At 38.4% G+C, this 56,682-nt stretch carries 59 protein-coding genes, 1 tRNA gene and 2 pseudogenes (1 of these 62 only partly in view); 32 read left to right on the top strand and 30 right to left on the bottom strand.

What is annotated here, in order from left to right:
• A protein-coding gene (locus CVT13_RS02555; RefSeq protein ID WP_107709444.1) for a manganese efflux pump MntP family protein crosses the window boundary here: on the bottom strand, positions 1–37 show its 5' end (the start). The gene continues 524 nt to the left of window position 1, outside the view; only the first 37 of its 561 coding nucleotides appear in the window; it begins with the start codon at positions 35–37; the stop codon falls past the left edge of the window.
• A gap of 109 nt (positions 38–146) precedes the next feature.
• Here CVT13_RS02555 and CVT13_RS02550 point away from each other — a divergent pair, with 109 nt between their 5' ends.
• Positions 147–896 (top strand): DUF4197 domain-containing protein, encoded by a 750-nt coding sequence (locus tag CVT13_RS02550; RefSeq protein WP_107811504.1) that lies wholly within the window; start codon positions 147–149, stop codon positions 894–896.
• Entirely contained in the window at positions 893–1,774 is an 882-nt protein-coding gene (locus CVT13_RS02545) for a DMT family transporter (RefSeq protein ID WP_107811503.1), read from the top strand. The genes CVT13_RS02550 and CVT13_RS02545 overlap by 4 nt, the downstream gene beginning before the upstream one ends.
• Here the strand turns inward: CVT13_RS02545 and CVT13_RS02540 are convergent.
• Positions 1,771–2,496: a class I SAM-dependent methyltransferase gene (locus tag CVT13_RS02540; protein WP_107811502.1), complete on the bottom strand. Its 726-nt coding sequence runs from the start codon at positions 2,494–2,496 to the stop codon at positions 1,771–1,773. The two genes, CVT13_RS02545 and CVT13_RS02540, sit on opposite strands and share 4 nt — an antisense overlap.
• 46 nt (positions 2,497–2,542) lie before the next feature.
• Between CVT13_RS02540 and CVT13_RS02535 the strand changes: the two genes are divergently transcribed.
• Positions 2,543–2,932 carry an acyl-CoA thioesterase gene (locus CVT13_RS02535; RefSeq protein WP_107811501.1) on the top strand — a complete coding sequence of 130 codons (390 nt, stop codon included), beginning with the start codon at positions 2,543–2,545 and terminating at the stop codon, positions 2,930–2,932.
• Here the strand turns inward: CVT13_RS02535 and CVT13_RS02530 are convergent.
• The gene (locus CVT13_RS02530; protein WP_107811676.1) at positions 2,929–3,285 is read right to left on the bottom strand and encodes a Fur family transcriptional regulator; all 357 of its coding nucleotides are present in this window, start codon (positions 3,283–3,285) and stop codon (positions 2,929–2,931) included. The genes CVT13_RS02535 and CVT13_RS02530 overlap by 4 nt on opposite strands.
• Before the next feature lie 147 nt (positions 3,286–3,432).
• Between CVT13_RS02530 and CVT13_RS02525 the strand changes: the two genes are divergently transcribed.
• Genes CVT13_RS02525 through CVT13_RS02510 form a run of 4 tightly spaced genes read left to right on the top strand, consistent with a single transcriptional unit; the run spans position 3,433 to position 7,467 of the window.
• Positions 3,433–4,368, top strand: coding sequence for a metal ABC transporter solute-binding protein, Zn/Mn family (locus CVT13_RS02525; protein ID WP_021090401.1), 936 nt, complete (start codon positions 3,433–3,435; stop codon positions 4,366–4,368).
• Positions 4,369–4,371: 3 nt separating this feature from the next.
• Positions 4,372–5,877, top strand: coding sequence for a nickel/cobalt transporter (locus tag CVT13_RS02520; protein WP_107811500.1), 1,506 nt, complete (start codon positions 4,372–4,374; stop codon positions 5,875–5,877).
• Positions 5,874–6,659 (top strand): metal ABC transporter ATP-binding protein, encoded by a 786-nt coding sequence (locus CVT13_RS02515; protein WP_084041801.1) that lies wholly within the window; start codon positions 5,874–5,876, stop codon positions 6,657–6,659. Before CVT13_RS02520 ends, CVT13_RS02515 begins: the two co-directional genes overlap by 4 nt.
• Before the next feature lies 1 nt (position 6,660).
• The gene (locus CVT13_RS02510; RefSeq protein ID WP_107811499.1) at positions 6,661–7,467 is read left to right on the top strand and encodes a metal ABC transporter permease; all 807 of its coding nucleotides are present in this window, start codon (positions 6,661–6,663) and stop codon (positions 7,465–7,467) included.
• Here CVT13_RS02510 and CVT13_RS02505 read toward each other — a convergent pair.
• Together CVT13_RS02505 and CVT13_RS02500 are read right to left on the bottom strand one after the other, a co-directional pair.
• Positions 7,448–8,779, bottom strand: a complete 1,332-nt coding sequence (locus CVT13_RS02505) for an MATE family efflux transporter (protein ID WP_107811498.1) — start codon at positions 8,777–8,779, stop codon at positions 7,448–7,450. The genes CVT13_RS02510 and CVT13_RS02505 overlap by 20 nt on opposite strands.
• 277 nt (positions 8,780–9,056) lie before the next feature.
• Positions 9,057–9,497, bottom strand: coding sequence for a type II secretion system protein (locus CVT13_RS02500; RefSeq protein ID WP_107811497.1), 441 nt, complete (start codon positions 9,495–9,497; stop codon positions 9,057–9,059).
• A 140-nt stretch (positions 9,498–9,637) separates the two neighbouring features.
• Here CVT13_RS02500 and CVT13_RS02495 point away from each other — a divergent pair, with 140 nt between their 5' ends.
• Entirely contained in the window at positions 9,638–10,510 is an 873-nt protein-coding gene (locus CVT13_RS02495) for a cytochrome-c peroxidase (RefSeq protein ID WP_107811496.1), read from the top strand.
• Positions 10,500–12,920: a GGDEF domain-containing phosphodiesterase gene (locus CVT13_RS02490; protein ID WP_107811495.1), complete on the top strand. Its 2,421-nt coding sequence runs from the start codon at positions 10,500–10,502 to the stop codon at positions 12,918–12,920. The genes CVT13_RS02495 and CVT13_RS02490 overlap by 11 nt, the downstream gene beginning before the upstream one ends.
• A 3-nt stretch (positions 12,921–12,923) precedes the next feature.
• Here the strand turns inward: CVT13_RS02490 and CVT13_RS02485 are convergent, their stop codons facing one another.
• Positions 12,924–13,682 (bottom strand): exodeoxyribonuclease III, encoded by a 759-nt coding sequence (locus CVT13_RS02485; RefSeq protein ID WP_107811494.1) that lies wholly within the window; start codon positions 13,680–13,682, stop codon positions 12,924–12,926.
• A gap of 53 nt (positions 13,683–13,735) precedes the next feature.
• On the opposite strand from CVT13_RS02485, the gene CVT13_RS02480 reads away from it, so the two are divergent.
• Both CVT13_RS02480 and CVT13_RS02475 read left to right on the top strand, forming a co-directional pair.
• A complete protein-coding gene (locus CVT13_RS02480; protein WP_107811493.1) occupies positions 13,736–14,101 on the top strand; it encodes a diacylglycerol kinase in 366 nt (121 codons plus the stop codon).
• Between the two features lies 1 nt (position 14,102).
• Positions 14,103–14,330: a replication/maintenance protein RepL gene (locus CVT13_RS02475; RefSeq protein WP_107811492.1), complete on the top strand. Its 228-nt coding sequence runs from the start codon at positions 14,103–14,105 to the stop codon at positions 14,328–14,330.
• 27 nt (positions 14,331–14,357) lie between these two features.
• On the opposite strand, the pseudogene CVT13_RS02470 reads toward CVT13_RS02475, so the two are convergent.
• From CVT13_RS02470 to rpsT, 4 genes and pseudogenes are all read right to left on the bottom strand, one after another.
• Positions 14,358–14,593 (bottom strand): annotated as a pseudogene (locus CVT13_RS02470) (FAD-binding protein); the annotation flags it as partial.
• 174 nt (positions 14,594–14,767) lie between these two features.
• Positions 14,768–15,187, bottom strand: a complete 420-nt coding sequence (locus CVT13_RS02465; protein ID WP_107811491.1) for a TOBE domain-containing protein — start codon at positions 15,185–15,187, stop codon at positions 14,768–14,770.
• 331 nt (positions 15,188–15,518) lie between these two features.
• A complete protein-coding gene (gene prfA / locus CVT13_RS02460) occupies positions 15,519–16,586 on the bottom strand; it encodes a peptide chain release factor 1 (RefSeq protein ID WP_107811490.1) in 1,068 nt (355 codons plus the stop codon).
• 13 nt (positions 16,587–16,599) lie between these two features.
• Positions 16,600–16,869 (bottom strand): 30S ribosomal protein S20, encoded by a 270-nt coding sequence (gene rpsT, locus CVT13_RS02455; protein WP_004317319.1) that lies wholly within the window; start codon positions 16,867–16,869, stop codon positions 16,600–16,602.
• 157 nt (positions 16,870–17,026) lie between these two features.
• Here rpsT and glmM point away from each other — a divergent pair, with 157 nt between their 5' ends.
• The 6 genes from glmM to CVT13_RS02425 all read left to right on the top strand — a co-directional run bounded on the left by glmM (position 17,027) and on the right by CVT13_RS02425 (position 21,720).
• Positions 17,027–18,367, top strand: a complete 1,341-nt coding sequence (glmM, locus tag CVT13_RS02450) for a phosphoglucosamine mutase (protein WP_107811489.1) — start codon at positions 17,027–17,029, stop codon at positions 18,365–18,367.
• Positions 18,360–18,812 (top strand): signal peptidase II, encoded by a 453-nt coding sequence (gene lspA, locus CVT13_RS02445; RefSeq protein WP_021086998.1) that lies wholly within the window; start codon positions 18,360–18,362, stop codon positions 18,810–18,812. The genes glmM and lspA overlap by 8 nt, the downstream gene beginning before the upstream one ends.
• Positions 18,802–19,164 carry an NINE protein gene (locus CVT13_RS02440; RefSeq protein WP_107811488.1) on the top strand — a complete coding sequence of 121 codons (363 nt, stop codon included), beginning with the start codon at positions 18,802–18,804 and terminating at the stop codon, positions 19,162–19,164. Before lspA ends, CVT13_RS02440 begins: the two co-directional genes overlap by 11 nt.
• 9 nt (positions 19,165–19,173) lie before the next feature.
• Positions 19,174–19,608, top strand: a complete 435-nt coding sequence (locus CVT13_RS02435) for a CopD family protein (RefSeq protein ID WP_107811487.1) — start codon at positions 19,174–19,176, stop codon at positions 19,606–19,608.
• A 9-nt stretch (positions 19,609–19,617) separates the two neighbouring features.
• On the top strand, positions 19,618–20,163 hold the full coding sequence (locus CVT13_RS02430; protein ID WP_021086664.1) for a hypothetical protein: 546 nt from the start codon (positions 19,618–19,620) through the stop codon (positions 20,161–20,163).
• A 117-nt stretch (positions 20,164–20,280) separates the two neighbouring features.
• Complete coding sequence (locus CVT13_RS02425) at positions 20,281–21,720, top strand: acetyl-CoA carboxylase subunit A (protein WP_107811486.1); 1,440 nt, start codon at positions 20,281–20,283, stop codon at positions 21,718–21,720.
• Positions 21,721–21,760: 40 nt separating this feature from the next.
• Here the strand turns inward: CVT13_RS02425 and CVT13_RS02420 are convergent, their stop codons facing one another.
• Entirely contained in the window at positions 21,761–22,069 is a 309-nt protein-coding gene (locus CVT13_RS02420) for a PQQ-like beta-propeller repeat protein (protein ID WP_234411951.1), read from the bottom strand.
• A gap of 173 nt (positions 22,070–22,242) precedes the next feature.
• On the opposite strand from CVT13_RS02420, the gene CVT13_RS02415 reads away from it, so the two are divergent.
• From CVT13_RS02415 to CVT13_RS02405, 4 genes are all read left to right on the top strand, one after another.
• Positions 22,243–22,827 carry an SMI1/KNR4 family protein gene (locus CVT13_RS02415; RefSeq protein ID WP_107811485.1) on the top strand — a complete coding sequence of 195 codons (585 nt, stop codon included), beginning with the start codon at positions 22,243–22,245 and terminating at the stop codon, positions 22,825–22,827.
• Positions 22,828–22,957: 130 nt separating this feature from the next.
• Positions 22,958–24,316 (top strand): NADP-specific glutamate dehydrogenase, encoded by a 1,359-nt coding sequence (gene gdhA / locus CVT13_RS02410; protein ID WP_107811484.1) that lies wholly within the window; start codon positions 22,958–22,960, stop codon positions 24,314–24,316.
• Positions 24,317–24,487: 171 nt separating this feature from the next.
• Complete coding sequence (locus tag CVT13_RS10175) at positions 24,488–24,652, top strand: hypothetical protein (RefSeq protein WP_159071097.1); 165 nt, start codon at positions 24,488–24,490, stop codon at positions 24,650–24,652.
• Between the two features lie 52 nt (positions 24,653–24,704).
• Positions 24,705–24,896, top strand: a complete 192-nt coding sequence (locus CVT13_RS02405; RefSeq protein WP_159071096.1) for a hypothetical protein — start codon at positions 24,705–24,707, stop codon at positions 24,894–24,896.
• A gap of 713 nt (positions 24,897–25,609) precedes the next feature.
• Here the strand turns inward: CVT13_RS02405 and infC are convergent.
• The 3 genes from infC to CVT13_RS02385 form a co-directional block, all read right to left on the bottom strand.
• Positions 25,610–26,128 carry a translation initiation factor IF-3 gene (infC, locus tag CVT13_RS02400; RefSeq protein WP_087586816.1) on the bottom strand — a complete coding sequence of 173 codons (519 nt, stop codon included), beginning with the start codon at positions 26,126–26,128 and terminating at the stop codon, positions 25,610–25,612.
• On the bottom strand, positions 26,125–27,945 hold the full coding sequence (gene thrS / locus CVT13_RS02395; protein WP_107811483.1) for a threonine--tRNA ligase: 1,821 nt from the start codon (positions 27,943–27,945) through the stop codon (positions 26,125–26,127). Before thrS ends, infC begins: the two co-directional genes overlap by 4 nt.
• Before the next feature lie 350 nt (positions 27,946–28,295).
• Positions 28,296–28,862 carry a YbaK/EbsC family protein gene (locus CVT13_RS02385; protein WP_107811482.1) on the bottom strand — a complete coding sequence of 189 codons (567 nt, stop codon included), beginning with the start codon at positions 28,860–28,862 and terminating at the stop codon, positions 28,296–28,298.
• A gap of 64 nt (positions 28,863–28,926) precedes the next feature.
• Between CVT13_RS02385 and ung the strand changes: the two genes are divergently transcribed.
• The gene (ung, locus tag CVT13_RS02380; RefSeq protein ID WP_107811481.1) at positions 28,927–29,619 is read left to right on the top strand and encodes a uracil-DNA glycosylase; all 693 of its coding nucleotides are present in this window, start codon (positions 28,927–28,929) and stop codon (positions 29,617–29,619) included.
• Position 29,620: 1 nt separating this feature from the next.
• Here the strand turns inward: ung and CVT13_RS02375 are convergent, their stop codons facing one another.
• A complete protein-coding gene (locus tag CVT13_RS02375) occupies positions 29,621–29,914 on the bottom strand; it encodes a hypothetical protein (protein ID WP_084109745.1) in 294 nt (97 codons plus the stop codon).
• 80 nt (positions 29,915–29,994) lie between these two features.
• Between CVT13_RS02375 and CVT13_RS02370 the strand changes: the two genes are divergently transcribed.
• Together CVT13_RS02370 and CVT13_RS02365 are read left to right on the top strand one after the other, a co-directional pair.
• Entirely contained in the window at positions 29,995–30,522 is a 528-nt protein-coding gene (locus tag CVT13_RS02370; protein ID WP_107811480.1) for a pyridoxamine 5'-phosphate oxidase family protein, read from the top strand.
• Between the two features lie 28 nt (positions 30,523–30,550).
• On the top strand, positions 30,551–31,717 hold the full coding sequence (locus tag CVT13_RS02365) for a replication-associated recombination protein A (protein WP_234411965.1): 1,167 nt from the start codon (positions 30,551–30,553) through the stop codon (positions 31,715–31,717).
• Positions 31,718–31,844: 127 nt separating this feature from the next.
• On the opposite strand, the gene CVT13_RS10170 is transcribed toward CVT13_RS02365, so the two are convergent.
• Positions 31,845–32,000, bottom strand: coding sequence for a hypothetical protein (locus CVT13_RS10170; protein ID WP_159070441.1), 156 nt, complete (start codon positions 31,998–32,000; stop codon positions 31,845–31,847).
• 392 nt (positions 32,001–32,392) lie between these two features.
• Here CVT13_RS10170 and CVT13_RS02360 point away from each other — a divergent pair, with 392 nt between their 5' ends.
• Positions 32,393–33,811 (top strand): alanine/glycine:cation symporter family protein, encoded by a 1,419-nt coding sequence (locus CVT13_RS02360; protein WP_107811478.1) that lies wholly within the window; start codon positions 32,393–32,395, stop codon positions 33,809–33,811.
• 74 nt (positions 33,812–33,885) lie between these two features.
• Here CVT13_RS02360 and CVT13_RS02355 read toward each other — a convergent pair.
• The 4 genes from CVT13_RS02355 to CVT13_RS02330 all read right to left on the bottom strand — a co-directional run bounded on the left by CVT13_RS02355 (position 33,886) and on the right by CVT13_RS02330 (position 40,106).
• Positions 33,886–33,961 (bottom strand) — tRNA-Val (locus CVT13_RS02355).
• A gap of 847 nt (positions 33,962–34,808) precedes the next feature.
• On the bottom strand, positions 34,809–35,696 hold the full coding sequence (locus tag CVT13_RS02345; RefSeq protein WP_107811477.1) for a DNA-binding protein: 888 nt from the start codon (positions 35,694–35,696) through the stop codon (positions 34,809–34,811).
• Positions 35,697–35,762: 66 nt separating this feature from the next.
• Positions 35,763–38,036: a 5-methyltetrahydropteroyltriglutamate--homocysteine S-methyltransferase gene (gene metE / locus CVT13_RS02340; protein ID WP_107811476.1), complete on the bottom strand. Its 2,274-nt coding sequence runs from the start codon at positions 38,034–38,036 to the stop codon at positions 35,763–35,765.
• Between the two features lie 573 nt (positions 38,037–38,609).
• Positions 38,610–40,106: a C69 family dipeptidase gene (locus CVT13_RS02330; protein WP_107811475.1), complete on the bottom strand. Its 1,497-nt coding sequence runs from the start codon at positions 40,104–40,106 to the stop codon at positions 38,610–38,612.
• A 201-nt stretch (positions 40,107–40,307) separates the two neighbouring features.
• On the opposite strand from CVT13_RS02330, the gene rpmI reads away from it, so the two are divergent.
• Both rpmI and rplT read left to right on the top strand, forming a co-directional pair.
• Positions 40,308–40,499 carry a 50S ribosomal protein L35 gene (gene rpmI, locus CVT13_RS02325; RefSeq protein ID WP_021090212.1) on the top strand — a complete coding sequence of 64 codons (192 nt, stop codon included), beginning with the start codon at positions 40,308–40,310 and terminating at the stop codon, positions 40,497–40,499.
• Between the two features lie 100 nt (positions 40,500–40,599).
• Entirely contained in the window at positions 40,600–40,956 is a 357-nt protein-coding gene (rplT, locus tag CVT13_RS02320; protein WP_009295119.1) for a 50S ribosomal protein L20, read from the top strand.
• Positions 40,957–41,193: 237 nt separating this feature from the next.
• Here rplT and dapF read toward each other — a convergent pair whose 3' ends face one another.
• Together dapF and coaE are read right to left on the bottom strand one after the other, a co-directional pair.
• Entirely contained in the window at positions 41,194–41,937 is a 744-nt protein-coding gene (gene dapF / locus CVT13_RS02315; protein WP_107811474.1) for a diaminopimelate epimerase, read from the bottom strand.
• A gap of 46 nt (positions 41,938–41,983) precedes the next feature.
• Entirely contained in the window at positions 41,984–42,580 is a 597-nt protein-coding gene (coaE, locus tag CVT13_RS02310; protein ID WP_107811473.1) for a dephospho-CoA kinase, read from the bottom strand.
• Between the two features lie 80 nt (positions 42,581–42,660).
• Between coaE and purM the strand changes: the two genes are divergently transcribed.
• Genes purM through CVT13_RS02295 form a run of 3 tightly spaced genes read left to right on the top strand, consistent with a single transcriptional unit; the run spans position 42,661 to position 44,325 of the window.
• On the top strand, positions 42,661–43,644 hold the full coding sequence (gene purM, locus CVT13_RS02305) for a phosphoribosylformylglycinamidine cyclo-ligase (protein ID WP_107811472.1): 984 nt from the start codon (positions 42,661–42,663) through the stop codon (positions 43,642–43,644).
• Positions 43,644–43,901: a hypothetical protein gene (locus tag CVT13_RS02300; protein ID WP_107811471.1), complete on the top strand. Its 258-nt coding sequence runs from the start codon at positions 43,644–43,646 to the stop codon at positions 43,899–43,901. Before purM ends, CVT13_RS02300 begins: the two co-directional genes overlap by 1 nt.
• 1 nt (position 43,902) lies before the next feature.
• Positions 43,903–44,325 carry an RDD family protein gene (locus tag CVT13_RS02295; protein WP_107811470.1) on the top strand — a complete coding sequence of 141 codons (423 nt, stop codon included), beginning with the start codon at positions 43,903–43,905 and terminating at the stop codon, positions 44,323–44,325.
• Between the two features lie 3 nt (positions 44,326–44,328).
• On the opposite strand, the gene CVT13_RS02290 is transcribed toward CVT13_RS02295, so the two are convergent.
• The 7 genes from CVT13_RS02290 to CVT13_RS02260 all read right to left on the bottom strand — a co-directional run bounded on the left by CVT13_RS02290 (position 44,329) and on the right by CVT13_RS02260 (position 50,340).
• Positions 44,329–45,063: a hydroxymethylpyrimidine/phosphomethylpyrimidine kinase gene (locus tag CVT13_RS02290; protein WP_103576290.1), complete on the bottom strand. Its 735-nt coding sequence runs from the start codon at positions 45,061–45,063 to the stop codon at positions 44,329–44,331.
• 92 nt (positions 45,064–45,155) lie between these two features.
• A complete protein-coding gene (locus tag CVT13_RS02285; RefSeq protein WP_103589280.1) occupies positions 45,156–45,725 on the bottom strand; it encodes a hypothetical protein in 570 nt (189 codons plus the stop codon).
• A 90-nt stretch (positions 45,726–45,815) separates the two neighbouring features.
• Complete coding sequence (locus CVT13_RS02280) at positions 45,816–46,496, bottom strand: response regulator transcription factor (RefSeq protein WP_107811469.1); 681 nt, start codon at positions 46,494–46,496, stop codon at positions 45,816–45,818.
• A gap of 1 nt (position 46,497) precedes the next feature.
• Complete coding sequence (locus CVT13_RS02275) at positions 46,498–48,147, bottom strand: sensor histidine kinase (protein ID WP_107811468.1); 1,650 nt, start codon at positions 48,145–48,147, stop codon at positions 46,498–46,500.
• 45 nt (positions 48,148–48,192) lie between these two features.
• A complete protein-coding gene (gene dsbI / locus CVT13_RS02270) occupies positions 48,193–48,813 on the bottom strand; it encodes a protein-disulfide oxidoreductase DsbI (RefSeq protein WP_107811467.1) in 621 nt (206 codons plus the stop codon).
• A gap of 8 nt (positions 48,814–48,821) precedes the next feature.
• Positions 48,822–49,478, bottom strand: coding sequence for a thiol:disulfide interchange protein DsbA/DsbL (locus CVT13_RS02265; protein ID WP_107811466.1), 657 nt, complete (start codon positions 49,476–49,478; stop codon positions 48,822–48,824).
• A 115-nt stretch (positions 49,479–49,593) separates the two neighbouring features.
• Positions 49,594–50,340, bottom strand: a complete 747-nt coding sequence (locus CVT13_RS02260) for a carboxymuconolactone decarboxylase family protein (protein WP_107811465.1) — start codon at positions 50,338–50,340, stop codon at positions 49,594–49,596.
• A 277-nt stretch (positions 50,341–50,617) separates the two neighbouring features.
• Here CVT13_RS02260 and CVT13_RS02255 point away from each other — a divergent pair, with 277 nt between their 5' ends.
• Together CVT13_RS02255 and CVT13_RS02250 are read left to right on the top strand one after the other, a co-directional pair.
• Positions 50,618–52,453, top strand: a complete 1,836-nt coding sequence (locus tag CVT13_RS02255) for an aryl-sulfate sulfotransferase (RefSeq protein ID WP_107811464.1) — start codon at positions 50,618–50,620, stop codon at positions 52,451–52,453.
• Positions 52,454–52,664: 211 nt separating this feature from the next.
• A pseudogene (locus tag CVT13_RS02250) lies at positions 52,665–53,689 on the top strand (ABC transporter substrate-binding protein).
• 225 nt (positions 53,690–53,914) lie between these two features.
• Here CVT13_RS02250 and CVT13_RS02245 read toward each other — a convergent pair.
• The coding region (locus CVT13_RS02245; RefSeq protein WP_159071095.1) for a beta strand repeat-containing protein at positions 53,915–56,682 on the bottom strand (2,768 nt) is incomplete at its 5' end.

Raw genomic sequence — 56,682 nt, 5'->3', positions numbered from 1 at the left:
CCATACTAAGAGCGAAGCTAAGAAGTAAAAGTTGCATAGTCTTCCTTTAAAAAAAGGGTAAATTCTAGTGCAAAAAGATTAAATTTATTTTAAGTGTTTAGATATTTTTTGTATGATTTTGCTTTAAATTTAAAAAAGGAGAGAAGATGAAAAGATCTCTTGTTGTTCTTTGTGGCGCGCTTGCTTTAAATTTACAAGCCGCAAGCATGGACGATATGATAAACAAAGGCGTCAAAATAGCTACTCACGCATCAAGTGGCGACTACAAAAGCTTAGTTAGCGAGGCGCTAAATGCTGCTGTTAGTGAGCTTTCAAAAGAGGGCTTTATAAACAACGCCAAAGCTAAAATCCCACTCCCAAAAAGCCTTGAAATGGCGTCAAATTTAGCCAAAAAAGTGGGCGGCGAGAAGTGGGCGCAGGACCTTAGCAAGTCGATAAACAACGCTGCGACCACAGCCGTACCAAAGGCTGCTGAAATTTTTAGCGAAAGCATAAAAAATATGAGCGAAGCAGATGTCAAAAAGCTCTTTAACGGCGGCAGTGACAGCGTTACGAAGTATTTGCAGCAAAGCTCCAGCCAAAAGCTAAAGGCGGCATTTACGCCGATAATAGAAAAAATGATGAGTGATAATAGCTTTGCGACTGCCTATAATGGGCTAAATTCTTTCATCGGTGGCTCAGCAAAAAATAATGAAACGATAAAATCAGTAAAGAGTCTAGCTAAAAATTTAGGCGCAAGCGAGTATGTGCCAGATGACGGCGAGGATCTAAATGCATATATCACAAGAAAGACGCTAGATGGGCTATTTAACGTGATGAGCGAGAAGGAAAAAGGGCTAAGAAGTGGCTTTAGCCTAGATAGCGGCAAAAAGGTGCTAGACTCGATCTTTAAATGAAAAATTTAAGCGCACAAAACAGAGCCGACATCGCACTCATTGTAGTTGCCATCGTTTGGGGCGCTACGTTTTTACCTATGGCAAACGCACTAAAAACAAATAGTGTCTTTGTTATGCTCTTTTGTAGATTTTTTATTTCCGCTATCTTTATGGGACTTATAGCATTTAAACTTTCTAAAATTTTTGATAAAAAAAGTGTGGTTTATGGCACTATCCTTGGCGTAGTTCTCTTTGGCTCATTTGTTGCTCAAACTTACGCTCTAAAACTTACTTTTAGCTCAAGTGTTGCCTTTATTACAGGGCTTGAGTGTGTGATCGTGCCTTTTATGACAGCACTCATTTTTAAAAATAAAATAACTATTTTTGCTATTTTGGGGGCGCTTATTGCCATTTTTGGGCTTTGGCTCTTAAGTGGCGCTACGCTAGCACTTGGGAGCGGCGAGGCACTTGCCCTACTTTGTGCCATATTTTATGCACTTTACACGAGCTTAAATGGCCACTTTGTAAGAAAATGCGAGCTTTATTTGCTTGTATTTGTGGTATTTCTCACCGTCTCTTTACTCTCATTTGTCTTTGCGTTTATTGAAGGTAGTGTGGTGCCAAATTACGATAGGGAATTTTTTATAGCAATTTTTATCACTGCATTTATTGGCACTATTTTTTGCTACTTTGTACAAACCATCGCTCAAAGATATACAACAGCCAGCAAAGCAGCTTTATTTTTCTGTCTTGAGCCAGTTTCTGCTGGCTTTATCGGCTATTTTTTCGCTGGTGAAAAGCTAGCTCTCATACAAATTTTTGGCGCGATCTTAATAATCTTTGGAGTTATTTTTAGCGAATTTGGTAAAAAAATTTTCTCTAGGTCAAAACTAGCTTAAAAGACAAAAAGCTTCATCTGCGACTCTATCTTTTCATCTATAAACTCGCCGTCAAATCTCTCTTTTAACATCGCTAAAACCACCTTTTCATCGTAGTTTTTAGCTCCATTTATCTCAAGGTGCCAGCAAATATTCTCAGCAGCTTCTTGCACGCTTCGTCTAGCGATCCTTGTCTCATTTAAAATTTCACTCCTATAAGCGATCCCTTGCTCATTTAGCCACGCTTCAAGCCTATTTACAACATTTTTTTGAGAGAGAGTGCGTCCAAATTTTTCAAAAAATGGCTCAATCAAATCAGAACTTCTAGGCTTATCCCAGCCAAGGTAGAGTTTTTGCTTTGCGATATTATGAAATTTAGCAAAATCTTCATCGCTAGCAATCGCTGGACTCATTGTGCAAATCGCGATATCAAAGTGCTTTGCGGGCTTAAATTCTCTCCAAGAGCAAACCTCACTAGTTAAATTTGTCACGCCAAATCTTTTAGCATCTTCATTTAAAATTTCTATCATATTTTTTGAGCTATCAATGCCAGTTATATCTTTTGCAGTTTTTGACAAAAATATCGTCCAAACACCGGTACCACAGCCTATATCAAGAATTTCTTTACCGCTAAAATCAACTCCCCAAGCTAAGGCTTTAGCAAAAATTTGTTGCTGAATAGCACTTACTTTGCCATCAAACCTTTGATAATTTGACGCCTTTTTATCCCATAAATTTTGCATTTTAGCTCCTTATTTTTGGTTATAATTCTAGCAAAAAAGGCCAGAAATGAAAGATTTTATCTACAAAGTAATAATCCCACCACAAGCCATTGATATGCACGGACACATGAATAATGTCTATTATTTCACTCTTATGCAAGAGGCTGCATTTGCGCACTCTGCCGCGGTTGGCGACACGGTCGAGGCGCAGTATAAAAGAGGCGAGATCTGGCTCATTAGAAAAAATGAAGCCAAATATATAAAAAGCGTAAAATTGATGGATGAGATAGAAATTCACACTTATACACAAGCTGAGGGCAAGGCGACTTCGTGTAGATATTTTGAGTTTAAAAAAGATGACGAGCTAATAGCAACTGGCAAGACCGAGTTTGTCTATATCGATCTAAAAACAAATCGTCCAAAAGCCATCCCAGCTGAGATCATCGCACTTTACTAGTGATCACACTCATCACAAACGCCTTTTATCACGGCGCTTTTTATATTTTTAGCGACGTTTAGATGTGGCATATCGATGTTTGTGACTTTATGACAGATATCGCAGATAAAGTACGCTTTTGCCTCATTTGCCAGTTCGTAGTAGCTTTTATGATTATTTTCAGTTTTTATGACAAGGCCCTTTTTTTCAAAAATTTCTATGCTTCTATAAAAAGTGGTTTTATTTGCATTAAGGCTTTCTAAAATTTCATCATAACTTAATGGAGTTTTGGCATTTTGCAAAATTTCAACGAGCTTTATGCGAAAAGTAGTTGCCTTGATACTATGCTCTTCTAAGAAATTTCTTGCATTCATCCTTGCCCTTTTTATTTTTTGTATATTAACGCTAAAAGTTTTAAATTTCATTTAAAAAGCACTATATTTAGGCTTTTGTTCTTTAAGTTGCAACCAAGTTGCAATCTGCTAAACTTCCGCAATATTTTTTCAAATAAAGGAGAGATGGTGAGAAAGATTTTTGTTTTTTTAGCAGTTTGCGCTTTGTCACTTTTTGCAAAGCCAGTTGTTACGACTAGTATATTGCCTACAAAATTTTTTGTTGAGCAGATCGCTGGTGATACACTAAGCGTAAATACAATGGTTGGCAAAGGTGCTGATCCGCACACTTATGAGCCAAAGCCAAAACAGATGAAGGAGCTTGAAAAGAGCGAGCTTTACTTTGCTATTGGTATTGAGTTTGAAGATACTTGGCTAGAGCGTTTTTCAAAATCTTTTAAAAATTTACACATTGTAAAAACACAAGAAGGCATCGAAAAGATCGCTATGAGTGATGAACACGAGCATCATGAACACCATGAACATCACGAGCACAAGCATGAGGGCGAGCATAAACATGAGCATCACGAGCATCATGACCATGACCACGAAGCTGGCGAACATCATCACCATCATCATGATGGCCTTGATCCGCACATTTGGCTTGATCCAGTTTTAGTAAAAACTCAAGCTGATAATATAGCCAAGGCATTAATAGAGAAATTTCCGCAAAATGCAAAACTCTATGAGGAAAATTTAGCTAAATTTAAAGCTAATCTTGACGAGCTTGATAGTTTTATAAAAAATACTCTAAAAGATGTTAAAACTCGCGAATTTATCGTATATCACCCATCTTGGGGATATTTTGCAAAACGCTATAACTTAGAGCAAATTGCCATCGAGATAGAGGGCAAAGAGCCAAAGCCAGCTGAGCTAAAAGAGCTCATAGAAGAAGCTAAAGAGCACGGCGTAAAGGTTATTTTCGTGGCTCCGCAGTTTCCAACAAAGGCTGCGAATTTAGTAGCAAAAGAGACTGGCTCAAAGGTCATAAGTATTGATCAGCTTCCAGAAAATTGGCTAGATGAGATGAAAAAAACAGCAGAAATTTTTGCTAAGAGTCTATAAAAAATGTTAGCACGCCTGATTGTCATTTGCTTCTTTGCTATAAATGCCTTCGGGTGTGCTCTTTGCTCGCTTTATAGCCCGACCGCTCACGTGAGCGTTAAATTTGACTCAAACGAAAACAATATCTCTACAATTGCTTTTTCATGGACATTTTCGCAAAATTTCTCAGAGCTTATGAGACAAAATTTTGACCTAAATCAGGATGAAAAGATAGATGAAAGCGAGATCAAAAAGATCCGCTTAAATTTACTTGATTATCTTGTGCCAAGGCACTATTTAACGAATATTGAGTACTTTTACAAAGATGAAAATGCTACAAAGCTTGAGCTAAATTTAAAAGAGTATAAACTCTATTTTGATGAGGGCAGATTAAAATTTGATGTTAGTTTTAAGACAAATTTGCTTATCAAAGATGGCTTTGTGGTGTCTGTCGAAATGGACGACAAAGAGGGATATTTTAATTTTAAATTTACACAAAATAACGCATTTTTAGTGTCAGATCAGTTTTGGACGATACCAAATCCAAATGCAAATTTAATATTTTTTACATTTTCAAGTAAGGCTGCAGCCAAAGCTCATAACGAAAAGCCTGCATTAAAAGAGCTTCTAAAAGAGCCGAACTCAGTAAATTTTGAAGATGAAAATTTAAGCCAGATCGATAAGATCGATGAAGCTAAGTTTGATCTTGTTTCAAAAACAAGTCTAAGCATGCTTGATAGATTAAAGCAAATTCTAAGAAATTTTGATCAAAAAAGTCCGCTCACTCTGCTATTTTTAGCGCTCATATCATTTGGTTATGGCTTTTTACACGCTGCATCTGCTGGACATGGCAAGGTGCTTACAAGCTCTTATTTTGCTGCAACTGGTGGAAGCTACACCAAAGCCTTTTTCTTCTCTTTAAAGATCGGATTTTTACATGTTGTGGGAGCGTTTATTTTTGTGCTTGCTAGTTTTATGATATTACGTGAGATCAGTAGCGATCTGACAAAAGATACAGCAAGCGTTACGACAGCATTTTCTGGCGTTATTATCTTTTTTGTAGCGATTTTTATGCTTTATAAAAAGGTCAAAATTTATCTTTCAAGCAAAAAAGAGTTAAATAAATTTTATATTTTTAGCTCAAGTTTAAGCCAAAATTTGAGTAAAAATACAAAATTTACTAGCGACTGTGGCTGTAATATCTGTACTACAAAAAAACCAAAAAACAAAGAAGAATGGCTGGTTGCAGCTGCAGCGGCACTTATTCCTTGTCCTGGCACGATACTTGTCTTTGTGCTAGCAAATGAGCTAGGCAGCTACTTTGCAGGCGTTATAAGTGGCCTATTTATGGCGCTTGGCATGAGCGCAGTGATATTTTTAGCGGCTGTTTTTGGAGCCAAGATAAATGAGAGCACAAACATTAAGTTAAAAAAGTTTAAAATCTATGCCGAATTTATGGCTCTTAGCGTTATGCTTTGGCTTGGACTTTTTATTTTTACTACGACATTTACGCAAAAGAGTCTGTTTTGAAAGAAATTATAAAAATTAAAAATTTAAACTTTAGCTACGATAAGCAAGTGGTTTTAGAAGGTATCAATTTAGATTATAGTAGCGATGAGTTTTTAGCTATCATCGGTCCAAATGGTGGTGGCAAAAGCACGCTTTTAAAGCTTATCTTAGGACTACTTAAGCCTCAAAGTGGCGAGATAAAGCTTTTTGGAAAAGAGCCAAGCGAAGTCAGTAAATTTATAGGCTATGTGCCTCAAAATTTTCTCTCAAATCAAAGCTTTCCGATGATGGTTTTAGAAGTAGTTTTAATGGGGCTAATCGATAAAAAAATTTTTGGTTTTTACTCGCGAGGTGAGAAACAAATGGCTCTTGCTGCCCTTGAGAAAGTTGGCATGAAAGAATTTGCAAGCGCTAGAATTGGTGAGCTAAGCGGTGGCCAAAGACAGCGTGTATATATCGCAAGAGCGCTTTGTGCAAATGCAAAGGTCCTCGTTTTAGACGAGCCAACAGCCAGTATCGATACAAAGGGTCAGGCTGAAATTTATGAAATTTTAAAAAATATAAATGCAAGTGGTGTTGGTGTAGTTTTGGTAAGTCACGATCTAAATATCGTGCTAAATTATGCTACAAAAATCGCCTATGTGAGTAAAAATTTACATATCCATAAAACTCATGAAGATACTGCAAAAAGAGAATTTATAGAGCATTTAGCAAAATCTCATAGCCATTTTTGCGATGTCGAGATCGCACTTGGCGAATGTGAGTGCAAAATCAAAAGTAATGTTTTTAAGCTAAAGAGATAAAATGAGTGAAATTTTAGAGTTAAATTTTATGCAAAATGCCTTTATTGCTGGCATTTTAGTTAGTATTATTTGTGGGCTCATAGGCTCACTCGTTGTTATAAATAAAATGACTTTTATCGCTGGCGGTATCGCGCACGGAGCATATGGCGGCATAGGACTTGCCTTTTTCTTCTCGCTTGAACCACTTCTTGGAGCTAGCATATTTTCACTCTTTTTAGCCCTTATAATCGCCACTATTACGCTAAAAGATAAAACCAACATCGACTCAGTTATCGGTGCTATTTGGGCATTTGGCATGGCTATTGGTATCATTTTTATCGATTTAACTCCGGGATACAATGCCGATCTTATGAGCTATCTTTTTGGCTCTATCTTAGCAGTAAGCGGGCAAGATATAACATGTATGAGTATTTTAGACATCTTATTTTTAGCACTCATTGCCCTTTTTTATCGTCAATTTGTAGCTATTAGCTTTGATGCAGAGTTTGCAAAGCTGCGCGGCGTAAATACAACATTTTTTCACTATTTATTAGTGTGCATGATGGCACTTTGTGTGGTGGCTACGATTCGTGTTGTTGGGCTGATTCTAGTCATCGCTCTTCTTACTATACCGCCATATTTAGCACAAATTTTTGCCAAAAGACTTGGGCTGATGATGCTAATCTCTACTATCTTTTCGGTCGTTTTTTGTTTTAGCGGTCTATTTATTAGCTTTTATTTTAATCTAACAGGAGGAGCTAGTATAATCTTAGTTGCTTCACTTTGCTTTTTTGCATTTTGTTTTAAATTTAAAAGCTTACGCCAGTAGCCCTTCTTAACTGATAAAGCGTCCAAAAGACGAAGCAAATGGCTGTGAGATAGACACTAAAAAATAGAGCTAGCCATATAAATTTTATCTCAAGACCAAAATAAAAAACTACAACGTAAAAAAGTGATCCTTGAAGTACAAATTGCCTAAATCCATTTAGCAAAAAGATGGCCACTGGGCGTTTTATGGCCTGAAGAGTACTGCCTGAGACATTTATCGTGCCATAAGCTATGTAAGCAAGAGAATTTATACCAAGATAAAGCCCTGCTATCTCCAAAACCACCGGCGTATCATCAAAAATTCTTATCATATCTTCACCAAAAAATCTAATAAAAACGCAAGCAAATACACAATAAATAAGCAAAAAAAGAAGCGAAATTTTATAGCATTGCTTAGCTCTTTTAAAATTTCTAGCACCATAGTTTCTTGAAACAATACTTAAAACCGCTGCGGCCATACCAATGGTCGGCAATACCAAAATTTGCTCTATCCTTAAAGCTATACCGTACCCCGCTACGGCATTTACGCCATAGTAGCTTATAAATTTTAAAAGCACAAGTGAGCCAAGCGACATCGATAGATAGTTTAAGCAAGCTGGTAGAGCTTGCTTTGCAATCTTTGCCCAAATGCCAAAATTTGGCACAAAATAGCTTAAATTTCTTGGCTCGATCATCTTAGCTTTTTTAACTTTTGCAAAAAGGTAGATCATGCCCAAAAGCTGAACACTAGCTGTTGCTAGAGCAAGTCCTTTTACGCCAAGGTCCAAAATAAATGCAAAAAAGTAGCAAAAAAATGCGTTAATAAAAAGGCCATAAAATAGCCAATTGCGGTAACTTTTTGTATCTCCAAGTGCCACAAGCACGCCGTTTAGAGATTTGATAATCAAGAAAAATGGTGCAGCAAGAAAGATAACACCTGCGTAATCAAGAGCCTCTTTTAAATAGTGATGATCGGCTCCTAAAAAAGTGAGCAAATTCGGTGCTAAAAAATAGCCACAAAACCCCATAAAAATAGCAAATACTAGCACAAAGATAATTCCATTTGCCGCATAAAATTTAGCCATTTTTATCTTTCCTGCTCCAAGGCTATTGCCTATTAGCGCAGTTAGTGCTGAGCCAAAACCAAGCCCAATGCCCACAATACTTAGATAAAGCAAAAAGCTCATAGCCATACCAGCTACGGCAAGGGTAGAAATTTTTGCTGCAAAAAATGTGCCGGTAACATTATAAAGAGTATTAAACATCATTGCGGTGCCGGCTGGAAGCGAAAGCGAGATGATGAGCTTATTTAACGGGTCTTTTAGTAAATCCATGGCTTGATTTTACGTTTTTTATCTTTAAAATTTGTAAAGAATAAAATCAATTAAATTTAATAAAAAGCCATTACTCATTAGCATAGTTAAGATTTGATATCTTTTGGCAACGCATTAAATCTTAGAAAGCTTATTTTTATGTATATAAATTGAAAGCTTATTTTTATGTATATAAATTATTTGTGTAAAAAATTTGTATTTCTATCAGTCTTTGTTATATTAGAAATTTAGTAGGCCAAATATCATAAAAAGCAAGGAAAATACCTTGCTAAAAATTTTATTTATATTTTATGCCCATGCCGCCAAATTTAAGCGAATTAGCTGTCTTGTTGTCGGCAGTACTTTCGATTAAGGCTTTAACATCTACTAAGCCTGGCAATTTCCAAACTTGTTCACAAAGACCGCCTACGCTAATAGTCATCTTTATCTCACCATTAGTGTTGTTTCCAGCACCCACTTCTAGGCACTTATCATTTTTTGCATTTACTGGATTCTTAACATTTGACATCTTTTTAACAGCATCTGCACCAGAAGCAAATTCGCCTTGTGAAGTATAGTAAGAACCCAAGTCCGAAATAAGTGTTTGTATATTTGAAGCAGTTTTTGATATCTCTGCATCATCCCTTGTTGCAGCTAGTTTTGGTATAGCAACCGCAGCTAATATGCCCAATATAACGATCACGAAGATCAACTCAATCATCGTAAAGCCTTTTTTCATGACTTCTCCTCCCTGAAATATAAATATTTTCTAAATCGAGCGAATTGTATCATAAATTTCAAAAAACAATAAAATAATGTACTATATAAAAAATCAAAAATTTGCCGATATAAAAAAGAAAATTAAAAATTAGGGGCGTTATGAAGGGCGTTATAATTTGTCTATTTATCATCACGATTTCATTTTGTAAATATGAATCCTACAAACCTCTTACGGTAGTAAAATATAATGAAGAAAAGGCTCTGCTTGGCAAAAAACTCTTTTTTGACAAAAGGCTAAGTCCAAATGAAAACTACTCTTGTCAAACTTGTCACAACCTGTATTGGAATTTAAGCGGAAGCAACCAAGATAGCATGGAAAAAGGCACTTTAAATCCTCCAACCATATTAAACGCTGCAGCAAACTATCTATTTTATAGCGATGCAAAGATTAGCAATTTAAAGGATCAAGTAAAAGAGTCCATAACTTCTAGAATAGAACTAAACTCAGATAATGACAAGATAGTGGATTCTGTAAATAATATCTCTGAGTACAAAATTTTATTTAAAAAAATTTATAATGACGGCATTAATTTTGATAATATTGTAGATGCAATAGCTGAGTTTGAGAAGGCTGTCTTGAGTATTGATTCGCCATTTGATCGTTTTATATCAGGTGATAACAATGCCATAGACGATAGCGCAAAGAAAGGATTTGAGATATTTAATAATATAGGCTGTGCCGCTTGTCACAATGGTAGAAATTTGGGAGGAAATTTGACACAAGATATTGGCCGAGAAAGAATTTCTGCCCTAGATGCAAACAAAAGATTAAGAAGAGTGCCATCACTAAGAAATGTTACAAAAACTGCCCCATATTTATCCCATGGAGAGATAAATGATCTAAAAGAGGCTATAAGCTTTATTGGTAACTACCAGCTAGGATATGAGTTTAGCAAAGATGAAATTGATGCTTTATACTCATTTTTTCTAACATTAAATGGTAAAAAGCCTAGGATACTAAATGAGTACTAAACGAATAAAAACCATACTTAGCGTCTTAGTAGCTATATTTTTCATTAGTGCATTTTTTATATATAAAGCAAATATAGCCATTGATACGGCTCATAAATTTGATGATGGAATTTTAAATCTAAAATTTATAGACAATGAGATAACTTTTTCTTTAAATAATATTTATGATGTCTCAAACTACGACAAACTCAATGCTGACATAAATTCTTTTGATACAAATTTGAGCAACCTTTCAATGCTTAGTGATGAGATGCTGTTGTTTCATCAAAATGAAATAACAAAAGATCTACAAAACATAAGAGATGTATTTAGTAAAAAAGTATTTTTTTTACAAAGATCAGCTTATGTAAACTCATCTATAGATTCTTATATCCAAATAAGTCAATATGAGATACAAAATCTAGCACTTCCAAATAAGCTTGAGCCTATATTTTATGCGATAAAAGGTGCTTTGATGCTTAGTCCTGAAGTAATAGATGAAATTTCAAAGCAAATAAAAATGTATAAAAACGAGTATAAAGATAACCAAAAAGCTCAAAATGTATTAGACAAGATACTTTATGCAGCTCAAGCTACAAAAACTTTACATACAATCTCAAATAGTGCAAAAGAGCTACATCTTGATAATCTGATAGAAAATTTTAGAAACAAAATCCTAGAATTTCACTCTGATGAGGTGAATAACGCAAAAATAGCTCAAATAATTTGCTTACTTGCATTTATAATATTTTGTGCATTTGGCCTATATCAAATTAAAATGGCCTCAGAGCGTTTAAGACAGATAAAACTCTTAAGATCCACGGTTGAAAACGATCATAGCTCTATTATCTATTGCGATAAATACAATAGAATTTCATACGTAAATAAAACCTTTGAAGAAAAAACTGGCTACAAGCTAAAGGATGTAATCGGTAAAAATCCTAGAATACTAAAATCATATATGCACCCACAAAGCTTTTATGAATCCATAAAAGATGCTCTGCAAAAATCTCTACCTTGGGAGAGTGATGAGCTTATAAGCAGAACAAAAAGCGGTGATTTTTTATATGAAAAGGTAAAATTTTCACCATTTTTCTTTAAGAATAAATTTGAGGGCTATATAGCGGTAAAACTTGATAGGACTAAAGAGGCGCTAATACTAAACGAGCTAACTCAAAAAAATGAACAAATAAAAATACAATCTTCAATCGATAAGCTAACAGGCTTTGGCAACTACTTTGCTTTAACTGAAATTTTAGACGCGCAAAAAGATGGAGTGCTAATTTGCTTAAGCATTAAAAATTTTAAGATTTTAAGATTCTTTTATCAAACTAAGATTATCGATGCAATGCTAAAAGCAGTAGCTGATACACTAAAGCTTTGCATAGATGCTTCTGAGATAAAAGCAAAGCTATTTAGATTTCAAGATGACGCATTTTATATGTGGTATGAAGGCGATAACATCGTAAGAGATATTGAATATATAAGAGAATATTTTGGCTCAAATAGAATAAATGTCGCTATTGATGAAAAATTTGAAAACTTACCAGGCATAAAAATGGTATTTGGTGTTTCATTGCCAAACGATACACCACAAACTAACCGCCTAATGCAATCAGTCCTTGCAAATCAGCTCGCAATAGAAAATGGTAGCAATATTTACTACTATCTAGAAAATGACGCCATTGAGATGAAATATCACAAAAACCAGCTGGCAGTTCAGCTAATCGAAGATGCATTAGAAAACGATAGAGTCATCGTAGAAGCACAAGGCATCTTTAACTTAGAAGAAAATGAAACCGAAGCAAAGTATTATGAAGTTTTGGTTCGTATAATCGATCAAAATGGCAAGATACACTATCCGGGCGAATTTTTAGATATTGCCATGAAAACGCAACTATATCCGCAAATAACCAAAAAGGTGATAAGTCTTGCGTTTGATCTTGCCAAGAGATATCCAGATTATATGTTCTCAATAAATTTATCAATTACCGATATTGCTGATGCTAGTATGAGAGAGCTTATAGAGAGCAAGCTAAACGAGTGCAAAGATCCTAATAAAATTTGCTTTGAAATGCTAGAGAGTGAAGAGCTTAGCGACTATGTTGCGGTAAATTCTTTCATAAAACGCGTCAAAGGCTATGGATGTAAAATTTCGATTGATGACTTTGGCTCAGGATACTCAAACTACTACCGAATTTTAGAGCTTGATATAGACACCATAAAGATAGATGGCTCGATAATCAAAAAGCTTCCATTTGATGAAAATGCTAGAGTTCTAGTAGAAACCATCGTAAGCTTTGCAAAAAAACAAGGCCACAAAATAGTAGCCGAGTTTGTAAGTTCAGAAGAAATTTTAAATCAAATCAAAAATTTTGAAATACCTTACGCACAAGGTTTCTTACTAGGCAAGCCTCGTAGAATGGAATAGTGGCTAAATTTCTATATCTATGCCAACCGGGCAGTGATCGCTGCCTGTGATCTCTGGCAAGATAAATGCGTCTTTTAGCCTATCTTTTAATCCTTGTGAAATAAAAAAATAATCAATCCTCCAGCCAACATTTTTCGCCCTTGCATTAAAGCGGTAGCTCCACCACGAGTAAGCGTCCGCTACGTCGCCATTTATAGCTCTAAAAGTATCTATAAAACCACTTTTTAGTACCTCATCTATCCATGCTCGCTCGATAGGCAAAAAGCCTGAAGTCTTGGCATTTACCTTTGGATTTTTAAGGTCGATCTCGCGGTGAGCGGTATTTACATCACCACAAAATATCACCTCTTTGCCGCTTTTTACAAGTTCTTTGCAGTAAGCTAGAAATTTCTCGTAAAAGTACATTTTATAGGCTAGTCGCTCGTCATCCTTTTGGCCATTTGGAAAATAGATATTAAAAAGCACGATATCGCCAAATCTATGCTCCAAAACACGCCCCTCCGTGTCATCAAAGAAGGCCGCCTTTTGTGTAGAAATGTCAAAATTTGCTAGGCTCATCACACCAGAGTATCCGGCCCTCTCACCCGAGTTTACACTTATATCTTTAAAGCCAAGGTTATAAATTTCCTTTGGCACGTCACTTTCTTTGACCTTGATCTCTTGAAGTGCCAAGAAATCAGGCTTTATCTCATCAAGCCAACCAAAGCCATCTTTTGTTACAAGTGCTCTAAGGCCATTTACATTCCAGCTAATAAGTTTCAAATTTCATCCTTTTTTTAATTATAATTATGCCAAAAATCACAAAAAGGAAAATTATGAGAAACCAGCCAGAGTATAAATTTTTTAAAAATTTTGGCTACGCAAGAGAGGGTTTGGCTGAAATTTTCAAAAATGAAAAGAGCTTTAGGATAGAAATTTGCATATTTTTATTAGCAACACTATCGCTATTTTTTTGGAATTTTGACCTTGTTTTTAATCTATTTTTGATCTTTAGCATGGCATTTGTGCTAGTTTGCGAGTGCCTAAACTCTGGCTTAGAGCGAGTAACTGATCTTGCAAGCCCAGACTATCACGCCCTAGCAAAGGCGGCAAAAGATGCAGGAAGTGCAGCTGTGATGATCGCAAATTTCTTATGTGGCGCGCTTTGGTGCATGGCAATAGGGTATAAAATTTGGGGCTAGTATGAATGAAAAAATTTACAAGGCAATCATTGGTGAGAAAAAGGTAGAAATTATAAATTTGCTAGTTAAAAGCTGTGATGAAAATGGCTTTATTGTAGTAAAAATTTCAGAAATTTGTGAAAAGCTAGATGTGAGCAAACCAACCGTGATAAGCACGTTTAAGTTGCTTGAAGAGAAGAAAATTTTTGAGCGAGTGAAAAACGGAGTTTATAGATTTAAAAATTTATAGTGGTGAGCAAACGCTTACCGCATCTTTTTATCCTATAGTCTTAGTAGTGATCATGCCAAATGTTAAGTGGTCAGTTATCATGACTGGACCTAGACGAATGGCTCATGAACGCCACCTGTGATCTCGCCGGCTGCATATAAATTTGGTATAGGCATAGCTGTTTGAGAGCTTATGACATGGACTTTTGTATTGATACTTAGACCACCTATTGTGTGGTGAACTTTTGGCATGCTACACTCTGCATAAAATGATGGATAGGCTACAAAAGTAAAAAGTAATATAAATTTTAGCTATAAAATTTTTAAGTAAATAGCTTTAAAAATATTTACTACAACTTCTTTAAATTTATAACTTGGCTGATAATTTTTAGAGTATTTTAGATTTTAGCTTAAGAATAGAATTTAGTTTAGAAGAACGGAGCAAAATTGCTCCGTAAATTATTTAACACCAACTATAATTTGAGTTGCTTTGATGATTGCAGTTACTTTATCTCCTACTTTTAAAGCTAGGCTGCTAACTGACTCTCTTGTGATGATAGCTGAAATTTTACTGCCATTTACATCGATAATAACTTCAGTATTTACAGCTCCGTCTTTTATCTCGCTAACAACACCTTTGATTTGGTTTGTTGCACTAAGCTTGATGCTGTCATCTTTTGAAACGATAACGCTTGAAGCTTTGAATAAAAATATAGCTTTTTTACCAACTTTAAGATCAAGACCTTTTTCACTATCAACCGTAACAGTCGCTTTTAGCACCTCACCGCCTGCAAGCTTAGCAGATATTAGCGAATTTACCGCACCTGTTCTTACTTCTGTGATCTCAACATTTAGTTGATTTCTTGCACTTATTGACATTTTATCTCCTTGTTTTGAATTAAATTATGGTGAAATTGTAAGGTAGAATTATTAAGCAAAACTTAAAAGCTATTTATACAAAATTATAATATCAAAAATAAAAATTTTATACTTTTAAATGCCCTATAAATTGCTATTTGAGAAATAAAATCTAAAAATTTAATTTATATTGTTTTAAAAAAAACGAGAAAAAATATTACTAACTACTACTTCTAAATATCTATTTTTGTAAAATTCTTGTAAATTTGACTTTAAAGATTGGTAAATTTAAAAGTATTTTAAGCTAAAGTAATATTTTTAGGTAAAGAAATAAATTATAAAATTTGAAAGTTTAAATACCAGCTTCTAGCATGGCTTCTGCTTGATAGTGAGTGATAAGCGGCTCAATGATCTCGTCAAATAGCCCTGCAGCCATGATCGCATCAAGGCGATAAAGTGTTAAATTTATGCGGTGATCGCTTATGCGGTTTTGCGGATAGTTATAAGTTCTTATCCTACCTGAGCGGTCTCCAGTGCCAACTTGGCTCTTTCGCTCACTAGTTTCTTTTGCAAGTCTCTCTTGCTCTTGAAGCTCATAAAGTCTAGCTTTTAGCACCTTCATCGCAGCTTCTTTGTTTTTGTGCTGACTCTTACCATCTTGGTTTGTTACAACAAGTCCTGTTGGTATATGCGTGATTCTAACGGCACTATCAGTTGTATTTACTGACTGACCGCCATGGCCTGAGCTTCTCATCACATCGACTCTTATATCATTTGGATTGATCTCGATCTCACTATCCTCAACCTCTGGCATGATAGCCACAGTCACAGCTGAAGTATGCACCCTGCCCTGGCTCTCAGTCTCTGGTACACGCTGAACTCTGTGTGTACCACCTTCAAATTTTAGTCTTGAGTAAGCGCCTTTGCCTTTTATAAGCACGATGATCTCTTTAAAACCGCCAGTATTGCCTTCGCTTTGGCTAACTATCTCAAATTTATATCCTCGAAGCTCTGCATATCTAATGTAAGCATTAAAAAGATCTCCAACAAATAGCGCAGCCTCATCGCCACCAGTACCTGCGCGAATTTCTAAAAATATATTTTTATCATCATTTGGATCTTTTGGAAGAAGTAAAATTTTTATCTCTTCTTCAAGCTTCTCTCTTGAAATTTCTAAATTTTTAAGCTCCTCTTTTGCAAGCTCACCAAGCTCAGAATCTTCAAGTAGGGCTTTATTTTCATCGATGTCTTTTAAAATTTCTAGATATTTTGTTGAGGCAGATGCGACTGGTTCGATAGATGATTGCTCTTTTGAGAGCTTTGTCATCTTTTCGATATCGTTTGCTATATTTGGATCGCTAAGAAGCGTAGAAATTTCATTATAGCGATCCAAAAATGGATGAAGTTTATCAGCAAACATTAAATTTTATAAATTAAGCAGCTTTTAGAGTATTTACTAATTGTGCAAGACGACTAACGCGACGAGCAGCAGTTTGTTTCTTCAAAAAGCCTCTACTTACGAAGCTGTGGATACTTTTATTAGCAACTTTTAAAGCTTCATTTGCAGCATTTAGATCTTTAGCTTCTACAGCTACACGCACTGCTTTTGTTATATTTTTAAGTCTTGTGCGGTAAAATCTATTTCTTTCTGTTCTTTTTATAGTTTGTCTAGCTCTTTTTTCAGCAGATTTATGGTTTGCCATAATATACCTTTTTGAATAATTTTAGTCGGTGATTATATTAAAGATATAATAAATTTAACCTTAATTTAAGTCATCCTTAATGAAAGTAAAATTTTAGATTTTAAATTAGGTAAATTCTGATAAAATAGCACAATTTTATAATAAAAAGGATAAATTGATGAAACTTTTTGGAACAGACGGAGTTCGTGGTAAGGCTGGCGAAAAGCTTTCAGCTCAAACATCTATGCGCCTTGCAATGGCTGCTGGAATTTACTTTAGAAAGACCTCAGCGACAAATGTGATTTTAGTTGGAAAAGATACTAGAAAAAGTGGCTATATGATCGAAACTGCCATCGTTGCAGGACTAACTGCAGTTGGCTACAACGTCCTTCAAATAGGCCCTATGCCAACGCCTGCAATCGCATTTTTAACAGAAAATATGCGCTGTGACGCTGGCATAATGATAAGCGCCTCACACAACCCATACTACGATAACGGCATCAAATTTTTTGATAGCTTTGGCAACAAACTTGATGAGACGATAGAGGCCGAGATAGAAAAAATCTTCTACGACGATGAGCTCATCGCAAACGCCCAAAAAACGATGACAGAGATCGGTGCAAACAAGAGGATCGACGATGTTATCGGCAGATATATCGTGCAGATCAAAAATTCATTCCCAAAAGAGCTAAATTTAAAGAATTTACGAGTAGTTTTAGACGTGGCAAACGGAGCTGCTTACAAGGTCGCACCAACTGTATTTAGCGAGCTTGGAGCTGATGTCATCGTCATAAACGACGAGCCAAATGGTAGCAACATCAACCAAAACTGCGGCGCACTTCACCCAGAAGATCTAGCAAGCGAGGTAAAAAGGCTTCGTGCCGACATCGGCTTTGCATTTGACGGCGATGCTGATAGGCTTGTCGTTGTCGATGAAAACGGCGAAGTTGTGCATGGCGACGCGATACTTGGCTCACTAGCTGCATTTTTACACGAGCAAAAGGCGCTAAAAGGTGGAGCCATCGTGGCTACTGTGATGAGTAACGCCGCACTTGATGACTATCTAAAAGCTCACAAGATCAAGCTACTTCGCTCAAACGTAGGCGATAAATACGTGCTTGAGATGATGAAAGAAAATGGCATAAATTTTGGCGGCGAGCAAAGCGGTCACGTCATATTTAACGACTACGCTAAGACTGGGGACGGCCTTGTTACTTCGATGCAAGTCGTTGCGATGATGCTTAAAAAAGGTAAAAAAGCTAGTGAAATTTTTGGCGAGCTAAAGCCATATCCGCAAATTTTGCTAAATTTAAAGATCACAGAGAAAAAGCCGCTTGATAAGATAGAGGGACTAAAAGAGCTTGAGGCTAGCCTCGCAAAAGAGGGCATAAGATCGCTCTTTAGATACTCTGGCACTGAAAATTTGATCAGACTTTTGCTTGAAGGCAAAAATCAAACTTTAGTTGAAAAACGCATGGATGAAGTTGAGAATTTTTTTGTAAAAGCCCTAAATGCGTAAAAGCTTAGTTAAATTTTTTATCGCGTTTTTTCTCATCTTTATTGTTGATCAAGCGATAAAGATGATATTTATAGATGGTTTTTCGTGGGAGGGCGAGTTTTTCTCGCTAGTTCTTACATATAATAAGGGCGTTGCATTTTCGATGTTTGCCTTTTTGGATGAGTGGCTTAAATTTATCCAGATAGCCCTTATTTTAGGCGTTTTTGTCTATCTAGTCGTTGAGAAAAAGCTGCTTTGCTCGCATGCTATTTGGCTTGGAGCTTTGCTAGGAGCTGGCAGCTCAAATATCACAGATAGATTTATCCATGGCGGCGTCGTGGATTACGTCTTTTGGCACAAGTGGTTTAACTTTGCAGTCTTTAACTTCGCTGATGTGATGATCGATCTTTGCGTCGTGATGATACTTTGGCAAAGTTTTAGAAAAAGGAGAGAGAGTGGCAAATAATATCTACGTCGCATACGCGCTTTGGCTACTTACTGGCTGGCTTGGAGCGCATAGAATTTACCTTGGTAAATTTATCACTGGCTTTTTGATGATGGGACTATTTTTCGTTGGATATGCTACGTTTTATTTCATTATAGGCATACCATTTTTAATCATCTGGGGCATTTGGTGGCTTATAGATGCATTTTTAGTTGGTGCTTATGTAGAGAAAAATTTACAAAAAGTCGAGCTAAAAGAGAGACTAAAACTAAAAGATAAAAAAGAAGACCTAAAAAGGCTTTACGAGCTTTTTGAGAGTGGTGCGATCAGCAAGGCCGAATTTGAAGCTAGAAAAGAGATACTTTTTAGATAAGGAGACATTATGATAGACTATTATAATTACTTAAAATACCTCCACTATTTGTTTTTCATCTCGTGGATGGCAGTGCTGTTTTATCAGCCAAGGCTCTACGTTTATCACGTAGAAAACATGGACAAACCTGACTTTGTAAAAGTGGTCGAAGTGATGGAGTACAAGATGTATCACTACATCGGCTGGGTCGCACTCATCGGCTCATTTGTCACTGGCATTTTGATACTTATCGCGATGCCTGATCTTATACAAACTGGTCACATACACGTCAAAATTTTAGTTGTCATCTTGATGGCTATCTATCACCTAGACCTTGGACGCTACATGAAGCAGCTCAAAGAAAAACGCTGTACCAAAAGTGGCATCTTCTTTAGAGCCTACAACGAAGTGCCAACTATCGCGATGCTCATCATCATCTGGGTAATGATAGTAAATCCATTTTAAAGGAATTTGATGAAGAAATTTTTAGCATTTATCGCTTTGCCAGCGCTCTTGCTCGCAGCTACTCAGTATTTTGAGCCGATGCAGATAAAATTTGACAACAGACTCTACTCGCTAGCAGGCTCAGCCAAGCCTGTGCCAAATTTATTCACGCAGGAGTATTTGCTCCCTGGCGAGAAGATAGATAGTTTTAGCTACATGCTCTCGCTAAATACCCTTAAATTTGACGCTACGCCAGAGCAAGCGGTCGAGCAAAAGATAAATGATCTAAAAGAGCTAAAAGCAAAAGGGCTAAAAGTGGCTTATAAAAAGGGCTCACTCGCAAATGAAATTTATCTTGATATAACGATATTTTCAAACCTAAATGGCGTGCCAACAGCCGAGCACTCGATATATCGCTACACCAAACAAGGCGGAAATTTAGTCCTTTTCACCATCCAAAGGCGTGCTTATAAAAAAGAGGGCATTCAAAGATTTGCTACAAATTTCACGATCGAGTCGCAAGACTTTAGCAAAAAAGCCCTAGCCACACCTTTCCCACAAATCATCAGCAAATAAAGAAATTTGAGTGTAAATTTAGCCTTTTGCACTCAAATTTTAAAACCAGACTTAACAAATTTATCTAAAAATAAAACGAATAGTTATATGATAAGAAAAACTCAAAAAGGATAGCCTATGATACATAAAATTCTTATCGCAAATCGTGGCGAGATCGCAGTTAGGATAGTCAGAGCTTGTAGGGATTTACACATCCAAAGCGTAGGAATTTACACAGCACCAGACAGCGAGTGCTTACACGTCAGGATCGCTGATGAGGCCTATCAAGTGGGCGAAGATCCGATCAAGGGCTATCTTGACGCCAAAGCTATCGTAAAGCTTGCTAAAGAGTGCGGGGCTGACGCGATACACCCAGGATACGGCTTTTTAAGCGAAAACTACGAATTTGCAAAGGCGGTCGAGGACGCTGGGCTTATCTTTATCGGTCCAAAGGCTGAAGTGATAAGAAAAATGGGTGATAAAAATATCGCAAGATACCTGATGAAGAGAAACGGCATACCAATCGTTCCAGGCACAGAAAAGCTAAATGACGAGAGCATGGATGCCATAAAAGAGCACGCTAGACGCATCGGCTACCCAGTCATCTTAAAAGCAAGCGGTGGTGGTGGTGGCCGTGGCATCAGAGAAGTTTGGCAAGAAGAAGATATGCAAGATGCCTTTGAGTCATGCACCAGAGAGGCAAAAGCATACTTTAACAACGACGAAGTTTTTATGGAGAAGCTTGTCGTCAATCCTCGCCACATCGAGTTTCAAATTTTAGGCGATAACTACGGCAACATCATCCACCTTTGCGAGCGTGACTGCTCTATCCAAAGGCGCCACCAAAAGATCATCGAGATCGCACCTTGCCCATCAATTAGCGAAAATTTAAGAAAGATCATGGGCGTGACCGCAGTGGCTGCTGCAAAGGCTGTGGGCTACTCAAACGTAGGAACGATCGAGTTTTTGCTAGATGACTACAATAACTTTTACTTCATGGAGATGAACACTCGTATCCAAGTGGAGCACGGCATCACTGAAGAGATCACAGGCCATGATCTAGTCGTTAGGCAGATAAGGATCGCTGCGGGCGAGATATTAGAGATCGAGCAAAGCGACATCAAGCCACGCGGCTACGCGATAGAAGCAAGGATCACGGCTGAGAATGTCTGGGAGAATTTCATCCCAGCACCAGGCACGATCGAGGGCTACTACCCAGCTCTTGGCCCATCTGTGCGCGTAGATAGCCACGTCTATAAAGACTACACCATACCGCCATTTTACGACTCACTTATCGCAAAACTGATCGTCAAAGCAACCGACTACGATCTTGCTGTAAATAAGCTTGAAAGAGCACTTGAAGAATTTACCATCGAGGGCGTGCGAACGATCATCCCATTTTTGCTAACGATCAGCAAAAGTAAGGAGTTTAGACGAGGATTTTTCGATACTAGCTACGTTGAGAAAAACTTAAAAACTATCCTTGAAAACACCTATGATGATATGAACAAAGAGCCAAATGACGATCTAGAAGAGGTAATTGTAGAGGCGATAAAAAGATATAAAAAGAAGAGATAAATTTATCTCATTATGGCTTTGGCGATAAATTTCGCCAAGGCTAAATTCTTGCGCAAACTGCGTAAATTTTAGCTCCGTCATTTGCCACAGCATAGAGCCTGCCACCGCTTACTAGCATGATCTGATCTGCGCTAAGTCTAAATTTCTCAAACTCTATCTCTTTTAAAAGCAAGCCATCTTTGGCGCTTATCAAAACTGGTTTATTTTTGCGGTTTGCGAGCAAAATTTGACCCTCGACCCAAACAAAATGCTCCGCGCCACTTGTTTTAAATTTAAATATCACTTCGCCACTTTTCGCCTCAACGGTATAGAGATGTCCGCCTTTGCCAGCAGTGCCAAAGTAAAGCATTCGCCCTCCTTAACATCTCACATTTAGTGATTGCTAGTTTTTTAGTTATCTATGCCAGCTTCTTAAATTTATGAAGATCGTGGTCTAAGTTTGGCGACAAATGGGTCAAATTAAAAACGCGCTGAAATAAATTTGATAAAATTTGCCAAAATCCAGCAGATTAAAGGACTGATATGTTTTTAAAGTTAAACCAGATAGCTCAAAAATTAGATCAAATTTTCTTGCTACTAGAGCAAGAGGGTATGACTGGCATGAGACTCTTGCTTCAAAATGATGTTAAAGCCACCGCACAAGCACTTAAAAACGCACAAGAAGCTCTTGGCGTAATTTTCCCAGCTAAATTTACAAAGCTCTTAAGCAAATTTAACCTTGGAAATTTTGAAATTTACAATGTCAAATTTGGCTCCAGAGGCGACTATGCAAGCGAGCTAGTGCGCCTAAACAGCACAGATGAGTTTGGTGGCAAATGGTGGCAGGGTGAAGCTCGCCCAGCAAATTTGATAGTTTTTGCCGTGGGTGATCCTTGGATATTTTTGCTTGATTGCACGAGTGGTGCGGTCTATGCGTGGCTACTTGAAGATGAGGAGCTTTGCAGCAGGTGCGTTGCGAGTGACTTTGAAAAATTTTTCATAGCGCTTGCCAGCACCTATATAGCAAGGCTAAGCGATGAAGCCATGCCATCAGTCCAGAATATCCTAAATTTTGTCCAAGCAGACGACGTAGCACTTTCTTTTTGGCAAGAGATGGCGCAAATTTAGTAAATTTTATAAATTTAGTTTCGATATGTAACACTCATTGCCCAAAATAAAAATATTAAAATATCTTTAAATAAAAATTTTTTATAGCCGAGCTAATATTTAACTACAAAAAAAGGAAAAAGGAGCAAAAATGAGCGAGTACATCGAACAAACGATGGAGTGGATAAAGAAGACCAACCCGGGTCAAGGCGTCTTTGTCCAAGCTGCGACTGAGGTTTTAAACAGCCTAGAGCCGCTTATCAAAAGAGAGAGCAAGTACCAAAAACACGCGATCCTAGAGCGCATCGTCATCCCTGAGCGCACGGTGATCTTTCGCGTGACATACACAGGCGATGATGGCAGACCAAAGGTAAATAACGGCTACCGCGTGCAGTTTAACTCAGCCGTTGGCCCATACAAAGGCGGTCTAAGGCTCCACCCAAGCGTCGATCTTGGTGTGCTAAAATTTCTTGGATTTGAGCAAATTTTCAAAAACTCGCTCACTGGCGTAAATATCGGCGGTGCAAAAGGCGGCAGCACCTTTGATCCAAAGGGCAAGAGCGAAGGCGAGATAATGCGCTTTTGCCAAGCGTTTATGAGCGAGCTTTACCGCCACATCGGCAACACCGTAGACGTGCCCGCAGGCGACATCGGCGTGGGCGCGCGCGAGATCGGCTATATGTTTGGGCAGTATAAAAAACTCACGGGCAGATTTGACGGTATACTCACGGGCAAAGGCCTAAACTGGGGCGGCAGCCTAGCGCGCACGGAGGCGACCGGATACGGGCTGGTATATTTCACGCAAAACATGCTGCAAAAAGCGGGCCTTGCCCTCGAGGGCAAAAAATGCAGCATAAGCGGTAGCGGAAACGTCGCCATCTACACGGTAGAAAAGCTCTATCAAGTAGGCGCTCTGCCTATCACGGTTTCTGATTCAAACGGATACGTTTACGACGCAGAGGGCATCGATCTAGCGGTGCTTAAAGAGCTAAAAGAAGTAAAACGCGCGCGCCTTAGCGAATACGTCAAATTTAGACCGAACGCAAAATACGTAAGCGTAAGCGAGTACAAAGAGGGCAGAAACGGCGTGTGGGACGTGCCGTGCGACGGAGCGTTTCCGTGCGCGACGCAAAACGAGCTGCATCTAGCCGACATCAAGACGCTCTACACTAACGGCTGTCGCTTCGTGGCTGAGGGAGCAAATATGCCAAGCACGCTTGATGCGATAAATTTCATGCTAGCGCAAAATGATTTTTACTTTGCTCCGGCAAAGGCGGCAAACGCGGGCGGCGTGGGCACAAGCGGCCTTGAGATGATGCAAAATGCTGGCATGACTTCGTGGAGCTTTGAGGAGGTCGATCACAGACTGCACGGCATCATGAATCATATCTTCGAGCTTAGCTACGAGACTAGCAAGGAGTTTGGCGACGAGGGAAATCTGGTGCTTGGCTCAAATATCGCGGGCTTTAGAAAAGTGGCCGATGCTATGATAGATCAGGGATATGTGTAGGGCTGATTTTGCTCTTAGCTCTATAAATTTACGTCCAAGTTAAATTTGGACGTAAATCAATATGGAATAGTTTTAGGCTTTTAGTTAAAAAAGAATTTGCCTTTCGTATGGCAAATTTTACTGACAAACTATTAAAATTTACGCTAATTGAAGCATTATGCGGTGTTCATTTTGACAAATTTTTGTTGGTGTGGCGGATGTGGATCTGAAGCTTGGCTAAATTTCACTAGGGTGGCGAGCATACCACTTTTTTTAGAGCATTTAATAGAAATTTTGCTAAAAGAAGCTGATACGGCGGCAAATGGTGGAGTGGCGAGGTTTGTGCAACAAATTTGAAAGTTTTTGCCATGGATGCTTTTGCTTGATTGCACGAGTGGTATGTTTGTTTATGTGTGGCTGTTTAAAGATGAAGAAATTTGTAGCAAGCGCGTTGCGAGCGAGAAATTTTATAGTGTTAGCTGGCATCGATATAGCAAGGCAAAATGAAGAAGTTCTGGTAGAGAATGAGCAAACACTAAATTTTATCCAAGTAGATTATAGGACATTTGATTTTTACCAAGAAATGGCTTATAAAATTTAGTAAATTGATGCTCACCCAGCCTAAATTCTCTTTTATAAATTTAAACTACAAACAAGCGAATTTTTTAGCAAATTTATACAGCTACTAGGCGAAATTTAGCTTAAAATGCTAAGCATAAGTACCATAAACTTACAAATTCACAAGAAGTTATCAAATTTACTCTAACAGATTACCCTTACCTAGCCAAATTTCAGCAAAGCGGTCCATGTAATGGTTTGCAGAAAAAGGATGAAGCAAATTCTAGTAAGCAAAAATTAAAATTTGCTCCATTTAATCCATGAACAAGCAAATTTATCGTCAAATTTGGTCGCCACATAAAACCAAGAGTAGTCAAAGCTTTTTGTAAAAAAGTATTATTAAAGCGATATCCCATTGCCAAATTTAGCTAGATATTAGGCAAAATTTAGCTTAAAAATACTCACGCAAGCACTAAAATTTTGTAAGCTCACAAGAAATATTTTCAACACAACATCCATACGAGCGATAACAAAGCGGGTAAATTCCAGCAAGTAAAGACCAAAATTTACTAAATTTAAGCCACATCCAAATTTTGCCTATCAAATTTAACCATAAGGTATATCAACCCTGCAAACGCCCTTGCGTAAATTTAGCAGATATAAAAATGATAGAATTTTTGAAAATAGTTATTTGTGAGTTTTTGTATTAAAAATTTAATGAAAAAGAGCAAGCCCTAGCCTGCTCTTTGTAAAAATTTAACCCTTTTTTGGAGTTACAAGCATATTTACATAACGACCTTCTATTATAGGCTCTTTGTCGCGGTCAGCTTCATCTTTGATCATCTCCCAGACCTTCTCAAGCATAGCTACGCCAGCTTCTGGAGTGCTCATCTCGCGACCCTTTAAAAATACACGAAATTTAACGTGTTTGCCATCTTGCAAAAACTCGCTTGCGTGTTTAACCTTGTAGTTTATATCGTTTTGGGCGATCTTGACAGAGAGTTTTATCTCTTTTATCTCGATGGTTTTTTGCTTTTTCTTAGCCTCTTTTTGCTTTTTCTCTTGCTGATAGCGGAATTTACCATAGTCCATTATCTTGCAAACTGGTGGTTTCGCATCTGGCGCTATAAGCACTAGATCAAGCCCAAGCTTATTTGAGATCTCTAAAGCCTCTTCTCTTGAGATGACACCGTATGCTGTGCCATCATCCCCTACACATCTTACCTCTCTCGCCCTTATGTCCTCATTGAGCAATACTTCATTTTCCTTACTCAAAAATGTACCTCACTAAGTTTCTCCTTCGTTAAATTTATAAATTCCGCCAAGCTCATATCGCTCTGCATCCTAGCCTGTCTATCGCGCAACGCAACGCTCTTGTTCGCTACTTCGTTGTCTCCTAGCACGACTATCATAGGCACCCTTTGTTTTTCAGCCGTTCTTATTCTCTTATTTAAACTCTCATTTTTACTTGCGATCTCGCTATCGACGTTGATCTTTCTTAGCTCACGTGAAATTTCTTTTGCGTAATCTAAATGTGCGTCGCTAATAGGTACAATGACGACTTGCGTAGGAGCGATAAAAAATGGTAGCTCACCAGCAGTGTGCTCAAGTAAAATTCCTATGAATCTCTCAAAACTGCCAAGCAGTGCTCTGTGAAGCATTACAGGGCGTTGTCTTTCGTTATTTGCGTCGATGTAGCCCAGATCAAAGCGCTCAGGCAGGTTAAAATCGACCTGGATCGTGCCGCATTGCCACTTTCTCTTAAGCGCGTCAGTTATCTTAATGTCGATCTTTGGACCATAAAATGCGCCACCGCCCTCGTCGATGCCATATTTAAAGCCATTTTCATCAAGCGCTTCTTTTAGCGCTTTTGTAGCAGTTTCCCAAATTTCGTCCCCACCGATCGCTTTTGCAGGCTTGGTCGAAATCTCCATCTCGTAGTGAAAGCCAAAATTTTCCATTATCGTGCCAGCAAATTTTAAAATTTCTAGGATATTTTCTTTGATTTGACTTGGCATACAAAAGATATGTGAGTCATCCTGGGCAAATTCGCGAACTCTAAAAAGTCCATGTAAAACGCCACTTTTTTCATGGCGATGTACGACGCCGTATTCGAAAAATTTAAGCGGCAAGTCGCGGTAAGACCTGATATCACTTTGATAAACTTTGATATGACCAACGCAGTTCATCGGCTTAATGCCGTACTCTGTCTCGTCGATCGTCGTAAAGTACATATTTTCTTTGTAGTTTGCGTAGTGACCGCTTCTTCTCCACACGTCGGCCTTTAAAAGCTCAGGCCCACGCACTGGCTCGTAGCCGCGGTCGCGGTGAGCTTTGTATAAAATTTGCTCTAGTTTTGATCTCAAGCGTCCGCCGTTTGGCAGCCATATCGGCAAACCACCGCCCACTTCTTCATCAAAAGTAAATAGTTTCATCTCGGTGCCAAGCTTTCTGTGGTCACGCTTTTTGGCCTCTTCGATGATTCGGATGTGCTCTTTTAAGCTCTCTTTATCTGCATAAGCTGTGCCATAAATTCTAGTTAGCATCTCACGGCTCTCATCGCCTCCAAGATAAGCCCCAGCCACGCGTGTAAGCTTGAAAAATTTTAAAAATTTAGTATTTGGCACATGTGGTCCGCGGCAAAGGTCTTCAAAATCACCTTGCGCGTAGCTGCTCACTTCGCCATCTGGAATTCTTTTTAAGACCTCTTGTTTTAGGTCGTCGTCTTTAAATTTATCGCTCATATTAGCTTTGGTTGAGCAAGTTTTGATGATATCAATTTTCTTCTCAGCAAGCTCTTTCATTTTTTCTTCGATCGCAGCTAGATCGCTCTCGCCTAGCTTCGTACCCTCATCATCAACTCTAAAATCATAATAAAATCCATCTTCTACGTTTGGTCCGACAAAGAATTTCGCCTTTGGATAGAGTGATTTGATAGCTTGTGCCATTAGGTGCGCACAGGAGTGTCTGATAACGTGTAGTGCCTCTTTTGAGTTGTCAAAATAGATAGGCTCAGCACTATTCTCACGCCCTGCGATACTTTGGGTATCGACTATTTCGCCATTTAGTTTGTATGCGATGATATCGCTCATTGTTTTTCCTTATATCAAATTGTCTTTTTTACGATAAAAGAACGATTAAGGATTTTATCAAAATGGGCTTTAAGCTAAACTTAATATTTGCTAAGCAAATTTTTATAAATTCTTTTTAAATCCACAAGCTTTGATCTATAAATTTATTTATAAAATATATATATTTATATTTAAATATGTAAATCCCTAAATTTAAAGCTTTTTATTTATATAATTTATTATATTTTAAGATTATGCCTGATAATATTTGTTCTTGAAATGAATTTAGCAATTTCTCGTCTTTGCATTATTTAAATTCATTTTTCTCCCGACAATATTTAGTGCTAGGAAGTGGTTAGCCTAGCACTTTTTCATTCTGCAAAATTTATTAGCGTTGGTCGCACTATCTTTGTATAATCTTTTGTATTTAAAATGATCGATCTATCAAGTAGTCCAGCATTAAATGCGATCTCATCGTTTCTTTGTAGCAACCTTTCATCAACTACGATGTGTAAATTTTTATGAAAGCTAAATGGTGGCACTGAACCAAAAACACAATCTGCCAATGCCAAAACTTCATCTGGACTAGCTAGGCTTGCTCTTTTGCCGTCAAATTTTTGTGTCAAGCTATCAAGATTTGCTTGCATATCGGCTGGCAAAATAGCCAAAATATAAGCTTTACCAGCCTTCATCGCTGGCTTTTCATCGCTTAGCAAATAATCATTTAGCACATTTTCATCTTTAAAAATTTGCCTAAATTTCTCCTCATCCACCCCTTTAATAGAGCAAACCAGAGCCTTTGCGCCTTGACTCATCTTTGTTCCCCTAAGTTTTGCTACCTCTTCTGAAGTGGTCGCACTCTCATGATTTAGGACTTTAAATTTGGCTTCATTCTTACTAAGAAGCTCATAGATCTTATTAAAAATTTGCTCAGACACAGCTCTTTCCTTTGTATAAATTTTAGTTAAAATTATACCGCTAAAACCAAAAAAGGGCAGGAAAATGCAAATAAATTTAGACGATGTAAAGATCGAGCCAAGCTGGAAAGAGGTGCTAAAAGATGAGCTTTTGAGTGAAAATTTCGCTCGCATTAAAGAAAATTTCTTAAAAGCAAAGAGTGCTGGCGTCGTCTATCCACCAAGTGTGCTTATATTTAATGCATTTAATCTAACGCCTTTTCACTCTGTCAAAGTCGTCATCCTAGGCCAAGATCCATACCACGGTGCAAATCAAGCCATGGGGCTAAGCTTTTCGGTACCAAATGGCGTAAAAGTCCCGCCAAGTCTTGTGAATATATATAAAGAAATTTACGCTGATCTTGGCATAAAAGAGCCAAATAGCGGCGATCTCACAAAGTGGGCAAAGCAAGGCGTGCTACTACTAAACTCAACTTTAAGCGTTAGCGCTGGAGTGGCAAATTCTCATGCAAGCTTTGGCTGGCAGGGCTTTACTGACGCTGTAATAAAAAAAGTTAGCCAAAATTTACAAAAAGTAGTTTTTATGCTTTGGGGCAATCCAGCTAGAGCCAAAGCACCGCTCATTGACGCCAGCAAGCACCTCATCTTAGAGGCAGCACATCCAAGCCCACTGGCTCGTGGCGCATTTTTTGGCTGCCGACACTTTTCAAAGGCAAATATCTATCTAGCAAACCATGGCAAAACGCCAATAGACTGGGATCTAAACGTAAAAATTTGATCTATTTTTTTAGATCATTTAAAAGTTTGTTTGTCTCTTCAAGCTTTCTTTTGCAAAATTTCTCATCTTTGTTTTGCAAAATTATGGCTTCTTGGCCGCTTTGTCTTTGTTTAAACTCATCAAATTTAAGCTCAAAAAGCCTTAACGCCTTTTCATCATTTGCGAGTCGCTTGCTCTCTTTGGCATAAAGCTCGTCAAGATAGAGCCTACTTTGCTTGATATATTCATTGCAAACATCGTTTGCATGGACTAAATTTACGCCAAGTAAAATGGCAAAAATAGCTATTTTTTTCATGTTTTTCCTTGAAATTTTTGCGTTATACTAGCCTTTAAGCACTTAAATTTTAAAATGCTCTTTCAAAAAAAGGATAAAAAATGAGACGAAAAGATAGAGAGCTAAGCCGCGAAGATGGCCTAAAAATCATAGATGAATGCGAATATGCAGTAATTTCATGCGTGGATGATGAGGGAGAAATTTTTAGCGTACCGATCTCGCCTGTTAGAGTTGGTGAAAGCATTTTTATACACGGAGCTACCGCTGGCTGTAAGGCAAAACTACTTCAAGATGGACGAAAAGTGGAGTTTGTTTGTGTAAGCTTTAATAAAGTCCCGCATCTAAATGATAGCGAGCTAGAGGCGATAAAAGACGACGGCAAGGCACTTGGTGGCAAGGTTTTTACGACTGAATATAAAAGTGCCATCACAAAAACAAGAGCTTACGAAGTGAAAGATGAAGCCAAAAGATATGAAATTTTAAAAATTCTCAGCCAGAAATACACCGCCTATGCGATGAGCACCTTTGACGTAGCGGCCGAGTATGGGCTAAAAAACATGAAAATTTACGAGCTAAAGATAGAGAGCCTTAGCGCAAAGGCCAAAATTTTGCCAAAACCAGCAAAGTAAAGGAGTAAATTTGAACTCACTTGCACTGATGTTTAGGCCAAAAAATTTGGATGAAATTTGCGGTCAAAAGGCGGTTAAAGCGGCATTTTTAAAATTTATAGCCACAAGCAAGTTACCGCACTCTATATTTTACGGTCCAGCAGGCTGTGGCAAGACGAGCTTTGCAAGAGCAGTAGCAAGTGGGGCAAACTACGACTTTTACGAGTTTGATGGCGGAAATTTAAAAATAGATGACTTTCGCAAAATTTTAAAAAACTACGAAAACGCCCTAAACAAGCCACTCTTTTTCATAGACGAGATCCACCGCCTAAGCAAAACCCAACAAGAAGCACTGCTAATTCCCATGGAAAACTACAAGGCCCTAGTTATCGGCGCTAGCACCGAAAATCCCTTTTTCACGCTAAGCTCAGGTATCAGAAGCCGCTCGATGCTCTTTGAGTTTAGACCGCTTAGCAGTAGCGATTTTGAGGAGCTTCTTGACAATATAAGAGAGCAAATTTCATTTAGCATAGACGAGGAGGCAAAGGAATATCTTTTTAAAAGTAGTGGCGGCGACGCAAGAGCCATGCTAAATTTACTAGAATTTGCCGTCACACTTGATGAAAATGTGAGCTTAGAAAATTTAAAAATACTTCGCCAAAACGCCCTAAAAGAGGGGGCAAAAGAGGATGACACGCACTACGAGCTAGCAAGCGCTTTTATAAAAAGTATGCGTGGAAGCGACGAAAACGCCGTTATCTACTATCTCGCAAGGCTCATAGACTCTGGCGAGAGTGCGGACTTCATCGCTAGAAGGATGGCGATATTTGCCAGCGAAGACATCGGCAACGCAAACCCAAATGCGCTAAATTTAGCCGCAAGTACGCTAAGCGCGGTAAAAGAGATAGGCTTTCCAGAGGCTAGGATCATACTGGCTCAGTGTGCTATCTATCTAGCTAGCTCGCCAAAGTCAAACTCCAGCTACAACGCGATAAATGCCGCTCTAAGATACGTGCAAAGCGAAGAAATTTTAAAGATCCCGCCATATCTAAAAAATCACACAAAAGAGAGCAAAGACTACCTTTATCCGCATGATTTTGGCGGCTGGGTCGAGCAAAAATATTTAGAAAAACCGCTCGTTTTTTACAAAAGCAAGGGCATAGGCTTTGAAAAAACGCTAAATGAGTGGCTAGAGAAAATAAAATCCAAGGGCTAAATTTTGGGCTTTACTCTGTCGGATTTATGGAGCAAATTTTAAAAGAAATGTAAATAAACTAGCAAAATTTAGCGTACATCGCAAATTTAAAGATAGAATACGTGCCTTGGGATAGATTAACGACGGCTTATGGCAGAGCAAGCAGCTTTCCAGAAATTTTTAAACAGCTTTGAGCGGCGATTTGCGAGAAAAATTTGACGCAAAGATTGACTACCGGCAAGTCAAATAGCGGACAAAATATGGCAAATCCAGCAAATAACAATGAAGCAAAATTTAACGCCAAAGCCTTTTAAACGCCTTTGATAAAATTTTCAACAAAACCAATAGCCAAATACGTTTTGCCAAGTTATATCCGTACAAGAAAGATTGCAAATTTATCGTAAAAGCCTTCTAAAAAACGCAAAAACCTAATTTTAAAATCCAAAAATCAAGAAATAATTTTAGCCATTCTAAACCTTCATTGTGAAATAAATTTAGAAATTATCAATCAAAAAACGCCTTAGAGCGTAAAAATATTGGTCGTAAAATCTTGCTAGTAAAAGCAAGTTCACCGCGAGTAAGCCGAAAACTAGCATGAAATTTTAAGCCAAGCTAAAAAATTTTTCTTATTTATTCTAATTTTATATTTTTTTAAATATACTCGCTCTCTAAACTACACCAATGAAAGTCAAGAAAATGCCTACAAATTTTGCTGAAATTTTAAATAATTGTGTTGAAAGTATAAATTCATTTCTTTGGGGTCCATACTTCCTTATTACCCTACTTTGCGGCACTGGACTATTTTTTACTATTAGGCTTGGGTTTGTTCAAATTTTTAAGTTTAAAATGGGCCTAAGAGAGCTTTTTGGAAATTTTTCACTTCACGGCGAAGCTGCTGGCAAGGCTGGCATGAGCCAGTTTCAAGCAGTTGCAACCGCAATCGCCGCACAAGTTGGCACTGGCAATCTAGTAGGTGCGACAACGGCTCTTATCATGGGCGGTCCTGGAGCAATATTTTGGATGTGGTGCGCTGCATTTTTAGGTATGGCTACAAATTTTGCTGAAATTTGCCTAGCTCAAATTTACCGTACAAAAGACGATAGCGGGCACACGATAGGCGGCCCGGCATTTTATATAAGTCGTGGATTAAAGGGGAAATGGGCAAAAATTTTAGCTGGATTTTTTGCTATCGCTATCATTATCGCACTTGGCTTTATCGGCAACATGGTGCAAGCAAACTCGATCTCAGACGGCTTTAAAGGTGCCTTTGGTATACCTCAGTGGATAACTGGAGCTTTTTTAGCAATCATCTGCGCAGTCATCTTTATAGGTGGCGTAAAGGCGATCGCAAGAGTGGCTGAAAAGATCGTGCCTTTGATGGCTTTACTTTATGTAGGTGTTGGACTAATCATTATCGCTTTAAATTTTCACGAAATCCCAGATGCAGTTTTGCTTATCTACAAAGCAGCGTTTGATCCTTCAGCTGCGTGGGGTGGAGCTACTGGAGCTAGCATAGCAGCTGCGATGAGATACGGCATAGCAAGAGGGCTTTTTAGCAATGAAGCTGGCATGGGCTCAACTCCACACGCACACGCTGCAGCTAATGTCAAACACCCGGTAGATCAAGCAGTACTTGGTATAATGAGCGTATTTGTAGATACTTTTATCGTTTTAAATATCACCGTTTTTGTAGTGCTTACTGCAAATGTTATCAGCTTTGAAAACGGCAAGGCGGTCTTTACAGGCATAACCTTAGTGCAAGAGGCCTTCTCATCGCATATCTTTGGTAAGGTTGGCGGATATAGTTTTGTAGCTGTTTGCCTATTTTTCTTTGCATTTACAACGATTCTTGGATGGTACTATTTTGCCGAGATCAACGTAAGATACCTTCTTGGGGCAAAAGCGGTCAGAGCTTTTCAGATTTTAGTAGTCGTTTTTGTATTTTTGGGAAGCTTGCAAAAGGTTGATTTTGTATGGAGTCTAGCAGATATGTTTAATGGCTTGATGGTTGTGCCAAATTTAATTGCCATAATCATTTTAAGCCCTATCGTGGCGAAGCTTTTAAAAGATCACGATGCTGGCAAAGAGTATGATGTGAAAGATTATTTGAAATAAATCTTTACCACATCTTTAGAAAATTTACTAATAATTAATTTTTAAATCTCTTGTTTGGGATGTTTTGTTAGAAGTGGTGGCCCCGAATGGACTCGAACCATCGACCACTACCATGTCAAGGTAGTGCTCTACCAACTGAGCTACGGGACCAAAGATTTGGGATTATATTTTATTTTCTATTTTATTTAGCTTAATTTTTTAGTAATTAAATTTATTTATAAGTAGCAAATTTGATGGATAAATTTAGAATTAGCTAACGCTTGCTTCGCAGTTATCGGTAAAGATGAAAACTACCCAGTCAATATCGGCAACTCATACGTCGTCATAAAAACTCCTTGATAGCGATAAAAAGCTAAAATGCGTAAGCTGCCACTATGATGCAGGACATAACACTGGGCTTTAGAAATTACCTTGAATGCTAAAAGCTGATATATAAAAATTTATTAGAAGAAGATACTAGAGCAAAAGATCGATACTAAGAAAAAATTCTTCAAGTATGAGTTTAAACTTACAAAAGAGGAAGAGGAATTTTTAAAACAAAAGGCCAATAAGAACAACATAAAAACTAGTTGGTGGACTTGTAGATTGATAAAAAAGGTCTCGCTACTCTCAAGTAACCTTGAGCAAAATGTTATCCTAAAATAGATCGCTTTACTACTAGGGTTTAGAATGATCCAGCTAAAAAGAGTTAACGAGGTTATTGACATCTTTGAGAGTAGTAATAGATATGAAAAAATTAAAACTCGAACTAGTTAAATTTATAAGAAATAGTCAAAATATCTCCCTCATTATGTTTTTGCGCAGCAAAAACGCCCTGGTATTTTTAAGAGAATTAATACACTAGAGAATTTTAGATCAACACAAAAACAAGAACGCATAAGATCACTCGTGAGAGATAAGAGCAAAAATTTCTACTATCTATCTAAAACATGCAAGACACTGGATATAAGATATAGCGGGACTTTAAGCCAGTTAAACTTTAACAGCTCTTAATAGATCAAAACACCTCTCTCATCTTATGCGTTAGCTCTAGGCTCGCTTCTATCTCAGCTCTTTTTGCCATTACGCTCTCTATATTGACACCAATATTTATGCCAAGCTTTTTAGCAAATTCATAAAGCTCTGAGAAATTTTCAAGGCAAATTTGTGATGCCGTGGCTAAAAAATCATCACTTTCAAGCATCCTTTTCTCGCTCTTTTCATCAACGCTTATGCCAAGCCACTTGATGAACTCTAGTGTTTTTGGCGTGCCACAAGTCGTAAAGGTTAAGATAATAGGCAAATTTAGCCCGCTTTTTGCCACGCTTGTTAGTAAATTTTTAGCCAAATTTATATCAAAAACCGCCTGCGAGATGAAAAATTTTGCCCCCATTTTTGCCTTTTGGCTCATCCTTTGCTCTTCATCGCCCTTTTTTGCGTGCCTCTCAGCTATGCAAACACCGCCAACTACAAGATCTTTAAACTCATCTCTAGCGATCTCATAAGCACGCTCTAGGCTCATTTTAGACTCTACCTTGCCAGAAGCAACGCCGACAAAGACATTTATATCGCTACTACTTTTGGCTAAATTTGCTCTAAATTCGCTCTCATTATATTTGTTTGCGACTCTATAAAAGATGCTTGGTGTCTTTAAATTTAGGTATTTTGAGTAGTAAATTTCAGGGCCTAATGTATCGCTAAATTCAAAAGTTCGCTCGCTTTTTATACGGCTACTTTCGTCTTGGATCTCGTAAAGCACCAAGCCATCAGCCTGCACGTCTGTGATCCTCTTATCCCATTTTGCAGCGATCTCTTTAAGCTTTGCCTCGTCAAATTCAGCCTTTGGAGGCGTTAGGCCATAAAGCACTATGCCACTTTCATTGTTTATGATCTTATCTTTTAACATTTTCTAACTTTTTTTGAAATTTAAACGGAGTTTAGCGCCTAGGCTAGCTAGACGCTAAAATTTGTATTATAGACCTCTTACGATTTTGACGGCCTCTACCATGTTTTTAAGGCTTGGCTCGACCTCTTCCCATTTTCTGGTTTTTAGGCCACAATCTGGGTTGATCCAGAGCTGCTCTTTTGGCAAGACTTCAAGCAGAGCTTTGATCTGAGCGACGATCTCCTCGACACTTGGCACGCGTGGGCTGTGGATGTCGTAAACGCCAGGTCCGACCTCTTGTTTGTAGCCAACGGCTTTGAAAATTTTAAGTAGCTCGTTACCACTTCTTGCGGTCTCGATACTGATAACATCAGCATCCATAGCTTCGATAGTCTTAATAATATCGTTAAATTCAGAGTAGCACATATGCGTGTGGATCTGAGTTTTTGCCTCAGCTGAGCTTACTGAAAGCTTAAAGCAATCAACCGCAAATTTCTCATAAGCTGGGATATTTTCAGCTCTTAGCGGATAGCCCTCTTTAAACGCCGCCTCATCTACTTGGATCACTCTGATGCCAGCATCTTGAAGGTCTGCGATCTCGTCGTAGATGCAAAGTGCAAGCTGTTTTGCCACCTCGCTTCTTGGAAGATCGTCACGCACAAAGCTCCAGTTTAGCATAGTCACAGGACCTGTTAGCATGCCCTTCATCACGTGCTTTGTGATACTTTGAGCGTATTTCATCCACTTAACAGTCATCGGCTCTGGGCGGCTTACGTCACCAAAGAGAAGTGGTGGCTTGACGCAGCGGCTGCCGTAGCTTTGTACCCAGCCATTTTGGCTAAATGCATATCCGCTAATCTGCTCGCCAAAGTACTCGACCATGTCGTTTCTCTCTGGCTCGCCGTGTACTAGCACGTCTAGGCCGATATCTTCTTGGAATTTCACGCAGTGATCGATATATTTTTTGATGCCTGCTTCATAAGCAGCCGCGTCGATCTCGCCTTTTTTGAAATTTTGGCGAAGTACGCGAAGATCAACTGTTTGAGGGAAGCTGCCTATCGTTGTTGTTGGCAAGATGCCGTATTTTAGCGTCTCACGTTGAATTTTGATACGATCTTCAAATTTCTCATCACGCTCAAATTTGCTTAAATTTTTAACGCGGTTTTGAACACTTTCAGAGTGGATGAGCTTTGAAGTAGCACGAGTTTTAACAGCATTTTTGTTCTCTTCGTAAATTTTTGCCTCAGCCTCATCAAGCTTCTCACCATTTGCTAGTTTTGTAATGATCTTGATCTCGTCAAGCTTCTCAACCGCAAAGCTTAGCCAGCTTTTGATCTCAGGGTTTAAATTTTCTTCATATTTTAGAGTGTATGGCACGTGAAGAAGTGAGCATGAAGTGCCGATGTAAAAGTCTTTTCCGCCTATTTTCTCTGAAATTTCACGAACAAGTTTTACTTTTTCATCGATGTTGCTTTTCCAGATATTTCTGCCGTCGATCACGCCAGCAAATAGCGTCAAATGGCTGTTTTTGATAGTCTCAAGTGCTTCGAAATTTCTCTTGCCGTGGATGAAGTCAAGTGCGATGCCGTAAATTTTAGTTTTAGCCACTTCGCTAACTGCCTTGATCGCATGCTCAAAATATGTCGCAAACACGATCTTGATGTTGCTAGCAACGCCTGTTAGCTCGTTATAAACCTTTGTGATAAGCGGCAAAAGGTCGCTTTCATTTTTGTCAGTTACAAAGATCGGCTCGTCAAACTGCACTAAAATTTCATCATCAAGCTTAGAAATTTGCTCAAGTAGTTTTTTGTACTCGCCTACAAGCGCGTCAAGGTGCTTAAATGGGCAGCTGCCGTCAGTCGTCTTTGAAAGGGCTAAAAATGTGATAGGGCCGATCAAATTTACCTTGCCTTTTACGCCGTTAGCCTTCGCCTCTTTGTATTCATTTAAAATTTTGTCCGCTTTTAGGCTAAATTTGCTCTCGCTGCTAAGCTCTGGCACGATGTAGTGGTAGTTTGTGTTAAACCACTTTGTCATCTCCATCGCAACGCCATTTTTGTTGCCTCTTGAGCAAGCAAAATATTGCTCCGAACCGCTTAAATTTGCAAATCTTGGAGGCGTAGCGCCAAAAGCGATGATGTTATCAAGCATTAGGTCGTAAAATGAAAAATCATTAACGCTAATGGCCGAAATGCCAGCGTCTTGTTGATATTTCCAGTGTCTTTGGCGAAGCGTCTTTGCAGTCTCTTGCAAATTCTCTTCACTAAAGCCCTCTTTGCCAGCCCAAAAGCCCTCTAATGCGCGCTTTAACTCTCTTTTCTCTCCGATTCTTGGAAAACCTAAAACATAACTTTTTATCATTTTTATCCTTTTTAAATTTCTTTTTAAATTAAAACTGTGCAGAGCACAGCAACCTTGAACGTGCAGTGGGTAGGTGGGGGTTTGGGGGCGGAAGGGGCGACGTTTTGCGTCGCAAGCTCGCAATTGCAAGCAGACCGTAAGTAGAAACCCCTTCTGCCACCAAAAGCCAAATTTTCACTATCACAGCTCAAACAATAAATTTAATCACCTCAAACACGGTGGATGACATCCGCTTCTTCTTAAACTAAAGTAAAATTTATAAAAAACCCTGCTAAAAAGGTCCTTGCCAAATTTCAGGCATTGCTTAGCTTTGCTATTAAAAATGCAGTTACAATGCAGCGGACCTGCTAGCAAAAATGGATTTATCTCAATGTGAAAAAATGTAAAATCATTTAAAAATTTGCGTGTTTTTTGAAAATCGCTGATATGTTTTTTGCCGAGATTAATGAGCTTTACGCATGGGACAAGGCATCAGCGTTTTTCCTTTGTAGTGAATTTTTATCGCATTATAAACGCTCTTTGCCAAATTTTTGTTTAAAGTTTGGGCGCTACTAAATTTCACGCCCAGAATTTTTAGTCTTTTTTGCCTTTATTTAGGGATTTTAGCTTAGCGTCCATATCAGCTGTAAGCATAGTAAAGACCTTGTTTGTAAGCTCCCCGGTTAGATCCTTAGCCTCTTGCATAGTCTTTTGGCTAAATTCATTTAAGAGTTTGTTTGCTTTTTTCTTATCTTTTTTGTAAAGTTTTACGTACTCATCTTCAAATTTAGCCTGTTTTACCGCCAACTCTTTTTCAAATTTAGCGTAGGCCTCTTTTACCACTGGCGAATACTTCTCATAGTCAGTCATCACAAGGGTTTGAAGCTTTCTATAAACCCAGTATATTGAGGTGTCATCAGCGTCGTATGAGCCATCTGAGTAGCCTTTTATAAAGCCATCAAGTCCCTCGTAATACGGCAAATAAACGCTAAGATCAGCCATGCCAAGAGCTACGTAAGTCACACGGCCGATCTCTTTTGGTAGCCATGGGCGCACCTGCATGACGTGAGACTCGTATGTTCTAAAGACACTTATAGCGCGGTAGACGTTTTTCTTATCTTCATCTTTGCTGGTGTAGTTATCAAACGGGGTGCCGTTGTAGTGGGCCCTCATCGCAGCTTTTAGATCTTCAACACTTAGTTTTTTCTCTGGTTTTAAAAATACTGGGAATTTCTGACCATCGGCGAAGTCTTGTTTTAAGCTTGGGTTAAACATGCTTTGCACCCAGCAAACGCGTGGGTAGTTGTAAGTCACATCTCTCTCATCATCCCTTGTATAAGCCTTTGTAAAGTTAAATTCGCTATCTTTTGCAGGGTCATAAGTCTTGTTATCGATCGCAAATTTAATGACGTCTTTTGCTCCCATGAAATTTGGATCATTCTCTTTATAGTTTTGAAGTCTGCCTTGGTTTGCAGTAACGAAATACTCATCTGGAGCGATCTTTGTAGCGATCCATTTGTGGCCTGTACCAGTCTCAAAGTACCAAAGCTCGTTTGCGTCGATAAATACTACGCCAAAGCCCTCTCCAGCGCCCTTAGTCTCCACTATCTCACCAAGAAGCTTAACGCCCTCTTTTGCACTCTTCATACGTGGCAAAAGCACGTCTGGGATGTCATCCTCGGTGATGCCACTCTCTTCGTTATATGGGTCGATCTTTAAAAGCTCATCTTTTGCATAGATGGTCTCGGTGCCACTTAGTCCAACGCCAGCTTCATTGTAGCCGACAGCTCCGTGAAGTTTTGTATGAGAGTTTGCGATGGTTGTGTATCTCATGCCATCTTTTGGAAGTGGATATGTAAAGTCATTTGCGCCGTCATGTGCCTTTGAGCTATGCATACCAATTTGATTCTTTTTTGCTGGATGGATCAAAAAGACTTGAGCTTTTATAGCCTTGCTATCTGCGCTCCTAGCGACCAGCATGGAGCCGTCATTTGAAGCTTTATCTCCTACTAAAATAGTAGTGCATGCCAAGCTACTTGTGCCCAAAATCGCACTCATAGCAACGATTGATGCAAGAATTTTACCTTTCATTTTTACTCCTTTAGTGAAATAAATTTCTTATATGTGATTATATGCCAAATTTAATAATTTAATTATAAATTTTAAATTTTTTTTAAGTTCAATGTAAATTTATTGCAAATTTTGTCTAAGTGAAATTTAAATTTTCTAAAGGATTTTTCGCTATAATCCAAAACTTACGCACTTGCGTATAAAATTTCAAAAAGGATTAGCATGCCAAAGATGAAAACCGTTCGCGGTGCTGCTAAGCGCTTTAAAGTAGGTAAAAATAAGATAAAAAGAGGCTCTGCTTTCAGAAGCCACATCTTAACAAAAAAACCTACTAAGCGTATGAGAGACCTTCGTGGCCCACACTACGTGGATAGCACAAACGTCTCAGCCGTTCGCAAAATGCTCGGCGTATAAAGCAGCGTAGATTTAAGTTTTTGACAAAAAAGTCATTCAAACTCCCCCAAATTTAGGGGCAAGACTCACTTTGTGAGCGCCAATTTGTAAAAGGATAAATATGGCAAGAGTAAAAACAGGCGTAGTTAGAAGAAGACGCCATAAGAAAGTTTTAAAGCTAGCACGTGGCTTTTTCAGTGCTAGACATAAACACTTTAGAAAAGCTAAAGAGCAACTAGAGAGAAGTTTAGTTTATGCATACCGCGACAGACGCCAGAAAAAACGCGATTTCAGACGTTTATGGATCGTTCGTATCAACGCAGCTTGCAGACTAAACGACATTAGCTATTCAAGATTTATCAACGGTTTAAACAAAGCTAACATAGAACTTGATAGAAAAATTTTAGCTGATCTAGCTATGAATGACGCGAAGGCATTTGCGGCACTTGCAAAACAAGCAAAAGATGCTTTGAAATAATACCTTTTCTCCGCTTCGGCGGAGATCTTCTTTTTTTTAATTTCTATTCAAAGTTTTTATTAAAATTTATTTTTCGAGATTTTAACTTAGTTATTTTGTATTCAAATTTTAAATTAAAGCCACTATAAAAATTTTACTTCATCAGCTAGGTGCAAATTTAGTAATATGAATTTGAAAAATTTGCTTACCATTACTAGCCAAACTAGCCAAGAGCAAGTATAAAACTCGCTTTAAAAGCTAAATTTCAATACTCGTATTAAAGCAGTGTTTCACCGCTCCGCTAAATAAAATTTTGCCGCTTTCTAGTCTAAGGCCAAGCTCTTCACCGCTTTTTGGATAGACTTTTAGGCTTTGTGGTGCGTTTAAATTTAAAGTAGCGCCGTAAAAGCAAGCCGCCATGCCAGTGCCACAAGCTAGCGTCTCGTCCTCTACGCCCCTTTCGTAGGTTCTAACCTTTAAAACTTCGCCCTCAAATTTGGCTAAATTTACATTTGCATTGTATTTTTGACGAAGCGCCCTGCACTCTTTGACGTCAAATTCCTCTAAATTTTGTGTGAAATTTACAAGGTGAGGCACGCCTGTATCGTAAAAATACCAAGTTTTGCCGTTTTCATTTAGCGGTTCGCTTAAAATTTTTGGACTTGTTAGCACGACCTCGACGCACTCCTCTTTCACGCTTGCCATCACCTCGCCACTGCCAGTTAGCAGAGCAAATTCGTTTGAACTTACAAGGCCGTTTAGATAGGCATATCTAGCAGCCGCACGCGAGCCGTTGCCACACATCGCAGCGTAGCTTCCATCGCTGTTGTAAAACTCCCATTTCACGCCCTTTTCGTAAGGCAAAAGCACGATGAGTCCATCAGCTCCCACGCCGTTTGTTCGGCTACAAATTTGCCTTGCTAGCTCGCTTCTATCTTTGTTCAAAAATGTATGAAATATGACAAAATCGTTGCCACTAGCGTTGTACTTTGAAACTTGCATTATTTTCCTTTAAAATTGCTCTACTTTTTGCCAAATTTATATAAACTCAGCCGCAAATTTGCCTTAGAAATTTCTCTAATTCCTGCTCTAAATTTTCTTTATCGCCACTGTTATCTATGATGAAATTTGCCTTTTTTCGCTTTTGCTCGATATCCATCTGAAGCTCCACTCTAGCTTTTGCTTCATTTAAGCTTAGCCCATTTCGGTTCATTAGGCGACTTAGCAAAAGCTCTTTTGGTGCGTAGATCACGGCTACATTTTTAAACTCAGCGTAGCGATCCTCTCTTTCAAAAAATAAAGGGATATCGACAAAATAAACCTGCCCCAAGCGCTCAAGCTTCGTAGCGCGAGATAGAATTTCTTCCTTTATCTTTGGATGCAAAATTTGCTCTAAAATTTTTAATTTTTTTAGATCATTAAAAACAATGGCACCAAGTTTTTGCCGATCGATCTTGCCAGCTTCGTCTAAAATTTGCTCTTTAAAAACTTCCACTATCTCACATTTACAAATTTCAAGCTGCTCATGAGCGATCACGTCCGCATCAATCACGCTAAAGCCTCGTTCTTTTAGTAAATTTATAGCCGTACTTTTACCGCTAGCAATAGAGCCTGTAATGACATAAGCGTTTGGAAATTTCTGCAAACTCACTCCATTTTTGAAAATTGATGACAATTTTAGCAACTTTTGGCTAAAGTTTTAGAAAATTACAAAAAAGGGCAAAGATGATAAGCTATAAAGATGCTGGAGTGGATATAGATGCTGGAAATAGCTTTGTTGAGGCGATAAAGCCTTTCGTAAAATCTACACAAACACCAAACGTTATAGGTGGCATTGGGTCATTTTCAGGAGCGGTCAGACTACCAAGCGGATATAAAAATCCAGCTATTTTGGGAGCGACTGATGGCGTTGGCACAAAGCTTCGCCTAGCTATCGACGCTAAGAAATTTGACGGCGTTGGCGAAGATCTAGTCGCAATGTGCGTAAATGACCTCATCTGCAACTTCGCCACACCGCTCTTTTTCCTAGACTACTACGCGACTGCAAAGCTTGAGATAGAGAGCGCCAAAGAGGTAGTAAAAAGCATCGCAAATGGTTGCAAAAAGGCTCAGTGCGCGCTGATCGGCGGTGAGACAGCCGAGATGCCATCGATGTATGAAAAAGGCGACTTTGACCTTGCTGGATTTGCCGTTGGTATTGCCGAGGCTGATGAGATCGACAGAAGCAAATTTGTAAAATCTGGTGACGTTTTAGTCGCGCTTCCAAGTAGTGGTCTACACTCAAATGGCTTCTCTCTTGCAAGAAAAGTGGTAAGCGAGCTTGGACTAAAATTTGATGAAAAAGTAGGCGATAAAAAGCTCATCGACGTACTTCTTGAGCCAACTAGAATTTACGTGAGCGACTTTTTAAGATTAAAAGATAAGATTACGGCAATGGCGCATATAACAGGTGGTGGCATAGTTGAAAACTTGCCTCGCGTCTTCCCTGCTGGACTTGGTGCAAAAGTACAAAAAAGCGTTATAAAAACGCCTGAAATTTTTAAAATCATCGCTCAAAAAGTAGAAGATAGCGAGATGATGAGAGCCTTTAACATGGGCGTTGGCATGATATTGGTTGTACCAAAAGAAAATGTTGATGCTGTCCTAGCAAATAGCGATGGCTACGTGATCGGTGAAGTAGTAAATGGTAAAGGCGTAGAGCTAGTTTAATGCAAGAAAATAGCAAAAAACGCTTGCTAAGGACCGAAAATAAGAGTTTTTTTGATCTTAGCATTTATGAGTATATAGGCTGTTTTGGTGTACTAGAAAGCGATATCAAAAAACTTGATCTCTATAGTCACTGGTGCAAGGTCTCACGTGCCTCTACTATGCTCTGCGTCACGCATGATAGCGGCGAGAGCGACAACCTAGTCTATCTATATGACTGGGAGAAATTTAGCCGTATCTACATAAATACAGGAAATTGACTTGGCAAAGCAAAAGGCAAAAATCGCACCTATTTGGGCTAGAGCAAAGGCCTTCGTTATCGATCTTTTTATCATCGGTATGCCGATATTTTATGCGACAACATATCTTGTGCTTGATGGCAAAGAGGCATTTTTGCATAACCAAATTGCTATTTTTAGTGCAAATAGCTTGATCTCACTTATAATGTGCCTTTTTTTTAGCATAAAAGCACAAACTCCAGGCTACAAAGCACAAGAAATTTATCTAATAAACCTAAAAACCGGTAGAAAACTAAGCTTTTTTCACACCATCTTGCGCCAAATTTGCTTTGCCTTTGCTGGCTTTAGCATACTTGGACTTTGCCTTTGTTTTTTTAGAAAAGACAAACTAAATCTGCACGACATCATCACTCAATCAGCTGCCGTGCAAAGATCAGAGGGATAAATTTTACTTCGCTCCATGCCAAAGTAGGCGATTTTTGCCAAGTTTTGTATCGATGCTCTCTTTTATGATAGAGCAAATATACTCTTTTGAAAGTTGTATAGACTCCTCTAAGCTCTTGCCCTTTGCTAAAAAGCAAGCAAGTGCAGTTGAGAAACTACAACCGGTTCCACTCATTACAAGCGGATTAACAAGTGGAGTTTTAAAATTTCTTAGTGAGCCATCTTTTTTATAAAGTGTGTCTATACTACTATCTTCGCTGATATGTTTCTTTACGATAACATCACAAGGCAAATCTTTATAATCATCACCAAAAAGCACATTTGCCTCATCTAAATTTGGAGTAGTTACCGTTGCTAAGCTCATTAGCTCTTTTAGTTTTGCCACCGCACTATCTTTTATAAGCTTGTGTCCGCTTTTTGAGACACAAACTGGATCAAGCACTACTTTGGTGTTTTGAGTTAGTAAAAACTCACGCACCACCTCCATGATCTCCTCACTAAATAACATGCCTATCTTAATCGCATCAAAGCTAAATTCTTCCGCAAGCGTATTTAGCTGATCTTTGACAAAACTAGGCTCTAAGCAAACTACACTCTTTACAGCGTCCGTAGTCTCAGCGACCAAAGAAGTTACCGCTGTTGCACTATAACAATTAAGCCTAGCACATGTTTTTATATCTGCTTGAAGCCCAGCTGTGCCACTATTGCAAGAGCCTGCGATGATTAGAATTTTTTTCATCGTTTTCCTTTGAAATTTTTGGCTTATTATAGAGGATATTAGATAAATTTGAGTTTTCTAAAACAGAAGAAATTTGAGCAAAAAGCTCAAATTTATGAAAGTTTATTTAAGTCGTTATCGATATCTATATATATCGTAGTTGCATTAAGATTTGTATGCTCAAAGCTAGGATCTATCTGCTTATCGCTCTCTTTATGTTCGTTTATTTTAGTCAAAAGATCATCTTCTCTTAATCCATGCTCATTTGCTAAATTTGGATCTATTTCATTAAAACTAATATTTACGCTAGCCTCATCACTTAGCTCTTCTTGCTCTAAATTGGTTGCGCTAAGGATATCATCTACTTTTTCATTTATATGATCTAAAATAGATACATAATCATTGCCAAGAAGTGCTTTAAACAATGCGTCAGTATCTATGCTAGACTCACCAATATCATCGCTTACTACGCTACTATCTAGCCAAAGAGTATCGTATCCGTTTATTGATATATCTTGTCCATCATTCGCAGTGATTGTAATACTTGAGCTTTCACTCTCGCCCTTTATAGCCTCTCCGATATATACTTTATCATTTACGTCTAAAACTCTTACATGATCATTTTGGTCTATCGCTATAACATCAGATGAAACGCTTTTAACTATACCAGCTACTGCTGCCATCTTTATTCCTTATTTTTACTTGTCGGTATTTTAGTATATTTAATTACTTTTGTATATTGTACTATGGTACAAGGTGGCGATAATTCCAAATCATTCAGATTTTGTGATTAAAATATATCCACTCTCACTGATATTTTTAAATTTCACACCAAGCTCACGCTTTAGACGAAGTATTACATTTTGGATAGCTGCCTTGCTAACATCGCTTTCATAGACAAATTCTTCTATCATCTCATAAGTAACTAGCTTATTTAGATTATAAGCAAAGAGCCAAAATATCTTATTTTGTAAAAAGCTAAGATAAATTTCAATGCCGTTTTTATAAATTTTCTCTCTTTTTAAATTTATACTCACCTCATCGCTTAAATAAACTAGCTTTTCATCTCGTTCAAAACTTAAACTAATAAGCATTGCTCTAAGATCCTTCATATCAATAGGCTTTTTTAAAAAGAGCATCGCCCCTTCCTCCATGCTTTTTATCAAATTTTCATCGCTATCATAAGAGGTAAAGACGATAAATTTTTGGTGCGGCTTTGTACGTTTCATCTCATTCATCATCTCAAAGCCATTAAGCACTGGCATGTGAATATCGCTCATCACAATATCAAAACCTTGCTTTTTAAATTTCTCCACGCCATCTTGTCCATTGCAAGCACCAATTACCTGTTCGCAATAAGGTTTAAGTCCGCTAATAATAAGCTCTCTTGCCATATTGTCATCTTCGACTACCAAGACGGATGTCTTTTTTAAAATTTCTAAGACTTCTTGCATTTTAGTCCTTTAAATTTATATCAAAACTTAGTTCAAATACCGTTGGCCTTACGTTATTTACGAGTCTTACGTCACCATTTAGCTTTTCCTGCGCTAGCTTTTTAGCAAAATAAAGTCCTATGCCATTTCCTTGCTTTTTGGTGGTATTTAGCCAAGTAAAAATTTTCTCACTCATTTGCTCGCTTACGCCATTTCCATTGTCATAAACTCCGATGTAGCACTTATCTTCAAAGCTTCTAAATTTTATTTCGATGATACGTTTTAGTGGCTCATCTTTGTAGCTTTCGACAAGTGAGTCTTTTGCGTTATGTATTAGGATTAGTAAAATTTGTTGGATTATATTTTCTATCTGACAAACTTTTTGTTCATTAAAACCACTAAATTTTACACTAACATTTGCACGGCTTAGCTCTGTGTGCATGAGAGTTATTAGATTTTTAACGCTTGTTTGTACCTCAAATTCGCTCACGTTTTCAGCGCTTTTGTAAAAATTTCTAAAAATTTCAATAGTACTTGAAAGAAGTTTGACCGAGCTTTGCCCTTTTTTAAGTAAATTTATTAGTTCCTCATCGCTTAATTTACCTTCTTTTTTTAACATTATGCACGAGCTTAGCATTAGTTTTAGCGAATTTACTGGCTGAATGAATTGATGATTGATACCACTTATTAGCTCGCCAGCCTCACTCATTTTGGCTCTATGAGTTAGCAATGTCTCATACTCATCTTGTATCTTTTTTATCTTGTTATACATAAAATTATGAAGAATATTTGCTAAAAATGTAAGCGCAACGAAGGCAAAGAGCAAGCTTAGAGCATTTTTTAAAGCTTCTTTTGTTAAAGCTGAAATTTCCTCTTCATTATTTGTGCCAGCTCCTATAAACCAATTTATCGTTGGTATCTCAGCTACTTGGATTAAATTTTGTCCTATTTTTAAGCTTGTAATGTCTTCATCTTTTAAAAACAACTCTTTAAATTTCTCCTCGATCTCTTTTTTTAAAGCAAGATCAGGTATCGATGTTAAAATTTCACCGCTATGAGTCACTAAAAATGAGTAAGAATTTGGCGCAAGGCTAAAATTTTTAATGCTGTTAAAGATATTTTCTATACGCACGACGCCACAAAGTGCTGCTTTAAATTCCGCTTGTTTTGTGACTGGAACGCATAAATTTAGAGTTGAGCCTTTTAAAATTTTATGTTTTTGCATGAAATTTACGCTTGGGGCATTTGTATTTTTTGTCTCCACATACCAGATAAGCCCTGCTCTTTCACTTTTTGGCATAACTTCTTCTAAAATTTTCTCTCCATCTACAAAAATTTCTCCATCATCCCTTAAAAGCTGCATTAGATCAAATTCTTTTGCGTTTTGTTTAAAGAGCTTTATAAAGCTAGCTATCTTTTCATCGTCATCTACAATGTCTGCATTTTGTATAAATTTTGACGCACGAATGAGTGAATTTATACGCTCATCAAGCCAAATTTGAAAGTTATTTACGATATTTTTGCTAACTGCTATGTTATTTTTATCAGATAGCTCTATGATTTTCTCTTTTGCATTGCTGTAAATATTTAGCCCAAGAAGTATTACAAAAAGGCTAGCAAGCAAGATGATGGCATAGATTTTAATATTTTGTGATTTTAAATTAATACCCATACTCGCAGTATATCCTAAGTTAGCCCAAATTTGGGCTAACTAAATTCATTTTAAAAAGGATAAAAGCTTTGAAACGAGCATAAGTGCAAGCACTACAAAACAAACACCAAATCCGAGCAGCGTACAATCAGCCATCGACATAAATTTAGATGATGGCACAAGATACCAGCCGTCCGCATAAAGATCAACTATGCTCTTTTGCAAATCACTTAGCACCACGCCATCAGGCACCATAGGGCTGTCATATCCGCAGTCTCCCGTTGGCATAAACCAGTCAGGCGCCCACTTTTCAAGCGGCAAGCCAAATGGATAGTGTGGCTCAGTAGAGCAGCCCTGTACGCCAAAAGGATCATCACCATGCACTGCATCATGGATTTTAGCTAGCTTTACGCTATACATTATGCCCTGCACCGCTCCCCAAAAGGCAAAAACGTAGCCAATTAGAGCAAATAGTAAATTTTTAGGATTTATCATAGCGATCACGCCGCCAAGTGCCATACATAAAAATGCAAAACGTATATAGACGCACTGCTCGCAAGGAGGCATATAGGCGTAGTTTTGAAAGAGCGAGTGTGCGATAACGACAAGTGCGACGCTCACAAAGACTAAGATCGCCCAAGAGGTGCGTGAGTCTTGAAATTTAGCCATTTTTTTAAAAAAGCTCATGTGATGCCTTATTTTTTAAGAAGCTCTTCGATGAGTGCTGCCATGCCGTCAAGCGAGCTGATTGATTTTGTCATGATGAGATATTTGCCATTTACGACAAATGCTGGCACACCTTGAATTTTAGCCACGTCATAGCTCTCATCCCACTTTTTAAGTAGCTCAGTCACTTTTGGATTAGCTAGCTCTTTTTCGTAGTCTGCTTTACTAACGCCAGCAGCCTCAAGTCCAGTCTTTAAAAAGCCCTCAGCGTCTTTGCCATCGCTCCAGCGCTCTTTTTTGTCGTGATAAGCCTTGTAGTAGGCAAATTTAGCCTTTTTAAATAGCGAATTTTCATCAAACAAGCTCACTCCCTTTGCCTCGTCCATAACGATAAGCACAGCAAAGACCTTGCTTGCAACCTCACCGTACTCGCCCTTTGTCTTTAGGTGAAATGGCTCGTATTTTAGTCCAGGGATTTTCTCAACTACCTTTGGAGTGACGCTCTTGTCGTATTTGTAGCAAAATGGGCAAGCGTAGCTAAAAATTTTAACTAGCGTATTTTGTCCCGCGCTTAGTGGCTTTTCAAGCTTGACGTAGTCCTCGCCCTCGCTAAATGCACTAGCACTGATCGCACCAGCAACTGCAACGGCAAAGATAGCCTTACTAAATTTAGATAGAAAACTCATAATATTCTCCTTTGGATGATTTATTTTGAGTTATTCTACAACCAAGCTCAACCGCACTTTTAACGCTAGAATAAATTTTGGCTGAAATTTATAAGATATCGCATTGATTAAAAATTTAATTTTTACTAGAACTTATCTCATTTATTGCTGATAATGCGTTTAAAGCACTTGGATAGCCTATAAATGGTATAAGTGTTGTAACAACGCTTATTAGTTTAGCTCTATCGTTGCCGATGCCAAAATTTGCAGCAATGTGCCCTAAAAGCTGTGGCTTTGCAAAGCCAAGAGTCGTGATATAGACAAATGTCAAAAGCTCCCTAAGCTCTAAGCTAAGCCCATCTCTTGCATAAAAATCGCCAAAGCAGTTTTGCGATAAAAACTCCATTATATGTTTTTGATCATTTGGCATTGATGCGATAAATTTATCAACCGCTGGAAAAAGTTTTCTTTGTATCTCAAGGCCTCGTTCTTCTCTGCCTTCTCTTGATTTTTTAGGCATATTCTCAGGCTCTATGTAGCGCTCATTAAAAATTTCATCAGCTAAAAATATATAATCTTCTACCTTACCAAGCCCAGCATAAGGCACTGCTTGATATAAAATTTCTCTTATCTCTTTTGCTGATATGCCCACATTTAAAGCGGCCCTAACGAAGCTTTTAAATGAGCTTTTTGCACCTTTACTCACGCAAAGAGAGGCGATGATAACCGAAAGTCTTGTTTTTTCATCAATATTTATCACTTCACTAATATCGCCTAAAAAATTTAAATAATCCTCTAAAAAGCTAGCATTGCTCTCTTCAAGCTCACTTTTTGATTCAAACCAAATTTCATAAATTTTCTTTGCATTGTAAGTTAGTGTCATAAGTTTTACTCCATTGTTTAGGGCTGATTATAAGTGCTAAAGCGTAAATGCTAGCTTAAGACCCAAAAAGACAAAAATTTTTAATATAAATTTAGATTTTAAGCCATTATAAAGTTTATCGTGATTTTTATGTTATAAGGTTTTATTACAATTACGAAGGACGCAATATTTTTTATTACTCCTTTTACCTATTTTAAGCCTTGGGCGTTCCAAGGCTTTTTCTAAATTTTATAAGCTTTATGAGTAGAGTTTATAAAATTTATCCAAAGGAGATGTTATGAAAAAGACTTTGAGTTGTGTTGCACTAGCCTCTGTGCTTTGCTCTAGCACTTTTGCGATAGGCGGTCCAAGTGGAGCTAAACTTGACTACGCTATAACAGGAGCTATCGGCGAAGTAGTGGTAAATCCATACGATACTGCTCCACTTACAGCAGTCATCAAAAATGGCGGCTACACACTAAGCAATGCAAAAGTAACCATCGTGCCAAAGCAAGGCGGTCAGGTGATAAGCTACAAAGTGGCTGATAAGCATCTTCGCACACATGGCGGCATCCCGGTTTTTGGAATGTATCCTGACTATCAAAATACCGTTGAGGTCGAGTACGACAAGAGCTACAAAGGCAAGACTGAACACATAAAAGAGAGCTATAAAATTTACGCTCCAGCCATCTACCTAGAAAGCGCTGGCACACCAAATCAAAAAGGCGCACTATTTGATAAGATCGAGGTTACTAAGCCTGCGAGTGCTAAATTTGCAAACCGCCTCTACTACGTAAATAACTTCGTAAATAAAACTGGCAAAGGTACAAAAGTCGTTTGGAACAACCCAGCTGGCGGTGCGATCGAGTGGAACTACAGCCCAAATAACTTCATCCTTGATACAAAAGGCGAGGTTAGATGGTACCTTGAGCCAAGCAAAATTTATGATCTAAAACAGCCATTTCACGCTGGCGTAATGATGGGCTTTAAACAAAATGACGACGGCGCTATGACTTGGGGATATGGCCAAAGATACGCAAAATACGACATCATGGGTAGAGAAATTTTCAACCGCGAGCTACCAGCTAGCTACAACGACTTCTCTCACTCGATGGACGTAGCACAAAATGGACACTACTTCTTACGCGTTGCAAATGCTGACTACAAAAGGGCTGATGGCAAAAACGTAAGAACAGTGCGTGACGTGATCGTTGAGCTTGATCGCGACGGCAACGTAGTTGATGACTTTAGACTTTATGAAATTCTCGATCCTTACCGCGATATCGTGCTAAAAACGCTTGATCAAGGCGCAGTTTGCTTAAACATAGACGCTAAAAAAGCAGGCCACACAGCAAGCTCTGATGAGCTTCAGTCTATGGATACACACGATAAATGGGGTGACATAGTTGGCGCAGGACCTGGACGTAACTGGGCGCACGTAAATAGCGTGGATTATGACCCAAGCGATGATAGTATCATCATCTCAAGCCGCCACCAAGATGCAGTCATCAAGATCGGCCGTGATAAACAAGTAAAATGGATCATGGGCGCTCACAAGGGTTGGAGCGATAAATTTAAAGACAAGCTCCTCCAGCCAGTTGATAGCAAAGGCAATAAAATCGTCTGCGAAGATGAGTACTCAAAATGCCCAGGATACGAGAGCGACAAAGGTGGCTTTGACTGGCAATGGACGCAGCACACAGCATTTAGGATAGATAGCAAGTCTAAAAAAGGCGAAATTTATCTAAGCGTCTTTGATAACGGCGATACAAGGGGCATGGAGCAACCAGCCATCGCTGGCATGAAATACTCTCGCGCGGTCGTTTATAAGATAGATGAAAAGAAAAAGACTGTTGAGCAAATTTGGGAGTACGGCAAAGAGCGTGGCAAAGAGTGGTATAGCTCGGTTACTAGCCTTACGCAGTATCAAGATGACCTTGATAGCGTGATGGTCTACTCAGCCGTTGCTGGCATGCAGTTTGATATCGCAAAAGGTCGCCCAGTAGGACTTCCTAGCCCACACATCGATGAGTTTGAGTGGGGTGCAAAAGAGCCAAGCATCGAGATAAAGATGACAAATGCTATGGGCTATCAGGCGTTTCCGTTTAGCTTGCAAAAAGCTTTCGAGAAATAATCTCTCTTTTTCTCCCTTTTTTGCCCAGTGCAAAAAGGGGAGTCCTTGCTATAAATTTAATCTATCAATAATAGATACAAATTCACATTCGCTCATAAATTTTAAAGCTCTAAATTAAAAATTTATATTGTAAAGATATTGTTTATTAAGGCGATAGCATATAGGATTAGCACTTATATATAAAAATATATATTTAACATAAGGAGAAAAAATGAAAAAATTTTTCATGGCTTTAGTGGTGCTGTTTGCAAGCCTTTTGCTTAATGCAGCTGAGTTTAGAGATGTCAAAGACATCACTGGTGACGTCGTAAAAGTCCCCGCAAAAGTAGAAAAGATCGCTACGCTTTGGTATGCGAATAACCAAATCATATTAATGCTAGGCGGCACGGACAAGATAGTAGCGACCACCGATCTAATCAAAAACAACAAATGGTTTGCGCACGTTTATCCTAGAATTTCAAGCATTCCAAACGGCATAAACGGCAAAGATTTACAAGTAGAAGAGCTAATCAAACTAAGCCCAGACGTCGTCATAGCCGCCGATAAAAAGAACAAAGAAGAGCTAACCAAAAACGGCTTTACCGTGCTTTATCCGTCATTTACCAATCATGCGGATATGAAAAAAGCGTATCTATCATGGCCGAGGTCATAGGAGGCGACGTGCCGAAGATCGCGGAGAAATTTAACGAATATTTTGACGGCAACCTTAAAAGAGTGCAAAACGAAATAGGTAAGATCGCGCCATCATACAATAAACCAAAAGTACTTCACATAGCCGACGGCAAAAATTTATTCAAGGTTGACGGCGCAAATACGATCATAGACGAGTGGATAAGGGTCGCAGGCGGCCAAAATGCGGTTCAAAAAGCCGGAAATATGCTTGAAATCAATGCTGAAGAGATACCAAATATGAACCCTGATGTCATCATCATAGGCAGAGCCAAAGCTCCCGAAATTTTAAAAAAGATATATGAAAACCCTATCTACGCAGACACTAACGCTGTAAAAAAGAAAAGAGTTTACGTAAATCCAACTGGCGTTTTTAGCTGGGATAGATACGGCGCCGAGGGGGCATTGCAAATTTTATGGGCGGCTAAGACTTTGCACCCTGAAATTTTTAAAGATATAGATATAGCAGCTGAGACAAAGAAATTTTATAAAGAATTTTTACACTACGAGCTAAGCGATGATGAAGTAAATTACATCTTAAACGGCTTAGACCCAACTGGAAAATAATTTATCCTTACGGCGGTAAATTTATCTACATTTGCCGCTAAATTTTAATCCATTTTCAGCCTTTACTTGTCTATCCGAACTTGCTGATTTGTTATATGCTAACTACTCTTAAATAGCTAAAAATTTGTGGGTTTAGTACTAATTAGAAAGACAAATAATTATAAAAATTTAATGATAAGAAAGAATATCCCAAAGGAATTTCCTCTGGGATTAAAAGTCTAGATATTAAAGTACGTGTATTTGATCTTGAACTTCGATTGTAGTTGTACCACTAGTATAAGTAGTATAACCACCAGAACTAGCACCTTTAGTCCAGCTACTTCCAAGAGTAAGCTCATCGTTACTATCACCATCTATTTTTAGCTTATTCTCGTTACTATCACGTAATATATCTTGAACATTGCTAGCTGTAAGAGTTAAGGTTGTCTTTTCTCCATTAGTCATATCTAGTTTTTCGATATTTTTAACATGGCTAAAGTCTATGCTATTATCAGCTACTTTTAATGTATCAAATCCGGCTCCGCCGTCGATAGTAGAAGTGTCTTGAATACTTGCATTTTTACCGATAGAGATAATATCATCTCCGCCGCCGCCACTTATCATAGAACCGCCGCTCATATTTAAATTTTTACCTATTGTAATTATATCACCGTCATCGTTGCTACCAGTTCCAGCACTTCCGTTATTTCCCCAGTCGCCGTGTATGCCAGCGTTATTAGTAAGCGTTAGGTTGTCGCCCGCAGTAATAGTATCGGCTCCACCGCCACCTTTGATATCCGCCCGGTCTTTAAGAGTAACGTTGTTTGCGATATTTACAGTATCATTGTATCCTTGGCTGCCGTCGTCCATATGGATATCAGAATCCGATACGATGGCGCCGTTTCCCATATTTAAGACATCCGCACCGTATCCTAAATCCACATGCGTATCTCCGCTAACGGTGCCGTTTATGTTTAGCGTATCGACATCGTCTCCAGTTATAAGCTGAGAATGTTCTACGGTAGCGCCCGATGCTACGGTTATAGTATCACTACCTCCGTTAAGATCGAATGTCGCGTTTTTAACAATAGCTCCGGCATTTACATTTACGTGATCTTCGCCGTTACCGTTTACTATTTTGGTTTGATACTGTCTATTGGCTATAGCGTCCGATTGATCGCCAAATACCGCTCCGGAATTTATATTTACGGTATTTTTTGTTCCTTGTAATTCTACGGTAGTTTTACTAAACGTACCTCCGGCGATATTTACGACGTCTCCGTCTCCACTATACGTTCCTCTTCCGGTACTTATCTTAGTTTCGGTAAAATTTCCGCCGTTTATATTTATCTCATCGTCTCCGTCACCGCCGGTTATTTCAGATTTTTTAATTATCCCCCCACTTATATTTATCTCATCTGTTCCTGAGCCGCCGTAAAATTTTAGGTTTGTGAGTGTTCCGTCTTTTATATTCGTTATCGTTTTACTACGAGAAGTATAAATTTCAGAGTCTGTAACCTCGCCACCGTTTATATTTATGGTATCTATATCGTTGGTATCACCGTATGAATGATCTAGTCCAGAATAAATCTTGCTGCCGTTTACCACTTTAGAACCCGCATTAATATTTATAGTATCGCTACCGTATCCGGCTATAACGTTTGAGTTATCTATTACTGCTCCAGCACCGATATTTATCTTATCATCTCCCATTTTGGCATCTATTTTACTATTTTGTTTAAATGTAGAATTTGTAATGTTTATAATGTCGTTATCGTCATCGTCGTACCAATGGGGCCTATCTACCGAGCCGGAGAGTAGTTCCGCACCATTAGTAAAGGTAATGCCGTCGATGTCGACTGTGTCATTGCCACTACCAAAATCTATTACGCCTCTTGTTATAGTTATTCCTTTTTTGAAATTTATCGTATCTACGCCGCCGCCCATACTTATATTACCCGTATCTAGATTTTCATCTATATATGCAGTATCGTTTCCATATCCGGCAGATATAGTGGCACCCCCATTTACGGTAGAGCCTTGTCTAATATAAATAGTATCGTTGCCGCCGCCCATACTTACGCTACTGCCCCCGCTTAGCGTAGCTCCGCTTTCTATATAAAGTTCGCTGTGTTTATCTTCATTATCGATATCACCCGCTTCTATCCTAGCTTTACCGTCGACGGTTCCTCTAACGTATACGGTATTGTTACCCTCGCCGGCTTTTATTCTTGATTCTCCGGATACGTGCCCGTTTATATTTATCGTATCATCGCCGCTTCCAGTACTTATCTCATTAAAATGATTTGGATTACCGATCATATTGCCATCTATATTTACAGTATCGTTTCCGGCTCCAGTTTTTATACTTCCCCAAGATAAATTTGCGCCATTTTTAATATTAACCGTATCATCATCCTCGCCGGTATCTACGCTAAGATGTTTGCTAAAAGTCGCTCCGCTTTCGATATTAAACGTATCTTTTCCGCGTCCGGTACTTATTGCGGCATATCCGCTCGTTTCTCCGGCAAAATTTACGGTATCATCGCCGTCTTCGGTATCTATCATTGTACTATTGCCTAGCTTACCCTTGATATTAACTACGTCGCCTCCCTTGCCGGTATTTATATCACTATTTTTTACCTCTGCTCCGGCTTCTACGTTTACGGTATCTACGCCGGTACCGGTATGCGTATTTTTTACTTCCGCATTATTTAAAAATTTAACTCCATCTCCGCCTACACCGCTATACACGGAATTAGCTTTGGTATTATCCACAATAATACCGCTTCTATTATCTCCGCCAAATACGTTAAGATCCGTATTGCCCTCTATAGAATTAGCATAATTAGAAAGCCTACTAGAATCGGTCACAGCCAAATCTGATGCATCATCTTGACCAATAGCTAGTTTACCATCATTGCTTACATACCAACCGTCTTTATGTTGGAATGCACTAGGAGTGGTAGGATCATCAGGAGTTAGATAATCTCTACCATCAGTATGTCTATATA

The organism is Campylobacter concisus, assembly GCF_003049085.1.
GTDB lineage: Bacteria > Campylobacterota > Campylobacteria > Campylobacterales > Campylobacteraceae > Campylobacter_A > Campylobacter_A concisus_H.
Note: the sequence above shows the minus strand (reverse complement) of the source record. Positions and strands in the feature narration are given on the sequence as shown.

What these genes read in the sequence shown, in the direction of transcription:
- CVT13_RS02330 (WP_107811475.1), bottom strand. Translation starts at nt 40,106, where the DNA reads ATGAAAGGTAAAATTCTTGCATCAATCGTTGCTATGAGTGCGATTTTG.
- rplT (WP_009295119.1), top strand. Translation starts at nt 40,600, where the DNA reads ATGGCAAGAGTAAAAACAGGCGTAGTTAGAAGAAGACGCCATAAGAAA.
- CVT13_RS02430 (WP_021086664.1), top strand. Translation starts at nt 19,618, where the DNA reads ATGAAGAAATTTTTAGCATTTATCGCTTTGCCAGCGCTCTTGCTCGCA.
- CVT13_RS02420 (WP_234411951.1), bottom strand. Translation starts at nt 22,069, where the DNA reads ATGCTTTACTTTGGCACTGCTGGCAAAGGCGGACATCTCTATACCGTT.
- CVT13_RS02275 (WP_107811468.1), bottom strand. Translation starts at nt 48,147, where the DNA reads ATGGGTATTAATTTAAAATCACAAAATATTAAAATCTATGCCATCATC.
- purM (WP_107811472.1), top strand. Translation starts at nt 42,661, where the DNA reads ATGATAAGCTATAAAGATGCTGGAGTGGATATAGATGCTGGAAATAGC.
- CVT13_RS02415 (WP_107811485.1), top strand. Translation starts at nt 22,243, where the DNA reads ATGTTTTTAAAGTTAAACCAGATAGCTCAAAAATTAGATCAAATTTTC.
- CVT13_RS02535 (WP_107811501.1), top strand. Translation starts at nt 2,543, where the DNA reads ATGAAAGATTTTATCTACAAAGTAATAATCCCACCACAAGCCATTGAT.
- CVT13_RS02285 (WP_103589280.1), bottom strand. Translation starts at nt 45,725, where the DNA reads ATGGCAGCAGTAGCTGGTATAGTTAAAAGCGTTTCATCTGATGTTATA.
- CVT13_RS02530 (WP_107811676.1), bottom strand. Translation starts at nt 3,285, where the DNA reads ATGAATGCAAGAAATTTCTTAGAAGAGCATAGTATCAAGGCAACTACT.
- CVT13_RS02540 (WP_107811502.1), bottom strand. Translation starts at nt 2,496, where the DNA reads ATGCAAAATTTATGGGATAAAAAGGCGTCAAATTATCAAAGGTTTGAT.
- CVT13_RS02500 (WP_107811497.1), bottom strand. Translation starts at nt 9,497, where the DNA reads ATGAAAAAAGGCTTTACGATGATTGAGTTGATCTTCGTGATCGTTATA.
- dapF (WP_107811474.1), bottom strand. Translation starts at nt 41,937, where the DNA reads ATGCAAGTTTCAAAGTACAACGCTAGTGGCAACGATTTTGTCATATTT.
- CVT13_RS02505 (WP_107811498.1), bottom strand. Translation starts at nt 8,779, where the DNA reads ATGGATTTACTAAAAGACCCGTTAAATAAGCTCATCATCTCGCTTTCG.
- glmM (WP_107811489.1), top strand. Translation starts at nt 17,027, where the DNA reads ATGAAACTTTTTGGAACAGACGGAGTTCGTGGTAAGGCTGGCGAAAAG.
- CVT13_RS02520 (WP_107811500.1), top strand. Translation starts at nt 4,372, where the DNA reads ATGTTAGCACGCCTGATTGTCATTTGCTTCTTTGCTATAAATGCCTTC.
- CVT13_RS02365 (WP_234411965.1), top strand. Translation starts at nt 30,551, where the DNA reads ATGTTTAGGCCAAAAAATTTGGATGAAATTTGCGGTCAAAAGGCGGTT.
- CVT13_RS02360 (WP_107811478.1), top strand. Translation starts at nt 32,393, where the DNA reads ATGCCTACAAATTTTGCTGAAATTTTAAATAATTGTGTTGAAAGTATA.
- CVT13_RS02490 (WP_107811495.1), top strand. Translation starts at nt 10,500, where the DNA reads ATGAGTACTAAACGAATAAAAACCATACTTAGCGTCTTAGTAGCTATA.
- CVT13_RS02425 (WP_107811486.1), top strand. Translation starts at nt 20,281, where the DNA reads ATGATACATAAAATTCTTATCGCAAATCGTGGCGAGATCGCAGTTAGG.
- CVT13_RS02510 (WP_107811499.1), top strand. Translation starts at nt 6,661, where the DNA reads ATGAGTGAAATTTTAGAGTTAAATTTTATGCAAAATGCCTTTATTGCT.
- CVT13_RS02495 (WP_107811496.1), top strand. Translation starts at nt 9,638, where the DNA reads ATGAAGGGCGTTATAATTTGTCTATTTATCATCACGATTTCATTTTGT.
- CVT13_RS02405 (WP_159071096.1), top strand. Translation starts at nt 24,705, where the DNA reads ATGTGTGGCTGTTTAAAGATGAAGAAATTTGTAGCAAGCGCGTTGCGA.
- CVT13_RS02280 (WP_107811469.1), bottom strand. Translation starts at nt 46,496, where the DNA reads ATGCAAGAAGTCTTAGAAATTTTAAAAAAGACATCCGTCTTGGTAGTC.
- CVT13_RS02545 (WP_107811503.1), top strand. Translation starts at nt 893, where the DNA reads ATGAAAAATTTAAGCGCACAAAACAGAGCCGACATCGCACTCATTGTA.
- CVT13_RS02480 (WP_107811493.1), top strand. Translation starts at nt 13,736, where the DNA reads ATGAGAAACCAGCCAGAGTATAAATTTTTTAAAAATTTTGGCTACGCA.
- CVT13_RS02370 (WP_107811480.1), top strand. Translation starts at nt 29,995, where the DNA reads ATGAGACGAAAAGATAGAGAGCTAAGCCGCGAAGATGGCCTAAAAATC.
- CVT13_RS02375 (WP_084109745.1), bottom strand. Translation starts at nt 29,914, where the DNA reads ATGAAAAAAATAGCTATTTTTGCCATTTTACTTGGCGTAAATTTAGTC.
- CVT13_RS02435 (WP_107811487.1), top strand. Translation starts at nt 19,174, where the DNA reads ATGATAGACTATTATAATTACTTAAAATACCTCCACTATTTGTTTTTC.
- CVT13_RS02475 (WP_107811492.1), top strand. Translation starts at nt 14,103, where the DNA reads ATGAATGAAAAAATTTACAAGGCAATCATTGGTGAGAAAAAGGTAGAA.
- CVT13_RS02300 (WP_107811471.1), top strand. Translation starts at nt 43,644, where the DNA reads ATGCAAGAAAATAGCAAAAAACGCTTGCTAAGGACCGAAAATAAGAGT.
- CVT13_RS02290 (WP_103576290.1), bottom strand. Translation starts at nt 45,063, where the DNA reads ATGAAAAAAATTCTAATCATCGCAGGCTCTTGCAATAGTGGCACAGCT.
- gdhA (WP_107811484.1), top strand. Translation starts at nt 22,958, where the DNA reads ATGAGCGAGTACATCGAACAAACGATGGAGTGGATAAAGAAGACCAAC.
- rpsT (WP_004317319.1), bottom strand. Translation starts at nt 16,869, where the DNA reads ATGGCAAACCATAAATCTGCTGAAAAAAGAGCTAGACAAACTATAAAA.
- CVT13_RS02265 (WP_107811466.1), bottom strand. Translation starts at nt 49,478, where the DNA reads ATGAGTTTTCTATCTAAATTTAGTAAGGCTATCTTTGCCGTTGCAGTT.
- prfA (WP_107811490.1), bottom strand. Translation starts at nt 16,586, where the DNA reads ATGTTTGCTGATAAACTTCATCCATTTTTGGATCGCTATAATGAAATT.
- metE (WP_107811476.1), bottom strand. Translation starts at nt 38,036, where the DNA reads ATGATAAAAAGTTATGTTTTAGGTTTTCCAAGAATCGGAGAGAAAAGA.
- CVT13_RS02465 (WP_107811491.1), bottom strand. Translation starts at nt 15,187, where the DNA reads ATGTCAATAAGTGCAAGAAATCAACTAAATGTTGAGATCACAGAAGTA.
- lspA (WP_021086998.1), top strand. Translation starts at nt 18,360, where the DNA reads ATGCGTAAAAGCTTAGTTAAATTTTTTATCGCGTTTTTTCTCATCTTT.
- CVT13_RS02260 (WP_107811465.1), bottom strand. Translation starts at nt 50,340, where the DNA reads ATGACACTAACTTACAATGCAAAGAAAATTTATGAAATTTGGTTTGAA.
- CVT13_RS02550 (WP_107811504.1), top strand. Translation starts at nt 147, where the DNA reads ATGAAAAGATCTCTTGTTGTTCTTTGTGGCGCGCTTGCTTTAAATTTA.
- CVT13_RS02255 (WP_107811464.1), top strand. Translation starts at nt 50,618, where the DNA reads ATGAAAAAGACTTTGAGTTGTGTTGCACTAGCCTCTGTGCTTTGCTCT.
- rpmI (WP_021090212.1), top strand. Translation starts at nt 40,308, where the DNA reads ATGCCAAAGATGAAAACCGTTCGCGGTGCTGCTAAGCGCTTTAAAGTA.
- ung (WP_107811481.1), top strand. Translation starts at nt 28,927, where the DNA reads ATGCAAATAAATTTAGACGATGTAAAGATCGAGCCAAGCTGGAAAGAG.
- dsbI (WP_107811467.1), bottom strand. Translation starts at nt 48,813, where the DNA reads ATGAGCTTTTTTAAAAAAATGGCTAAATTTCAAGACTCACGCACCTCT.
- CVT13_RS02345 (WP_107811477.1), bottom strand. Translation starts at nt 35,696, where the DNA reads ATGTTAAAAGATAAGATCATAAACAATGAAAGTGGCATAGTGCTTTAT.
- thrS (WP_107811483.1), bottom strand. Translation starts at nt 27,945, where the DNA reads ATGAGCGATATCATCGCATACAAACTAAATGGCGAAATAGTCGATACC.